The following is a 57,061-nucleotide window of genomic DNA, read 5'->3' as shown; positions in this document are numbered from 1 at the left end:
GTCATAGATCTGCTTGTAGGCGGTAACGCCCTCGACCACCTTGGCATCGTTCAGGGTCAGATTGCCTTGCGCGTCACTCCAGCGGCCACCGAAGCCGTAGACGAAGTTGCACAGGTCCTGCCAGAAGCCATTGCCCTCGGCCATGGTGGCGCGGTAGGCGTAGCCATAGACACCGTTGCCGGTGGCTGCCTTGGCGCTGGCCAGGAATTCGTCGAAGTTGGCTGGTGGCTTGCCGCCCTTGAGCAAGGCCGGGTTGTACAGCAGCACGTAGTTGCTGAGCTCAAACGGCACGCCAAAGCGCTTGCCGCCCACGATCATGTATTTGTCGGGTTCCGTGAACTTGTAGTTGCCGCCCTTGAGCAAATCGTCCAGCGGCAGGATGCTCTTGCTGTTCACGGCTGCGTAGTAGTCGATCGCGTCCATGCGCACCAGGTCGGGCCCCGCGCCGCCGCCCATCTGCGTGAACACCGTCTTGGCAAAGCTGCCGAAGGGAATGGCGATAGGCGTGATTTCGGCGACAGCCTGGCTCTTGTTGAACTTCTCGACCCAGGCCTTGAGGCGCTCGCCCCGGCCCGCCTCGCTGAACGTGACAGCCGCAAAAGTCAGCGCCTCCTTGGTCTGCGCATGGGCCGCCAGCGGCAGGCCGCCAACCACCACGGCACCCGCCAGCGCCGCCATACAGACCGACAACTTGGACAGTTTCTTCATGCTTGTCTCCATCAATGCGGGCCCATGGGCCGCGAAGTTATTCGAATGGGTGGTCTGCAGGCTGCGTCCGGCAATCAACCCGAAATGAAGAATAACGTGATATTTCACAAAAGTTCTCGGTGCTTACCCGCATGCATAAGGAATCCGATGGCGATAGAAACTAGCCTCGTTTCCTCTATACAAGCGCTGTATGCCGCTGTGCTGCAGCTTACATATCAGGGTATGCTTGGCAGTTGAACGCATGCGGTACCGCATGCCATTGCAATCGCAGAAAGAACACTATGGCTTCGTCCCCCGGCTACCGTTCCGCACTGACGGCCGTTGCTGCGCCGCTGTCGGACGCACCGCGCCGCCGCAGCCAGGTCAACCTGTCCGACCAGGCCTATGAGCAGATCGAAAGCCTGCTAGTCAGCTGCGAGCTCAAACCCGGGCGCTTTCTGGCCACCCACGAGCTGCAGACCCTGGTGGGCCTGGGTCGTACGCCGGTGCACCAGGCCGTCAGCCGGCTGGCGGCTGACACCCTGGTCATCGTATCGCCGCGCCACGGCATCCAGATCGCCCCGGTCGACCTGACCCGCGAGCGCGTGCTACTGCAGCTGCGCCGCGACATGGAGCGCTTTGTGATCCGCCTGGCCACAGAACGATCCGGCGCATCGCAGCGCAACCAGATGCTGCACCTGCGCCGCCAGTTGATCGAGCATGGCGCCGACATGACGATCGCGCAATTCAACCTGGTGGACCGGCGCATCGACCAGCTGTTCCTGGCCGCCGCCAACGAGCCGTTTGTGGAAAGCACACTGCGCCCGCTGCACACCATCTTCCGGCGCATAGGCTGGATCTACCACATGCAGACGCCCCAGCACACCAACCTGCAAAGCACGGTAGACGGCCATATCGCCGTGATCGACGCGGTGGCCAACGGCCATGTGGACGCCGCCATTACCGCCTCGGACGGGCTGATGGACTTCGTGGAAAGCATGTTCACCGTGCTGGAGCGCGAAGTGGCTCCTTCCCTGCTGGACTGCAGCCTGGACGCCATGGACGACACCTTTGCGCCGATTGCCAGTGTTGAAAACTCGCTATAGCCAACTCCCCCACGCGCAGGGCTCAGGCCGGGATGTACCGCTCCCAGCCGGACGGAACTGGGGCAACAACTTGAGGCTTGTCGAGTAGGCTGGCTTGAGGCGTGGCTAATTGCCGAAATAGGCGAGATACCTTTCCGCCAGCCACCCCACAACAGACAGGCCCACACCCAGCATAGAGGCCGCCAGCGTCCAACGGTTTTGGCGCGAAGGCCGGAAGCGGCGCGAAACCAGCCGCGCCCAGCCATCCACAAAATAGTAGGCAGGGTCGAGAGCCGCCACCAACAGCACCACGGCCAAACCAGCGCTCTGTAAAGCACCCCATCCATCCAGGTCGTGCGCCAGCTTGAGCGTATAGACGATTGCCACCAGCCCGCAGGCCAGCAACAAGGCGCTACCGAGCAGCTCAGCAATCGAAAAAGGGGAGCGATCTTGCATACGGGATGCCCAGGCTGGGCAGAACGGATAAAGCGGCAGTGTGGCGGTAAACGTCGGCAGCAGACCCGCATCACTTCATACAACTTCAAACTTATTCACACCAGAGACAAAGACGGTACCATAGCCAGCGAAATATTTCGTAACACATGCCCGTAGCCACAGGCATGCCACCCCGCCCCGCTGTGCAGAGTTCAATGTGACCCCTCGCAAGAAAACCCTTTACGAGTTCCTGAAAATACCCGCCACGGCCTCGGATGCCGACATCCAGGCGGCCTACGAGCGCACCAGCGCCCAGCTGCAAGCGCACAAGGACCGCATCAGTCCGGATGACTTTGACTTCAAGCTCAAGGTGCTGAACGTCGCCTTCAAAACCCTGTCCTCCCCCAGCGAGCGCGCGGCTTACGACGCCAGAATAGCGCCCCCCCTACCCGAGCCCGCCCTGCCGGCCGCGGCCCCGCTGGCTCTGGCGCCGCTGCCCGCCGATGCCGAAGCCATGGCCTTGCGCGCCGAAGCCATGGCGCTACGGGCCGATGCGATGACCATGCGGGCCGATGCCATGGCCATGCGCTCCGGGACCACCGCGTCCTACCCGGCCTTCCGGGAAAGCAGCAGCTTCTCGGCCCACCTGGCAGCATCAACGACCCACCGGTCCAGCTCCACGCCGCGCAAACTGGCGATGGTGGTGGGCACCCTGGTGGCGCTGCTGGCCATCGCCCAGGTCTTCACCATGGTAGTCAACAGCCGCCGGGCCGAAATGGCCGAAGCCGCCGCTGCAGCCGCCGCCGCCAATGCCCAGGCCAATGACAAAGTGCTGCTGCAGGAGTACTACCAGACGCACGGCGTACGCCCCGCGAACCGGGCCGAGCTGGAATTGCTGCAGGCCGAGGACCGCCGCAAGGAAACCGACAAGCGCCAAGCCGAACGCGACAAAAGCCGGGCAGAGCAGGACGCCAAACGCTTTGAAGAAGAATCGCGCCTGCGTGGCGCCCAGGTCTCGGCCGAGCTGCGCATGGCCGAGCTGCAAGCCAAGGAGCAGGCGCGCCGCGAAGACGAGCGCGCGGCCTGGCAAAAGAAGGAAGGCCAGCGCATCAAAGACCAGATTGAGCGCAACCGCATCGAGCGGCAAAAGGCCGAGTGGAATAGTGTGCTGCACCGCTAAACCCCGGCGCGCGCTGCTGCTGGCAGCCTGCGCGGCCACGCTGCTGGCCCTGTCCGGCTGCAGTCGGCTCGCCCAGATCGACGCCAAGGTCTTCGTCGGCAAATGGCATTCCTCCCGCCTGACCACGCCCCTGTATCTGTATGCCAACGGCGAATGGGAAATCCGGCAGGACGACGGCGCGGTACTGCAATACGGCGTGTGGGAATACAAGGACCAGCGCCTGTTGTGGAGCTACAAGCTGGGCAAGCAGTTTGGCCATGACGCGACTACCGTGCTGGCCGCCAGCCCGCAGGAAATCCGCATGCAGGAAAGCGACAACAGCACCACCATCTTCACCAAGCTCGGCCCGGTGACACACTAGCCCATTCACCCGCATACACGCCCTATGGCCGAGCAACCCGCGAACTACTACGACATCCTGGAAGTCAGCCCCCGCGCCAGCGCGGAAGTGCTGCGCGCCGCCTACAAAAGCCTGATGCAGCGCCACCACCCGGACAAGCACGGGACCGACAGCCGCATGGCCCAGCGCGCCAGCCTGATCGCCCAGGCCTATGGCGTGCTGTCGGACAGTGCCCAGCGGGCCGCATACGACGCACAGTTGGCCCGGCAACAGGCGCCCAGACCGCCGCTGCCGGCCGCCTATGCGCCCAGCTACACCCGCCGCGTCGCCGCGCCCGCGTCAAAGTCGAACTGGTATCTGTGGCTGTTGGCCACGGTGATCGTCGCGTGTGGTGTTGCGATGTGGGCGCTGTCCGGCAAAAAGCCGCCCGCCAGGCCGGATGCCGGCACCGCCCAGCCGGCAGCCAGCCAACCGCTGGCACAAAAGCCGGATGCAGCCAGCCAGCCCCACGTCGACAACAGCAAGGCCAGCGACAGCAAAGCCGCCAGCTCCCTGCAAATCGCCCTGCTGGGCTCGGACTTACGGGTAGTCCTTGCAAACTCCGAGCCACTGCCCGAGAACGTGGAAGCCAGCCGGCATATCCTGACCATCCCGGCACTCACGGTGGACATAGGCCCGGCGGATGCCGAAAAGTTTGCCAGCGCACTCACCCAGCACAAGGAAACCGTGCTGGCCAAGCTGGCCGACAGGCTGGCCTACGCCAGCTACCCCGAGCTGAAAATTGACGGCGACAAATACCTGGTCCGCTTCATCCTTGAGGCGCTGCGCGAGATCACTGGCACCCAGGGGCTGGACGACAAGACCACGCCCAGCGCCGCCAGCACCCCGGCCAACACCGACGCACCGCGCTACGGCATCGTCGCCGTCACGCTGCCGGCGTCTTTCGGACTGCGTTAGCCGCAATGGATTTAGGCCGTCAGCGCAGATAGCACCTGCGCCAACAGCTCTTTATTCCATAGCAAACACTCAGGGCAGCGAAGCCAGCAGCGCCGCATTGCCGCCAGCTGCCGTGGTGTTCACCGTCAGCGTCTGTTCGGCACAGAAGCGGTACAGGTAATGCGGGCCGCCGGCTTTGGGGCCGGTGCCGCTCAGGCCTTCACCGCCGAAGGGCTGCACACCCACCACCGCGCCGATGATGTTGCGGTTGATGTAGACATTGCCGATGTGGGCCGCGGCAGCCAGCGCGTGGGCGCGGCTGTCGATGCGGGTCTGTATGCCCAGGGTCAGGCCGTAGCCGAGTGCATTGATCTGCTCGATCACCGCCTGCGGATCGCCCGACCAGCGCACGATGTGCAGCACCGGGCCAAAGATTTCCTGCGCCACGTCGCTCACCTGCTTCAGTTCAAAAGCCTGTGGTGCTATCAAGTTGCTAGCTGCCTGTGCAGGTACCACCTGCGGCAGAAGCACTTTGGCTGTGGAGTTCAGACGCTGGATGTGCTTCTGAATTCCGTCGAATGCTTCCTTGTCGATCACCGGGCCCACGTCAGTCGCCCACTCCGCCGTGTTACCCAGCACCAGTTCCTTGGCAGCGCCCTGGACCATCTCGATGACGTGGTCGGCAATGGCATCGTGCACGCACAGCAGGCGCAACGCCGAGCAGCGCTGGCCGGCGCTGCGGAAGGCGCTTTGCACCACGGCATCGACCACCTGTTCGGGCAGCGCGGTGCTGTCGACCAGCATGGCGTTGATGCCGCCGGTTTCAGCGATCAGCGGCACGATGGGGCCGTCTTTGGCGGCCAGCGCGCGGTTGATGATGCGCGCCACCGGGGTCGAGCCGGTAAACACCACACCGGCGATACCGGGCAGCGCCACCAGCGCCGCACCCACGGTTTCACCCGCGCCGTGCAGCAGCTGCACCGCGGCTTCAGGCACCCCCACCGAGTGCAGGAGGCGCACGGCTTCTAGCGCGACGAACGGGGTTTGCTCGGCCGGCTTGGCCAGCACGGTGTTGCCGGTGGCCAGCGCTGCCGCGACCTGGCCCATGAAGATGGCCAGCGGGAAGTTCCAGGGGCTGATGCAGACCCAGACGCCGCGCGCGCTCAGGCGCAGCTCGTTGGTTTCGCCGGTCGGGCCGGGCAAGGCCACGGGCGCCATGATGCGCTCGGCCTCGTCGGCGTAGAAGCGCAAGAAGTCCACCGCTTCACGGACTTCGGACACGGCGTCGCCCCAGGTCTTGAAGGCTTCTTTCACCAGGATGGCGCAGAAGCGTGGCATCTGGTGTTCCAGCGCATCGGCGCTTTGGCGCAGCAGCGCGGCGCGCTCGGCGACCGGGGCTTTGCTCCAGATTTTGTAGCTACTTGCGCTGGTGGCATATGCGCTACCGGCCTGTTTGGCATCAAACTCTGGCACCGAGGGAACGGTCAGGTTGTCGAAGGCGGTTTGCAGCGCGGCGCGCTGGGTGGCGACTTCCAGGTCCAGGCCGGCGCTGTTTTTACGGCCGGCACCGAACAGCTTGGGCGGCAGCACGAAGGCCGACTCCGGCTCCAGGCGCAGGGGCGACACCAGGATTTCCTCCATGCCCACCGACTCGTCGGCCAGCTGGTGCACGAAGGAGGAATTCGCGCCGTTCTCCAGCAGGCGGCGCACCAGGTAGGCTAGCAGGTCGCGGTGCTTGCCCACCGGGGCGTAGACGCGGCAGCCGATCAGCGGGTTCTTCAACACCTCGCGGTACACGCCCTCGCCCATGCCGTGCAGGCGCTGCAGCTCGAACGGATTGCCGCTCTTGGCCGCCAGGCTCAGGATGGCGGCGATGGTGGCGGCATTGTGGGTGGCGAACTGCGGGTAGATGGCGTCGGGCGCGTCCAGCAGCGCCTTGGCGCAGGCCAGGTAGGACACATCGGTGTGGTGCTTGTGGGTGAACACCGGGTAGTGCGGCAGACCCAGCTCTTGGGCGCGCTTGATTTCCGAGTCCCAGTACGCGCCTTTGACCAAGCGGCACATCAGGCGCAGCTTGTATTTGCGGCCTATGCTGGCGATGTGTTCGATGAGCTCCAGCGCCCGGGTCTGGTAGGCCTGCATGGCCAGGCCGAAGCCGCGCCACTGCGGCTGGTGCTGGGCCACCAGGGCAGCCAGGGCTTCGAACACGTCCAGCGACAGCTCCAGGCGGTCGACCTCTTCGGCGTCTATGGTCAGGTTGATGTTGGCGCGGGCGGCCTGCTCGCACAGGCTCCAGACGCGCGGCACCAGCTCGGCCAGCACACGCTCGCGCTGGGTCCATTCGTAGCGCGGGTGCAAGGCGCTGAGCTTGATGGAAATACCGTCATTTTTCTCAGTAGCGCCCGTCTTGTCTGCGCGAGCAGCTATGGCTTCGATAGCATTCTTGTAGCTTTGCAGGTAGTTCAGCGCGTCGGCATCGGTGCGTGCGCCCTCGCCCAGCATGTCGTAGCTATAGGTCAGCTGGGCCTGCTTTTTGCGCGCGGCATCGGCCTCGTCCATGGCGTCGCCAATGGTTTGACCCAGTACGAACTGGCGGCCCAGCAGCTGGACGGCGCGCACGGTGGCGGCGACGACGGTCTTGGCACCGAGCTTGGTGAGCAGGCCTTGCGGGGCCTCGGCATCGGGCAGGAATTTCTTCGACAAGGCGATGGCGCTGCTGGACAGCTTGGCCAAGGTGGAGCGGCCCAGTACCTGGGCGGCGCCGGTTTCGTCCATGCCGTCAAAGTCGGCACGGCCCAACTGGTCGGCGGTCAGGGCGATGGCGGTTTCGGCATCGGGCACGCGCAGCAGGGCTTCGGCCAGGCGCATCAGGGCCAGGCCCTCGGCGCTGGAGATCGGGTATTCGCGCAGCAGGCTTTCCATGGCCCAGAACGGCGGCGGGTTGTCGCGCACCGCCTGCACCCAGGGGCGCGCGGGGGCGGAGGCTATGGCCCAGTCCAGCGCACCCGACAGGGCGGCAAGGCGGTGGGCGACGACTTCGGCCTCGGGCCGGTAGGGGGTGGGCAAACGCATGGTGAACTCCGGTGGAATTGAGGAACAACAAATTGCAACATCCGCTAGTTTGCCGCGCACTCACCAGATAATTTCACCAAATTTTTAAGACAAACTAGTTTAAAAAACTATGCCAATGCTATTGAGCGATTCCGGGAAAGGCATTGCGCAGACCCGAGATGAGCATCTCCACCGCCATCGCCGCCAGCAGCAGGCCCATCAGCCGCTCCAGCGCGATCAGGCCAGATTTGCCCAGGCGCCGCGCCAGTGCGCTGGCCGAGAGCAACACCAGCCAGACAACCACCATGCTGAGCGCAATGGCGGCGGCCCAGGTCCAGGCACGCTCAGGCTGACGCGAGGCCAGCAGCAACACGGTGGCCAGCGAGGACGGGCCGGCAATCATCGGAATGGCCAGAGGCACCAGCACCGGCTCGCCCTCATCCTCAGGGCCGGAAAAACTCACGCCCATGCTGGGGAAGGCCATGCCCATGGCGATCAAGAACAGGATCACGCCGCCGGCAATTTCCAGCGAGGCGTCGGTGAGGTGCATGACATGCAGCAGCCGGTCGCCACCCCACATGAAGACCAGCAGAATCACCAGCGCGAAAAAGCATTCGCGGCTGACGATGGCAAAGCGCCGTTCGCGCGGCGTATTGCGCAGCAGGCTGAGCACGATGGGCACGTTGCCCAAAGGGTCGAGCACAATCAGCAAGACCATCAAGGCCGAGTAGAAATCGTGCTGCATGGCGGCTAGCCGTTGCTGGGCGACACCTGGCGCATCAACGTGCTCTTGCCGAACAGGCTTTCCACCAGATCCACGGCCAATTCAGCCGTCTGGTTGCGCACATCCAGCGCCGGGTTGAGCTCGACGATATCCAGCGAGGCCAGAAGGCCAGTATCGGCAATCATCTCCATGCACAGCTGGGCTTCGCGGTAGTTGGGACCGCCACGCACGGTGGTGCCTACACCGGGGGCGATGTCGGGGTCGAGAAAATCCACGTCCAGGCTGATGTGCAGATGGGTGTTTTCGTCCAGACCGTCCAGCGCCATTTCCATGGTGTGGCGTATGCCCATCTCGTCGATGAAGCGCATGTCGAAGACTTCGATGCCCACGTCATGCACAAAGCGTTTTTCGCCCAGGTCCACGCTGCGGATGCCGATCTCCACAATCTCTGCCGGGCTGATGGCTGGCACATGGCCACCGATTTCAATCAGTGCCTTTGGGCCATGGCCACACAGACAGGCGACCGGCATGCCGTGGATGTTGCCGCTGGGCGTGAGGGCTGCCGTGTTGAAATCCGCATGTGCATCCAGCCACAGCACGCGCAACTTCTTGCCGGTTTCACGGCAGTGGCGCGCCACCGCGCTGATGGAGCCTATGCCTAAACAATGGTCGCCACCGAGCATGATGGGCAGGCGACCCGATTGCAGCTCGAAATGCACAACCTTGTGCACGAGCTCGTTCCACTGCACCACCTCCGGCAGGTGGCGATAGCCGTCCACCGGGGCTTGCCAGGGGTTGGCGGGGCCGCGGATATTGCCGCAGTCGCGCACGTCCAGACCGGCCTGCTCCAACGCCTGGGCCAGGCCCGCAACGCGCAATGCCTCCGGGCCCATGCGGGCGCCCCGCACGCCAGCACCGATGTCGGTGGGAACGCCAATCAGGCTCACGCCCTTGCTCGAAGATGTCATGCTGCTACTGCTTCCGGTGAGAGTGCTGGTACGGATACCCCGACCTGTGCGGCCGAGGGACGTACCAAACTATACAAATCTTTCGGGTCATCCAGGCCTGGAATCAGGGCCAAGCGCTGGCCCAGACCCAGCTCCTGTGCAGTGTCGCGCATAAAGCGCAGCGCGGAGTAATCCTCCAGAGCAAAACCCACCGAATCGAACACCGTGATCTGCGCATCGCTGCTACGGCCCACGGCCTTGCCGCTAAGCACCTGCCACATTTCGGTCACGGCAAAGTCGGCCGGCAGCTGCTGCAAATCGCCTTCGATGCGGGTCTGCGGTTCGTATTCCACGAACACGCTGGCGGCACGCAGCACGTCGGGGTGCAGCTCGGTCTTGCCGGGGCAGTCGCCACCTACGCCGTTGATGTGCATGCCGGGCTCCAGCATCTCGGGGGTGAGGATGGTGGCATTGGTTTTGTCGGCAGTCACGGTGGTCACGATGTCGGCACCGCGCACGGCCTCTAAGGTGCTGACGCAAACCACGACCTTCAAGGCGGTAGAGCGCAGGTTGTCCACCAGCTTGGCTGTCGCCAGCGGATCGGTATCGAACAAGCGCACCTCTTCGATTCCCATCAGGTAGTGGAAAGCCAGGGCCTGGAATTCGCTTTGCGCACCATTGCCAATCAGCGCCATGCTGCGGCTGTTAGGGCGGGCCAGGGCACGGGCGGCGACGACGGAGGTCGCTGCGGTGCGGATGGCCGTGGTCAGGGTCAGCTCACTCAGCAGTTCGGGCACGCCGGTGGCTACGCTGGCCAGCATGCCAAACGCCATCACCGTGGGTAGGCCATGCAGCGCATTGTTCTTGGGGTGTCCGTTGACGTATTTAAAGGCGTAGCTTTGGTCGTCGGCAATCGGCATCAGCTCAATCACGCCATCGGCGGAATGGCTGGCCACGCGGGCGCACTTGTCAAAAGCTTGCCAGCGCAAAAAATCAGCCTGAATAGTGTCGGCCATGCCCCGCAAGCAGGCAGATAGCCCCTTGCGTTGGACGATGCTAGCCACGTCTTGGGCGCTAAGGAATTGGGTGGGTACAAGTGCGATGTTGTGCATGGTGCAGGTCTTTCTAGGAATGCACGCAGTGTCGCAACAGAGGCTGTCAATGTACATCGCTAACATTGCCATCTTTTAGATAAAAAACTATCGTTTTGATATAAATTTCTATCAAAATGACAATTCAGAATAAAAAAAAGCCACCCGGCAAACCGGGTGGCTTTTTTGCATTGCTAAATCCAAACCGGCTTACGCCGGCAGGGAATTAGAACGAGTGGCGAACGCCAACGGCGTAAACGCTGGACTTCAGAGTTTCAGCGCCGTCTTGCTTATCCTTGGAGTAGTTCAAAGCGGTGTAGATAGAGGTGCGCTTGGACAGGCTGTAGGAAGCGCCGATAGCGAAACCGTTGCCGGTCACGTCGTTGATGCCAGCCAATTCGCTCTTGGAGTGAGCGTAACCAGCGGACACAACCAGAGCTGCGCCGACAGGAACGTCAGCACCGATTTGGTACACGCGTTGCTTGTCGTAGCTGATGCTGTTGTAGCCAGAACCGTTCGTCACGGTGTTCTTCACATCACGGAAGCTAGCCAGAATCTTGGCAACGCCCAGGTCGTACGTAGCGTTCAGGAAGGTATCCTTGTTGTTCTTGCCAGTAGCAATAAAGGTCTTCTTGTCTTGCTGGTGAGCGAGGCCAATGTACAGAGGACCTGCAGCGTACTGAACGTTCACAGCAGCAACGCCTTCAGCGCTTTGCGTGGCGGTTTTGTTTTCGCCCAGAGCGTAGCTAACTGCACCAGAGAAACCGGAGAAGCTAGGCGTCAGGTACTTGATTTGGTTGTTCGGGTTGGAGTTGTAGCCAGACTCGATGTACACGGAAGGCGAGAACGCGGAGTCGAACACTGCGTGTGCGGCACCGTTGATGTCATCACGTGCGGTGTAGTCGTTACCCAGGCGGACTTCACCGAAACCACCGGAGAAACCAACCCACGATTGACGGTTGAACAAGGCACCAGCAGCGGCACCGGTGCTAGCGTCAAAACCGTTTTCCAGAACGAAGTTGGCCTTCAAACCACCGCCCAGATCTTCGGAACCCTTCAGGCCCCAACGGCTGGTGGAAACGCCACCGCTAGACAGCGAAGCTTGACGAACAGCAGCGCTGGTACCAGCATTGATTTCGTCTTTTTGGGATTGCAGGTTCACGTCAACGATACCGTACAAGGTAACCGAGGACTGGGCCATTGCAGCGCCAGTAGAAGCCAAAACGGCCAAAGCAATCAAACTCTTTTTCATGGGATTTTCCTAACGGGTTGAAAAATTGGTGTTCGAAGTTTGCCCCCAAAACGCCTAGCAACCCGCAATAACCCTGCAATTTCTTCAGGACCTGTTGTTATTGAGATACAACTTCACCGGCCTTTCACACACCAAACGTGAGCAAGTATTTTTTTTGAATCCAATTGTTAATTTTGTGTGTAGTTGCCCAGAAAAACGTTTGTCTTGCGCATGGATTGGTCAATCTGCAACGCTCGCTACCGCCAATTTCCATGCGCAATGTTAAAGAAGGCCCTCTCGGGTTCAAGAGGACCTTCATACCGCTAGGTCCGGCTTAGAAAGAGTGATTCAGGCCGATGGTGTAGATGTCGGTCTTGACCTTTTCCCCGACAGCTGGCTTGCTTTGTGCCCACATTGCTCCGGTGTACACAAAGGTACGCTTGGACAGGCTGTACTTCGCGCCCAGACCCAGACCGTCACGTTTCGTGCCACTCACGCCATTCGTGTCCTTGTCCTTCGAATAAGCATAGCCGGTCGACAGAACCAAAGCTGGGCCCACAGGAACATCCACACCGAACTGGAATTGGTTGGACTTCAAATCCAAATCGGTCGTGTTTTGGTTGTAGCTACCTTCGAGCTTCACGACGCCAAGATCATAGGAAGCGTTAAACAGCACGTCTTTATACGAAGCTGCACCAGTAGCGCCAGCAGCATTGTGTGCCTTGCTGTCCTCTTGGTAGGCCAAGCTCAGATAAAGAGGGCCGCCGGTGTACTGCACATTCACAGCAGCAACGCCCTTAGCGCTGGTCGTAGCCGTCTTGTTTTCACCCAATGCATAGCTGGCAGCAACAGTCACGCCACCAAAGCTAGGGGAGCTGTACTTGATCATGTTGCCTGGCTTGCCGTTGTAGGCAGCACCGTTCTGCCACACGGTGTAAGCAGGAGCCAACAGACCGTCCCACAGCGGATCGCTGTTGATAGCGGTGTCATCGTACGCCGTACCGGTATTGCCGAAATCGAACTCACCAAAAGAACCCGCCAGACCGACATACGACTGACGGTTAAAAATAGAGCCAGCCTTACCAGTACCGGTGTCCACGTTAAAGCCGCTTTCCAGATTGAAGACAGCCTTCAGGCCGCCGCCCAAATCTTCAGCGCCTTTGAGCCCCCAACGGCTGCCGTTAATGCCGCCGCTCTCCAGCAAGGTTTTACGCAAGTCGTTTGCCTTTGCAGACTGCAAATTCACATCAATAATGCCGTACAACGTGACCGAGGACTGGGCCATTGCAGCGCCAGTCGAAGCCAGAACGGCCAAGGCAATCAGACTCTTCTTCATGGAAAATTCCTAATAGATGAAATGGTAAAAATTTGCAATCAAAGTGGGCAGCGCACACGCCGTGAAATCACAGTCGAATCCGCTGTCATACGTTGTTGTTATTTGCGTGCTGCTTAACCACAGTTACGTGAATAACACCTTCATTACGCAAGTCCCATGCCACAAATCGGCACCGCGTTAACCCTAAAGCCAGGCGCGCTTGGCGATTTTTGGCTAGTTGGTGTCCATTCGCAGCAAAATGACACCATGGACGCAACCGACCAACAGCTCATTTCCCTGCTACGCAAAGACGCCCGCACCACAGTGGCAACCCTTGCGCACAAGCTTGGCGTGTCGCGTGGCACGGTCACGAACCGCATTGCCAAACTGGAAGATGCCGGTGTCATCGTTGGCTACACCATACGGCTGCGACCCGACGCGCAACCCAACGAAATCCGCGCCTGGATGGGGATTGCCGTAGCCGGCAACGCAACACGCGCAGTGATTGACAGCCTGCTGGGTGAACCCGGCGTGGCGGCACTGCACGACACCAACGGCCGTTGGGATCTGCTGGCTGAGCTGCGTGCCGCCCACCTCTCCGAGCTATCGCAGGTACTGGAGCGTATCCGCTTGGTGCGCGGCATCAGCGCCACGGAAACCAGTATTCACCTTGAAACCTACCGCTTGTCGTGACCAGCACCCTTCTTGACCTAGACCGCATCGACCTGAAAATCCTGGACTTTCTGCAGGAAGACGGGCGCATATCCAATCTCAAGCTGGCCGAAAAAGTCAGCTTATCGCCCACCGCAGTACTGGCGCGCGTGCAACGCCTGACGAAGGAAGGCTATATCCTGGGCTACGAGGCACGGCTCAACCCGCTGCAGTTGGGGGCGTCCATGATGGTCTTCGTCGAGGTTCTACTGGACCGCACCACACCGAACGTCTTCGAAGCCTTCAAAGCAGCGGTGCAAGTGCGTCCCGAAATCATGGAGTGCCATATGGTCGCGGGCGGCTTTGACTACCTTCTCAAAACCCGCATGGCAGATATGCTGGCCTACCGCGAGTTCGCAGGCACCGTGTTGTGGCAGCTGCCCGGGATTCGCGAGACCCGCACCTACGCCGTCATGGAAGAAGTAAAGAACTCAACCCGTCTGCGCCTGAGCTGAGCCAGCATCCTTCAAGCGGCCTAGGAACCTGTCGGACTTGGAAAGCGTCGGCTGCAAACCGACCGCAGCGGTCCATTTTTCACCGTCTTTTTGCCCCATAGCGGAGCTATGGGCCTGCAAATCCGGCAAAAACTATCCTCGCTGGGGCCGATTTTCGCTTTCGACGTTCCAAGCCCGACAGGCTCCTAGCTACGTCCACCAAAAATCGCTGTCCCTATACGCACCATGCTGCTGCCCGCCAGCACGGCGGCCTCCAGATCGGCACTCATACCCATGGACAAAGTATCAAAGCGGTCCGCACTAGGCAATGCGGCAGCAACGATGGTATCGAACAGAACCCGGGTCTGCTGGTGCACCACCAGTTGCTGCGCAAACACAGGCAAGGGCTCCGGAATCGACATGATGCCGCGCAGACACAGGCGGGGTAAAGCGGCAACCTGGGTGGCCAACGCCAAGACTTGCCCGGGCTCCACGCCCGACTTGGTAGGCCCGCCATCGACATTCACCTGCAAGCAGATATTCAAGGGCGGTAAATGGGTCGGACGTTGGTCGCTGAGCCGCTGCGCGATCTTCAAACGGTCCACGGTATGCACCCAGTCGAAGTTCTCTGCAACCAGCCGGCTCTTATTGCTCTGGATCGGACCTATGCAATGCCACTCCAGCGGCAGGTCGCGCAGGGCGTCCATCTTGTCCACCGCCTCCTGGATGTAATTCTCGCCAAAACAAGTCTGGCCCGCAGCGTAGGCCTCACGCACTGCGGACGCACCCCATGTCTTGGATACGGCCAGCAAAGTCACCGCATCGGTCGAGCGTTGCGCCTGCGCACAGGCGACAGAAATCCTTTCTAGGACCTGCTGGAGATTGTGGCTAATGGTCGTCATAATCAAAGCCCACAGCGTACCAAAACATCGAGGGATCCGTGGACATCACCCAACTGCTTGCGTTCAGCGTAAAAAACAAGGCCTCCGACTTGCACCTGTCCGCGGGTTTGCCGCCCATGATCCGGGTGCACGGGGATGTTCGGCGCATCAATGTGGAGCCACTGGACCACAAGACCGTCCACGCCATGGTGTATGACATCATGAGCGACAGCCAGCGCAAGCACTACGAAGAGTTTCTGGAGGTGGACTTCTCTTTCGAAATTGAAGGCTTGGCGCGCTTCCGCGTGAATGCCTTTAACCACGCCCGAGGCGCCGGCGCCGTGCTGCGGACCATCCCGTCCAAGATTTTGACCCTGGAGCAATTGAACGCCCCCAAGATCTTTGCCGACCTAGCGCTCAAGCCCCGGGGCATGGTGCTGGTCACAGGCCCCACAGGTTCGGGTAAATCCACCACACTGGCGGCCATGGTCAACCACCTGAACGAAACCGAGTACGGCCACGTACTTACCGTGGAAGACCCGATCGAATTCGTCCACGAATCCAAAAAATGCCTGGTCAACCAGCGTGAAGTAGGCCCGCACACCCTGAGCTTTGCCAACGCCCTTCGGTCCGCGCTGCGTGAAGATCCGGACGCCATCCTGGTGGGGGAAATGCGCGACCTGGAAACCATCCGCCTGGCAATGACGGCGGCCGAAACAGGCCACCTGGTTTTTGGCACGCTACATACCTCCAGTGCAGCCAAGACCATAGACCGGATCATTGACGTGTTTCCGGCCGAAGAGAAGGAAATGATCCGAGCCATGCTGTCCGAATCATTGCAGGCGGTCATTTCCCAGACGCTGTGCAAAACCAAGGACGGCCAGGGTCGCGTGGCAGCACATGAAATCATGCTGGGCACCAGTGCCATCCGCAACCTGATCCGTGAAGCCAAGGTGGCACAGATGTACTCCACCATCCAGACCGGCAACGGAGTCGGCATGCAGACACTGGACCAGAATCTGACCGACCTGGTGCGCCGCAATATCATCAGCCCGGCCGAGGCCCGCGGCAAAGCGAAAATACCGGAAAACTTCCCCGGCTGAACACTGACCATTGGAGCGCCCCATGAAGGGTATTCTCGAGTTTCTACTCAATAAAAAAGAACCGGAGCCAGGTGCCACCACTCCCGACTCGGTGCTGTTCACCACGGCATTCAACGGCCAGGATGTGGACCCGTCCATGCTGGTGCCCTGGGATGCACGCGCGGTGGAAGTTGGCGCCAAGCGCCTGGCCTCGTCCAGCAGCGTCAAGCTGCTGCAAAGCTTATGGGCCAAAGACAAGAATATGGAGCACCTGGAAGCCGCCTCCATTGAGCGCATGGAGCGCTTTTGCCAGTTTGCCCTGGTACCGGGTGGACGCGACGTCATCCGCCAGGGCGAATACGGCAACTTCATGGTCGTCTTGCTCAAAGGCACCATCGCTATCGACCGGCTGCAACCCTGGGGTGAGCATCTGCGCCTGGCAGAAGCCAAGCCGGGTGACATCCTGGGTGAAATGTCGCTTCTGGACAGCGGCATGCGGTTTTCTGCCTGCACCACCCTGGACGACTGCGAGATCGCCGTGCTCAGCGCCGAGTCCATGGACGACATGATGAACACCGATCCGCGCCTTGCGGCCAGCCTGATTGCCTTGCTGGCACGCAAACTCTCGCTGCGTCTGCGCGCCATCAGCGCCCGATTCAGCGACCGACCCAACTAAAAAGGCAACACAATGGAACGTGACCAGGCCAGCAAGTTCATCAACGACCTTCTGAAATTGATGGTCAGTCGCAACGGCAGCGACCTATTCTTGACCGCTGAATTCCCGCCCGGCATCAAGGTGGATGGCAGCGTCACCAAGGTTTCGCCCCAGCCACTGACATCAGCTCACACCTTGGCGCTGGCCCGCGCCATCATGAGCGACAAGCAAGCGGCGGAGTTTGAACGCACCAAGGAATGCAACTTTGCCATTTCCCCGGCCGGCATTGGCCGCTTCCGGGTAAATGCCTTCATGCAGCAAGGCAAGGTCGGTCTGGTGATACGCGTCATTCCCAACTCCGTGCCCACCATCGATAGCATGGGCCTGCCGCCCGTACTGAAAGACGTGGTCATGACCAAGCGTGGCCTGTGCATCCTGGTCGGCGCCACCGGCTGCGGCAAGACCACCACCCTGGCTGCCATGGTGGACTGGCGCAATGACCAATCCTTCGGCCACATCATCACCATCGAAGACCCGGTGGAATTTGTGCACGCCCACAAGAACTGTGTAGTGACCCACCGCGAGATCGGACTGGACACCGACAATTGGGACATCGCACTGAAGAACACCCTGCGCCAGGCGCCCGATGTGATCATGATGGGCGAAATACGCGACCGCACCACCATGGAACACGCCATCGCGTTCTCGGAAACCGGCCACCTGTGCCTGGCCACGCTGCACGCCAACAACTCCAACCAGGCACTGGAGCGGATACTCAACTTCTTCCCCGAAGACCGCCGCCCCCAGTTGCTGATGGACTTGTCGCTGAACCTGCGCGCCATCGTGTCGCAACGCCTCATACCACGCCAAGACAACAAGGGCCGCACCGCCGCGGTCGAAATCTTGCTGAATACGCCGCTGATCTCGGACCTGGTGTTCAAGGGCGAAGTCTCGGAAATCAAGGAGGTGATGAAGAAAAGCCGCAACCTCGGCATGCAGACCTTTGACCAGTCCTTGTTCGATGCTTACGAGGGCCAGCTCATCAGCTACGAAGATGCCTTGCGCAACGCCGACTCACTCAACGACCTGCGTCTGCAGATCAAGCTCAACAGCCAGCGCGCCAAGACCCAGGACCTGGCGGCGGGCACGGAGCATTTCGCTATCGTTTGACCCACCCCCAGGCTACACACTTCGTGTTTCCGCCAACCCCCTTGCAGGGGGCGAACCCTACGGCCCGGCGCAGCCGGTTCCGTGGGTTCTCTGGAAAAGAAGTTCGGCACGACCTCTAGCCTCGATATCAAAAATTCCCTAACTTCTTTGCGTGAACCTTTCCATGTCCAGCACCAACCCGAAAACCTACGATTCCGTCCCGTCCAAAAAAGTTGCCTTCATTGGCCTGGGCGTGATGGGCTACCCCATGGCAGGGCATCTGGCGTTGGCTGGGCACGCGGTCACGGTGTACAACCGCACCACTACAAAATCCATAGCATGGTGCGCAGAGTATTCCAGCACTACGGCCCCGAAACATGCTGAAACCCCACGTTTGGCTGCGCAGGGTGCCGACATCGTTTTTTGCTGCGTGGGCAATGACGACGACCTGCGCTCCGTCACGCTGGGCGCTGACGGTGCATTTGCCGGCATGGAGCCGGGTGCAATTTTTGTGGACCACACCACGGCGTCGGCCGAAGTGGCCCGCGAGTTGGATGTTGCCGCACGCCCCCTGGGCCTGCGCTTCATCGACGCACCCGTATCCGGCGGTCAGGCGGGTGCACAGAATGGCCTGCTGACAGTCATGTGCGGCGGCGACGCACAGGCCTTTGACGCCATCGCCCCCACAGCCATGGCCTTCTCCCGTGCCATCACCCGGGTCGGCGAAAGCGGCGCTGGCCAACTGGCCAAGATGGTCAACCAGATATGCATTGCCGGCCTGGTGCAGGGTCTGAGCGAAGCCGTGGCCTTCGGCCAGCGCGCTGGCCTGGACATGCTGCAGGTGCTGGACGTCATTGGCAAGGGCGCAGCCCAAAGCTGGCAGATGGACAACCGTGGCAAGACCATGGTGGCCGACAAATTCGATTTCGGCTTCGCGGTGGATTGGATGCGCAAGGACCTGGGCTTGGTGCTGGACGAGGCCAAGCGCAACGGCGCACGCCTGCCTGTAACGGCCCTGGTGGACCAGTTCTATGCCGATGTGCAGCTGATGGGCGGCCAGCGCTGGGACACGTCCAGCCTGATCAAGCGCCTCAAGTAATTCCGCTTTGCACCCGCCCATGAAAAAGCCCCTGGCATCCAGATGCCAGGGGCTTTTTCTTATGGCGTCAGAACTCAGGACGCCGGCGTTGCCGTGCTCACGGGGGCAGGCTGGGGAACAGCGTTTTTCAACTCGTCCTCACTCAGCACCTCAAACACACGCACCACCTTTTGCACACCGCTGACGTTGCGGGCCAGCTCGGTGGCTCGGTCGGCTTCGCGTTGTGAAACGCGGCCCATCAAATAGACTACGCCACGCTCGGTCACCACCTTGAACACATTCGACTGCAGATCACGCGCGTCCACCAGCGCGGCCTTGACCTTGCCCGTCACCAGGGTGTCCGACGAGCGCTGCGACAGCGAGGTCGTACCCAGCACCGCTACCTCGTTCACCACCGAACGCACGTTGTCCACCTTCAACACCAGGTCGTCCAGCTTCTGCTTGTCGGCTGCGGTGGGGACTTCACCGGTCAGCAAGACCTGGCGGTTGTAGCTGGTCACATTGATGTGTGCCTGCTCACTCAGCGCCTGGCCAATGCGGTTGTTGGCGCGCAGTTCGATGCCCTCGTCTTCCAGCTGGGCGCCGGAAGTACGGCGGTCCGTGGCCACCATGGCCGAGCCGACAAATGCACCGCCCATCACCAGCGGCACGCACGCCGAAAGGCTCGCACCCAATACCACCGAAGCCACACAAGTCAAATAAAACGGACGCATAGTGTCTTTCACATTCAAAGGGGTTAAAAAGCCTAAAGAGGCGCCTCAAGGTCGCCCAGCAGCTGCGAATCCACGCCGTCGCACAAGCAGTGCAAGACCAGCAAATGGACTTCCTGGATGCGGGCCGTACGGTCATGCGGCACGCAGATGTGCACGTCGGTCTCCCGCAGTGCCGCGCCCATCTTACCGCCGCCCTTACCGGTCAAGGCCACCACGGTCATCTCGCGCTCATGGGCGGCCTCAATGGCTGCCAGCACATTGGCCGAATTACCGCTGGTGGTGATTGCCAGCAGCACATCACCCGGCTGCCCCAGAGCCCGCACCTGCTTGGCGAAGATGACGTCGAAGTTGTAGTCGTTGCCGATGGCAGTGAGGATAGAGCTATCGGTGGTCAACGCAATCGCCCCCAGCTCGGGCCGCTCACGCTCAAAACGGCCCACAAACTCCGCCGCGAAATGCTGCGCATCCGCTGCCGAGCCGCCGTTGCCGCAGGCCAGCACCTTGCCGCCGCTGGTCACGCTGGCCAGCATGGCCTGGATGCCAGCCGCAATGGGCTTGCTCAGGGGTTGCGCAGACTGGTACTTCAGGTCGGCGCTGTCGATGAAATGCTGCTGAATACGTTGTTCAATCATGGTCCGCGATGATACCCCCGCCATATGTCCCTGAGATTTACACTTGACTTTTAACAATTGAAGTTGACATAGCGATCCTTTTAAATCAAGTACTTAAAAGAGATTTCGAGCCATCTGACGCTGATCTTGATCTTGATCTAGGTCTTGTTGACATTAATTGCTTATCTGCTCCAAGCTGACTGGTACCAAGCGACCGAGTTCATGAAGTCATGAAGGGATGCAGACATGCACACCTGCTCAGGAGCTCTCTCTAAACTCTATGGCTGACGGGCCATAGCTGAGCCAAACAATTTCACTCTGCTTAAAACATAAGTCAGCAAAAGGCTGGTAGCTGCCGGTCAAGTCCGATGGCCCGAGCGACTGCTCAGCGCCCAAAGCGAACAGCACACGATTCTGATGGTTCGCTGCGCGGCTGTGTCGAAACACCATTGGCCGTGTGAGAACGATTGCGGCGTGGCTTCACCGAATGCCATGCCTCGCTGTCACTGCAGCGGCATGATACCCGCGCACTCGTTGTTGAGAGCCCGTCCAGATCGTGAGTACATCGAGATGGAAGGCGCCGTGCCCCGTGGCCTCGAATCACAAAGTCTTCGCGTAAAACGGTGTCAGCTTGCCCAGTACAGCTTCTACGTACTTGGGGACCCAGTAGGTTTCGATGTGCGTGGCGCCGTCGATCTTGAACAGTTCCTTGTTCTTAGTACCGGTCGCCTTGGCGAAGGCCTCCTCGGTCATGTACAGGCTGTCGGCCTTGCTGCCGGCAATCATCAGCAGCGGCTGCTCGATCAACTCGATCTGGTCGGTGGCGTCCCAGCGCATCAGGTCGAGCAGGCTGCTCGTCGTGTACTTGAAGGTCGAGCCGGGATGCGCATGCGTGCGCCAGTAGTATTCGTAGCCTTGCCGGTACATCTCGAAGGGTAGCGCGGTGATTTGCTCGTCCGTCATGTCGGCATCGCCGGAGTATAGAAGGCTGCCACCGGCGGCTTCCTGGGCTCGTGCTGCGGACGCCTGCTGCAATCGCTGCTGGATCGTGCCCAGTTGCGAATCGGCGAAGCCATTGCGACGGACACGTCCGGAGTTGAACATACTGAGGGTAGCCACTGACTTGAAGCGCTTGTCAGACTTTGCGGCCGACAGCGAATACCCCCCGCCGCCGCAAATGCCTAAAAGCCCCAGGCGCGCGGCATCGACGCCGGGATAGCGGGTGATGAAGTCCGCTGCGCCGTGGATGTCCTCGATGCGGAACTGCGGCTTGTCCGTGCTGCGTGGCTGACCGCCACTGCCGCCCTGATACGCGGCATCCATCGCAATCGTGATGTAGCCCTGTTCGGCCAGGTGCTGGGCATACAGGCCGGCTGTCTGCTCTTTCACGCCACCATTGGGGTGGGCCACGACGACCGCCGGGTATTGCTTCTTGGGATCGTAGTTCGCGGGCGTGTAGACGTTTGCGACGATGTCCAGACCGCCCAGCTTGTACTTCACGGGGTGGATGTTGACCTCGCCAACTTCGTTCCTGGTGATTGCTCCGCCATAGACGAGAGTGAAGGGATTCTTCGTGTAGTCGGCGGCGACGGCGGGGGTATTGACGGTCATTACAGGAACTCCAAGGGCTGCGATAGAGAGGATACGAGCGGAGGTTCCGAGGAACTCTCGCCTCTTGTCGTTGACAATTTTGGGTTTCATTCAGGCTCCGGTTTTGCTAGGCGGCTGGATCAGTCCAGCTTCTTTTCAGTTAGGAATTTCGACACCAGGTCGGCGATCTGCACGTTGTTCAGGTCGGACATCAGGAAGTGCGTGTTGCCACGAATGCCCGTCTCCGGGAGATGCACCAGGCGGGCATCGCCGCCATGCTTGTTAATGGCGTCCACCCAGAGCCGAGCCATGGCCAGCCGCACACGCCAGTTGTCCTGGCCGCGCTCTATGGTCGGCTCGACGGGGAAGTTGTCGCCGTAGTAAATGACGATGGGAATGCGGGTGAGCTTCTGGAAATCCGACAGCGTCACCGTCTCAGGTGACAGCGTGCCGGCCGCACTCGGCATTGCCGGCGGCAATTCGCCTTGCGGGAAGATGAAGCCGCTGCCCGGCTCAAGCGCGACGATGGCCTTGACCTTCGGGTTCTTGATCGCAGTCAACCAACCCGGACCACCCGCCTGCGAATGGGTAAACAGGATCGCCGGGCCGACCTTGTCGAACAGCGCTGACATGGCATCCGAAATCACGCCGGCGTCATAGGGCCCGGTGTTGGGCGTGACCGAGCGTAAGAACTGGTTCAGCGTCTCAGGCTTGCGGTCAAACTGCACGTTGTCGAAGTAGCCGGGCCATTTTCCGATGCGAAACTGGTCGAAGAACAGCTGGTCGTTGGGCGCCGGCTCGAGTGTTGCCGGGACGGTGCTGTTGCCAGCTCGTCCCCGACGCGGCTGGTCGACCAGGTAGACCGGGAAGCCGCGGCGCAGGAACAGAGTCTGGAAGCCTTCGCGGCCGTCCGAGGTGGTCTCCCAACTGCGCGCCGACTGGAAGGCGCCATGCAGCATGACGATGGGCAAAGCCTTGGGGTTCTGTGGCACCTGATAGAAGGCATACAGGTGGTCGCCGTGAAAGCTTTGGCCCGCAGCCGTCGGCTTGTTGTTGTCATAGCTGCCAGGGGTCTTCAGCACGGTGCCGCCGACAGCGAAGCTCCCTTGGGATTGGATCACCAAGGGGTCAGAGGCGTTGCCGGCGCTGTGGGGCTGAATTGCGCAGCCTGTGATGACGGTTGTCATGGCAACGGCGATGGTCAATAGAGTTCGGTGGGTATCCATGTTTAACCTTTCGATGCGGAGGCCAGGGCCTGCGTGAGGGCTTCGTTCGCGCGGGCAGCGACTTGGGCGTTGACCTCGTCGGCCAGGGTTTGCGTGAGCTGGCGCAACTGCGCGGCGCTTAGGCCCACGCGCAGACTGGCCCGCATATGGGAGCGCAGCTGCGCCTCCGCGCCCGGGGTGGCGGCGAGCGCGCCGACGGTCGCCAGCTCGCGGCTCTGCCAGTCGAGGTTGTCGCGTTCAAAGATCGCCCCGAACAGATGCGCCTGCAGGAACTGGTTGATGGTGGGCGCGAAGTCGAACACGGCACCTTGCACCGGCCCGCCAGAAATCTCGGCCTGGTTCGCCCTTCCCACATTGACCAACTCGTCGCCAGTGGCAACCGTCGGGGTGGGCTCGCGGCCTGGCGCGTCCTGGAGGCCGCGCCGCTTGCGCGCCTCCACGACCTTCATCAGCTCGCCGAGCGCGTTGAGGCATCGCGGAAAACCGGCATAGGCATAGAGCTGCACCAGCACTTCCTTGGCCTCGCTGATCGTCATCCCCGCATCCAGGCCCTGGTTCAAGGCGGCGTTGAGCCGGGGCATGTCGCTGGCCGCCATGAACGCGGCCATCAGCGGAATCGACCGCTGCTTGGCTGACAGGGTTTCAGACAGGGGCCATGCGCGAGCGGCGAGCTCGGGGTGGGCGCCGAGCCCGGTGTTCTCCAAGGCGGTCTGATAGTCCTGGTCGGTGACCTTGTCCTGCCAGGTCACCGAGATGCCGCCTTCCTTCTCCGCGATGGCGACGTGGGTCATCGGCCCGTTGGGGCCGGCGCCATGCCAGTGGCGCACGTTCGCGGGAATGGTGACGACATCACCGGGGCGGATCGCCCGAGCGGGCTGGCCTTGCTGCTGGACCAGTCCGAGCCCGGCCGTGACGATCAGCGTCTGCCCCAAGGGATGGCTGTGCCAGGCAGTCCTGGCGCGTGCCTCGAAGGTCACCGTGGCGCCGCCGGCCTTGCCCGGCGCCATGGCCTGGAAGGGCGAGCTGATGCGAACGCTGCCGGCGAAGGTATCGGCCGATCCCGTGGCGACGTTCTGGGCGGACGCCGAGCGAACCTCGACGATCGGCGCAACCGCAGTGGCGCCTGGGGACTGCGCGCCGGCGGTTGCCGCCACACCGGTCAGGGCGATACAAAGCAATGATTTCACGATAGAGTCTCCAGTTGCTGCGGTGTAGTGCCACGGCGTGGCAGGACGATGAGAAGCCAGGACACCAGCAGGGCGAGGCCCAGCAGCAAGGCCGCAACATCCATGACAGCTGAAATCCGCTGAGCCAGGATCGCGCTGTCCAGCGCACCTGCAGGTGCAGCGCTAGCAAAGACGAACACCAGCAAGCCAAGGCCGAGTGCCCCGCCGAGTTGATGCGCCACATTAACCAGGCCGGATGCCGCACCGGCGTCCTCGCGAGCGACACCCGCCACGCCTGCTGCCGTCAACGGGCCGAGCAGCAGGCCCTGGCCCAGTCCGATCAGGACCATGGGCGGTGCAATGCTCGTCCAGTAGCTCACGTCGGCATCGGCCTGGCCCAGCCAAAGCAGGCCCATCACACCTAGCAACAAGCCGGCGAGCAGAACCTTCTCGTTGCCGAAGCGTCGCGCCAGCCTGGGCACGGCCAGCGCCGAGGCGAAGTTGGGCAGCGTGACCGGTAGGAAGGCGATGCCCGCCTGCATGGGCCGCAAATGCAGCACGCCCTGGAGGAACTGCGTAGAGAAGAACCAGAAGCCCACGGCACCGCCCATGAAGAGCATGCGAGCCAGATAGGCACCGCCCCGCTCGCGGCTGGCGAGCAGTCGCAGTGGCAGGATGGGCTGGCGGACCCGGCGCTCGACCCACACGAATACGGCAATCATCAGTACTGCGACGACCAGGGCGGCCAGCGCGAGTGGGTCATGCCAGCCTGCTTCGGCCGCGCGCACCAGACCGTAGACCAGTACCGTCATGCCAAGGGTGGAACTGAACGCACCGCCCACATCGAAATGGCCGGGCTGCTTCGGTGTCTCCGTGATATGGCGCCTCGCCGCGGCGATTAGAACCAGGCCGATGGGCAGGTTGATGAAGAAGCCCGCTCGCCAGGACAGCAGGTCGGCGAACAAGCCGCCCAGGACCAAGCCCAGCGTGGCCCCGACGCCGGCCGCTGCTGCGTACAAGGACAATGCGCGGGTGCGCGCTGGGCCTTCGGCGAAGTGCGTGGATAACAAGGCTAGCGTAGATGGCGCCAGCACCGCGGCACCGACGCCCTGGATGGCACGGGCCGTTAGCAGCCAGCTCACTGATTGCGCGACGCCAATCGCCATCGAGGCCAAGGTGAACAGCGACAGCCCCGCGATGAACATGCGCCGCCGGCCGAGGATGTCTCCGGCGCGCGCCCCCAGTAGCAAGAGACCGCCGAAGGCCAACGTGTAGGCATTGGTCACCCAGGATAGCTGGGCCGCGCTGAAGCCCAGACTGGCTTGGATGCGCGGTAGTCCTGTGATGACGATGGAGATGTCCACCACGATCATCAGGTAGCTGGCCACGATGATGGCCAGCACGGTATTGGCGCTGCGTTGGGACATGACGCTTGCTCAGATGTCCAGCTTGCGCTCGGACATCCACTTGACGATGGCCGGGTCGCGGTGGGAGAAGAAGCTGCTCGTGTTGGTGTCGAGCGTGGCGATGCGGGCCATGTCGGCGTCGTCGAGCTCGAAGTCGAAGACGGCAATGTTCTCGGCCATGCGTTCCTTGCGCACCGACTTGGCCAGTGCGACGATGCCTCGCTGTGTCAGCCAGCGCAGCACGACCTGGCCGACGGATTTGCCGTAGCGCTTGCCGATGTCCGTGAGCACTTCATTCTGGAACAGGTTGTTGCGGCCTTCCGCGAACGGCGCCCAGGCTTCGGCCTGCACGCCGATTTCCTTCATGAAGGAAGCACTCTCCAACTGCTGCTGGAAGGGGTTCACCTCCACCTGGTTCACGGCGGGTGCAATCTCGTTGAACACCTTGATGTCCATGAGCCGATCCGGCTGGAAGTTGCTCACGCCGATGGCGCGCAGCCTGCCGGCCTTGTGGGCGTCCTCCATGGCCCGCCAGGAGCCATGCACGTCGCCGAAAGGCTGATGAATCAGATAGAGGTCCAGGTAGTCCAGTTGCAAGCGGCGCAGCGTTTTGTCAATGGCCAGCTGCGTGCGCTCGTATCCGGTTTCCTGGACCCACAGCTTGCTTGTCACAAAGAGCTGGTCACGGGCGATGCCGCTGTCCTTGAGGCCTTGACCTACGGCCGCCTCGTTCATGTAGGAGGCGGCGGTGTCGATCAGGCGGTAGCCGACGTCGATGGCGTCAACGACGCTGCGTGCGCAATCCTTGGCGTCGGGGATTTGAAAGACACCGAAACCCAGGATGGGCATTTCGACGCCGTTGTTCAGGGTGACGTGCTGCATGGCGGAGTCCTTTTGTGTTCGATGGGGCGAACTATAGGCATCAGACTCGCATCCGAATAGTGACAAACAGGTTGTTTTATTGGCATCCAATTGGCGACAATGAGCGGCAGGAGGCACACTCAAATGGCGATCAACGAACTTCGATCCGTCTCGACCTTCATCAAGGCCGCCGAACTGGGCAGCCTGCGCAAGGCGGCGCAGACGCTCAGCATCAGTCCGCAGGCGGCAAGCAAGGCGCTCGCGCAACTGGAGGCGCACCTGAACGCGCGGCTGTTTCATCGCACGACGCGGGTGATGTCCTTGACTGATGCGGGCCAGCGCTTGCTGGAGGATGTCCAGCCGGCGTTGCTGGGCATGCAGCGTGCGCTACAGAACGCTCAAACGGCAAGAGACGAGTTCGCCGGGCCCTTGCGCATCGCGGGGCCACGCACGACTTTCCAACCCATCCTCTGGCGATTGGTCGAGGAGTTCTGTGAGCTGTATCCCGGCATCCAGCCCGACGTGCTTCTCGATGACCGGGTGGGCAACTGGGTCGAGGATCGGGTGGACGTGGGCTTTCGGCTCGGCCCCTCGCCGCATGAGGGTGTCATCGCGCGAAGGCTGTTTCCGCTGCAAATGGTCATTTGCGGCGCTCCGGCTTACTTTGAACGTCATGGTGTGCCGGACTCGCTGGCCGCGCTTGCGTCACACCGATGCAGTGCTTTCCGGCATCCAGGGACCGGCAGAGTGGCGCCGTGGCATGTACGGGTGGGCGATCAGGCCATCGAGCAACCGGTCGTGCCCGCCATCTGCAGCAATGATGAAGTCTTTGAGCTGCAGGCCGTGCTGGCGGGCAAAGTCTTGGGTCAGTTGGCGGGAGTGACGGCAGCGCCCTACATCCGCTCGGGTCAACTCGTCCCCATTCTCAGCGACCACATGCAGGACTTCGCCAGCTACTTCGTGTACTTCGGCAGCCGGACGTCGCAACCGGCACGAGCACGGGCCTTCATCGACCTTGCGGTCAAGCGGCTGAGCGACAACGCAGAGTATGTGCTCGGTGAAAAGGAGTTGCGGGGCGGGCATCGCGGAATTCCTGGCCGTGCCCGAAGAAGACATTCTGCGCCCCTCAATGGCTGAGCGATTTTGATCGCAACGGATCGAACGGACGTTTTCAGCCAGCCACGAGCGACCAACGCCCTACTTTTTCATATAGCGAAATTTTTGCCACTTGGAAAGCCGGCGTAGGTATAGAGCAGCACCAGAACGACCTTGGCCTCACTGATCGTCATCCATACATCCAGCCTTTGGCTGAAGTCGACGTTTAACTGCGACATGTCGCTGGTCGCCATGCATGCGGCCATCTGTGGCTATTTTGCGGACAGGGTTTCGGACTTAGGTTGCGCACGTACCGCAGCCAGCGACTTTTCGCTGGGGTGGATGCCGAGTCCGGTGCACGCCAAGGCTGCTTGGTAGTCTTGATCGGTGACCTTGTTTTGCCAGATTACCGAGATGCAGTCTTCCCGCTCCGCGATGGCGACATGAGTCATTGAGCCGTTGGGGCCTGCACCATGCCAGTGGCGCACGTTCGGGGGTATGGCGACGACATCGCCGGGGCGGATAGCGTAAGCCGGCTGTCCTTGCTGCTGGACTAGACCCAACCCGGCTGTGACGATCAGCGTTTGCCCCAAGGGATGGCTGTGCCAAGCAGTCCGGGCACTTGCTTCGAATGTCACAGTGGCACCGCCCGCCTTGCCTGGTGGCAGGGCCTGGAAGGGCGAGCTGAAGCGGACAATGCCGGTGAAGGTATCGGCCGATCCCGTGGCGACCGGCTGGGCAGGCGCCAAATGCACCTCAACTGCCGGCATAACCACAGGGGCACCTAGAGATTGCGCGCCAGCGGCAGTCGCCGCGCCACGGTGTCTTACCCGTTGGTAGGCAAGGCGCTGGTAAAAGCGAGTACGAGCAAATTGAGCAGTGTTTGCCTTGATGGGGCTCGGCACACAAAGACTTCTGGACTAGAAGTCCCCGGATTGACCCGTCGCGAGTTGCCCTGCCTTTCGTGAAGCAACCCGAACCTCGAATTCCTTACAGCCCAAGCGCTAACGCCACTCTTGGCCGATCTTCCCTTATGACTGACCGATTTCCTGATGGTCACGCCACGTGAAATAAGAAGTTCGGTTTGAGATCAGCCACCGATTACCCTCGCGAACGTACTCATCCTTATAACTCACACCGTTGGTGCTCCTGATCTTCTTGCCGTCCGCTGCACTGATTAGGATAACGAGACAGTAGTGAACTGCCGTTGCGCGATCTCCATCAAGCTCCGCGGTATGTTGGCCATTGATGTGGTACGAGGTCTCGAAGTTGGCCATAAAGCTTGAAAAGGTTTCCTCAATCTGCTTGCGCCCTCTGAGTGACGCAAAGAGTTGACCTTCGAAGTAAGTGTCCACGACAGCGTCCTCAGTGAAGAGCAGCGCTTGCGTGGCGTTGTCCTTTTGGTCTGCGAGGTTCGAAAATGAATCAACGATGGCTTTGAGTGCGGCCTTGTCTTCAAGTGCCTTGATTCGTTGCTCCAGAGTTTCGGTTGGCATGAATATCCCCTATGTTGTTCGAGCCGAATAAGAGCACTAACAATATCAGCAAGGTTGAGAGCGACGGCTGCATAAGGTTGCAAGATTCTCGTCAAGGTTTGCACGATCCTGCATCCGTAGCCTGAATCTGCGACTTTAGGAAGAGTGGTGACACCGGGGGAGCAATCAAAATCGCACGACAAAGCGATTGGAATGGGTAGCAGTCGCTTCACACTTGGTGTTAATTGCCGCTATGCAGACGTCCTACATGCTCTGCACGGTTTATGAGCTGACGGAGTGGCTCCATGATTTCGCTCCTTAGCGGTAGCAGATGGGGCGTCAGCAAGGCTGACTGATCTGCCAGAGGCCGTACTTTTGTGTCTCCCGGCAATCGACTTCGGTAGTTGGATCATGGCAGGGTTTCCTTGTGGAACTAGGACTGGCGATGCTTAGCTCGCGCGGAGGCCGCCGACAGCTCTTTCGTGCTCAGCACGTAAGTCGACGTTTCATGCAGTCGCTCAATCGCTAGATCGATAAATGAGCGCACTCGCCTCGGCTGCGCCGTGCGACTGCCGTAGTACAAATGAACGTGGATATGATTGCTCATGTGTTTGAGAAGCAGCGGTACGAGGCGGCCCGCCCGAATGTGTTCGGCTACCGATAGATTCGCAAGCTGGCCGATCACCTGCCCTGCAAGGACGGCCTGCACTTCAAGTTCGGTGTCGTTGGTGGCGAATGTGGGCGAAACGTGCCGGTGCACGATTTCGCCATCGATGACGAGATACCACGGAAGCGCTTGCCCCGTGGCGGGATGACGAAAAGCGCTGCAGCGATGCGTCGCCAAGTCGTCCAGCGATTTCGGCGCCCCATGGCGCTCCAAGTAGGACGGCGCAGCACAGATCATGAGTTGAACAGGAAAGAGTCGCCGCGCGATTACGCCTTCCTCCGGTGATTGACCTATCCTGAATCCGACATCCACCCGCTCCGTAACCCAATTGCTCTTCCCATCGTCCAACTGCACATCGGGCTGCACGTCCGGATATAAGCCGCAGAACTCGTCGATGAGCGGCATCAGGATCGGCGAGAACGAGGATTTGGGGCCCACTATCCGAAGCGGTCCGGCGATTTCGTCCTTCGAAGCGCGAGCCTGGTTCAAGGCACGGTCAAGCGCAGCCAATGCGGGCTGCGTGGTCTCCAGGAACCGCTGACCTTCATCCGTCAGCGACAGACTCCGAGTCGTCCGATGCAAGAGCCGAACACCCAGATGGTTCTCCAGTTGTGCAAGCGCTTGACTTGCTGCCTGAGGAGATACGTCCTGGGCAAGGGCCGCCCGTCGGATGCTACCAAGTTCGACAGCCTTGGCGAAAGTGGCGATGGCACGTAACTCGTTGATCGGCATGAATGTATTCACTTTCTCAATATCCGCACAGTATCAATAAAAACTTGATTGTGGAACAAGTTTTTGCAACCTAGTTGATTGACAGACAAACGCCTACAGTGACATCTTTATCAAAGGGGGCGTGGCATTTCCGCTGCCTCTTCCTGAGTCAACCTGCCTGCGCCTCCCCGTCGGCAGTCCTTGATAGAGCGCTTCGTATTGAAGGAGATAAACATGAAACATCGTCAACTCGGCAGCAGCGGCCTGGAAGTGTCGGCACTCGGTTTCGGGTGCATGGGCCTGAGCTTCGGCTATGGCCACGCCTTGGATCGCTCGTCGGGCGTGAAACTTATCCGCCAGGCGTTTGACCGGGGCGTGACTCTCTTCGACACCGCCGAGGCCTACGGCGCGCTTAACGAGGAGATGGTCGGAGAGGCCTTGGCGCCGGTGCGTGACCAAGTAGTCATCGCAACAAAGTTCGGCTTCAAGGAAGGCAAGCCATCGCTGGGTACTGACAGCCGGCCAGAACGCATCCGCGCTGTCGTCGATGCCTCGCTACGGCATTTGCGCACGGATCGCATCGATCTGCTATACCAACACCGCGTCGATCCACAGGTGCCGATGGAAGACGTGGCGGGCACGGTCAAGGAACTAATGGCTGAGGGCAAGGTATGCCACTTCGGTCTATCCGAAGCCGGCGTCGAATCAATCCGACGCGCTCACGCCGTTCAGCCGGTTGCGGCTTTGCAGAGCGAATACTCGTTATGGTGGCGGGAACCCGAGCAGGCGATCCTGCCTACGCTGGAGGAGCTCGGAATCGGTTTCGTGCCTTTCAGCCCGCTGGGCAAGGGCTTCCTGACCGGCGCGATCAAGGCCGACACGCAGTTCACGAAAGACGATTTCCGCAACGTAGTACCACGCTTTTCCGCCGAGGCGCGACAGGCCAACCAAGCGCTCGTCGATGCAGTGACCCTGATCGCCCAAGTCAAGGGAGTCACGCCGGCCCAGGTGGCCCTGGCCTGGCTGCTGGCACAGAAGCCCTGGGTCGTTCCTATTCCGGGAACCACCAAGCTCTATCGCCTGGAAGAAAACCTCGGTGCCTCGGCTGTCGAATTGACCGGCGAAGAACTGCAGAACATCGCCGACGTTCTCTCGCACATCACGATCGAAGGCGCACGCTATCCCGCTCAGTTGGCCAGCCGAGTGGGGCGTTAATGACTGTCTACCGTCCTTTATCGCATTCGAAAGAGCCATTGCCATGACCTACCACGTAAAAGGCTACGCCGCCCACTCGCCCGCAAGCCGGCTGGGCCTGTTCGAGTTCGACCGCCGTAGGCCGCGCCTCGACGACGTTGTCATTGAAATCCTCTACTGCGGCGTCTGCCATTCCGACGTGCACAACGCGCGAAACGACTGGGGCAATGCGCAATACCCGATGGTTCCCGGCCACGAGATCGTCGGGCGGGTGCTCGAAGTCGGCCCTGAAGTCACTCGCTTCAAGGCAGGTGATCGCGTCGGCGTCGGCTGTCTGGTCGAGTCATGCCACCACTGCAATGCCTGCGGCAAGGGCTGGGAGCAGTATTGCGAGAACGGCGCAACCTATACCTACAACCACAACGACCCGATCGATGGCACGCGCACCTACGGCGGCTACAGCGAGAAGATCGTCGTGGCCGAGCACTTCGTGCTGAAGCTGCCTGATGCACTGGACGCGGCTGGTGCTGCGCCGTTGCTATGCGCCGGCATCACCACCTACTCTCCGCTGCGCCACTGGCAGGTCGGCCCCCGCAGCAAGGTAGCCATCGTCGGCCTCGGTGGCCTGGGTCACATGGGGCTGAAGCTTGCCAAAGCCATGGGTGCCGAGGTGACGCTTTTCAGCCGTTCGCCGGGCAAGGAAGCAGACGCGCGCCGTCTCGGAGCCGATCGCATCGTCATCTCCACCGACCCTGCGCAGATGGCAGCGGTGACCGGCCATTTCGACCTGATCATCGATACGGTGCCGTACCAGCACGACCTGAACCCCTACGTGCCGACGCTAGCGACCAACGGAGCGATCGTCATGGTTGGCTACCTTGGCCCACTGGAACCTCCTTTCAACACCGGCCCGCTTGTTTTCAACCGCAAGGCCCTGGCGGGCTCGCTGATCGGCGGCATCGCCGAAACACAGGAAATGTTGGACTTTTGCGGCCAGCACGGCATCCATTCGGATGTGGAAGTCATCCGCATCCAAGACATCAACGAAGCCTACGAGCGCATGCTCAAGGCCGATGTGAAGTATCGTTTCGTGATCGACATGACCTCGTTGAAACAGGAGGCTTCGGCATGAGCCCCGCACCGCTCAATTTGCTGGTTGTCGGAGCGACTGGCAGCATCGGTCAGCTCGCTGTCTCAGAGGCATTGCATCAAGGGCACACGGTACAGGCGTTGGTGCGAGATCTGGCTCGTGCAGGCAGTCTGCCAGCGCAGGCGCACCGAGTGATCGGCGATCTCACTCATCCTTCAACGTTGGTGCAGGCCGTCAAGGGCGTGGACGCCATCGTGTTCACTCACGGCTCAGAAGGGAATGGAAAAGCCGCCGCCGAGAATGTCGACTATGGCGGCGTACGCAATGTGCTTGCAGCACTCGGCGGTCGTAAGGTGCGCATCGCCTTAATGACCGCTATCGGCGTGACCAACCGGCAAGGCGCTTTCAACAACACGACCGAAATCCACGACTGGAAGCGCCGTGATGAGCGGCTGGTGCGAGCCAGCGGCCTCGCCTACACCATTGTGCGGCCGGGCTGGTTCGACTACAACGCTCCCGATCAGCATCGACTCGTGCTACTGCAAGGCGATACCCGTCATGCCGGCAATCCGAGCGACGGCGTGGTCTCGCGCCAGCAGATCGCCGAGGTCCTGGTACGCAGCTTGAGTTCCGAGGCCGCCCGCGGAAAGACCTTCGAGCTGGTCTCTGAACGCGGTCCGGCCACCACGGACTTCGACGCCTTGTTCGCGAAGCTGGACCTTGACACCGTGGGTGCGCTGGACGCTGTGCGCGACACGCCGAATATGCCCTTGAGCAATGAGCCCGCGCGGGTACGCGAGGACCTCCAACGAGTGGCCGGATAGCGAGCAGCGCAATCCGATCGGCTCCCTTATCCGCCACACCATTCACAGGAGAACAAGATGAAAGATGTCGTCGTTGTCGTCGGTGCCGGATTTATCGGCCAGGCCATCGCCAGGCGGGTCGGCGCAGGCAAGCACCTGCTGCTCGCCAACCTCACAGATCAAAGTTCGATCGAAGCTGCCAACGCGCTCGCCAATGCCGGGTTCGACGTTAGTGCAGCAGCGGTCGACATCTCGTCGCGTGCCTCGGTCCAGGCTCTGATCGAGAAGGCGCATAGTCTGGGCAGCATTACCGGCCTCATCCATGCTGCCGGTGTGTCGCCGTCGCAGGCGCCTATCGAGACCATCCTGAAGGTTGATCTGTATGGCACGGCCCTGCTGCTGGAGCTGGTCGGCGAAGTGATCGCACGCGGCGGCTCGGGCGTGGTCATCTCTTCCCAATCCGGTCATCGGCTGCCTGCGCTGACGGCGGAACAGGACAAGGCTCTGGCAAGCACTCCAACGGAGGAGTTGCTGAAACTGGAAATGCTCCAGCCGAGCAAAGTGACCGATACGCTGCATGCCTACCAACTGTCTAAACGCGGCAACTCGCTGCGTGTGATGGCCGAAGCCGTGCGGTGGGGGCGCCGCGGCGCGCGGATCAATACTATCAGCCCCGGCATCATCATCACCCCGCTGGCACGTGATGAGCTGACCGGCCCGCGAGGCGAGGGCTACCGCAGAATGATCGACACCTGTGCAGTTGGGCGAGCGGGGACTCCGGATGAAGTGGGCAACGTGGCCGCACTCCTGATGGGGTCGGATGGTGGCTTCATCACCGGCAGCGATTTCCTTATGGATGGCGGCGTAACCGCTGCTTACTGGTTCGGCGAAGCCGCGCCCGCCGTTACTCGTTGAGAACGCATGGAAACGCTGTCCGGCCGTCGCGACTTCTTTCAGCGTGCACTCTTGCTCACCACCGTCAGCAGTGCCGCTACCGCTGCGCGCGGGAATCCGACGACCGCCATGGTCCCTAGCCCGAACCAGGTTCTTGTCGCCTATCTGTCGCGCTCGGGGAATACGCGCGTGGTCGCCGGCCAGATCGCGCGTGCTCAGACTGCGGACGTCTTCGAGATCCAGGCGTTACAGCCTTATCCGGAGGACTACCGGCAGACGGTGGAGCAAGCGGCACGCGAAGCCGAAACCGGCTTCGAGCCGCAGTTGAAAGCAACGGTACTCGGCATGGAGCGCTATCGAATAGTGTTCCTGGGCTTCCCGATCTGGGGCATGACGGCGCCGCCGCCGATCCGGTCGTTCCTGACTCGCCACAACCTGACGGGCAAGATCATCGTTCCCTTCATCACGCACGGTGGCTACGGGACGGGGCGTAGCCTCGCCGTCCTCGCTCAACTCGCGCTGCGTGCACGCATTGCTGACGCCTTCGTCATGCAGGCGGACCAGGAGCGTGACACGCTGGAGCGGGTGACGAACTGGCTGCAGCAAAGACCCGGCGGCCGATAGATCCGATCACACCGACCACTGGGAGCCACCTGATGCAGACACAGAAGCACTTGAAGTCACACACTGTCGTGCTGGCTTCGATCTCGATGCTGTTCGCCACCTTCGCGAGCGCGCAAGTCGGGCAAGCCGAGGCTGCGAACTCTGTCCATTCTCCGGCGGCCCAGCACACCAACAGCATCGGCATCAGTTTCGTACGAATACCTGCCGGCAGCTTCATGATGGGATCGGGCGACGACGACCGCGACGCCGGCGCTGCGGAGAAGCCTCGCCACCGGGTGACGATCACGCGCCCGTTTTACTTGGCCCGGCACGAGGTCACGCTGACGCAGTGGGAAGCGGTGATGGGCAATAGCCCCTTTAATTCGCGGCGCTCGAATCCCTACTACGACCTGCCGGGCATGGCCGAGCGCCTGCGCAAGCCGTCGAATCCTGCCACCGTGTCGTGGAACGACGCTCAGGCTTTCATCCAGCGCTTGAACGAGCGCGAAGGCCACCGGCGCTACCGATTGCCGACCGAAGCGGAGTGGGAATACGCAGCACGGGCCGGCACGACGACGACCTACTCGTTTGGCGACGACGTGCAGCAACTCGGTCGATACGCCTGGTACGGCGAGGACTTCGCGTCCGGTGCAACGCATCCCGTGGGGCAGAAGCTTCCGAACGCCTGGGGTTTGTACGACGTGCACGGCAACGTCTGGGAATGGGTGCAGGACAGGTACAGCGACGCCTACTACGCGAACAGTCCGGCCAGCGATCCGCCAGGACCAGCCTCCGGTACGAGCCGCACCGTGCGCGGCGGGAGCTGGCATGTCACCTCCGGAAGCTGGCGCTCGGCATTTCGCAAGCCCTATGACCCGGACTACCGCGGCATCAGCATCGGCTTTCGGCTGCTGTTGGAAGAGGAAGCCATTCCACCCCGCCAGTCGGCGACGAGGGTAGATGTACCAGGCCAGCGGCCGACGCTCCGTAGCAATGCCAGCGAACCAAGGGGCAGTGCTGCCATTGCTCGGAATATTGACGCATCTCGAAGGAGTCAGAACCCCATGTCTCAACCACCCGCCGAACAACAAGCCATCCATGCACTGTACAGCCGCATGCACCGGGCTATGGTGACCTCCGATACGCGAACTTTGGCCTCCATGCTGACCGACGATTTTCATCTCGTCCACATGACCGGGTACGACCAGCCTCGCGCCGAGTGGCTGGCACACATCGAGTCGGGACAAATGCGTTACCACGACTCTGCGGAAGAGGAGGTTGTCATCAAAGTCGATGGCAGCCAGGCAACGTTGAGAGGCCGTAACCGGGTCAACGCCAACATCTGGGGTGCACGGGGAATTTGGCCTCTGCAGCTCGACATTGACCTTTCCTTGCGCGACGGACGATGGCTGATGTCCGCAGCGCAAGCCACTACCTACTGAGCTGGCATTGCGGGATTCATTTCATTCTTTGCACGATCCTGCATGGGTCGACACCAAAGTGAGACAAGCTCCGCCAGAAGAACTAAGCTGATACGCATGTTCAAGTTCACCGGCCACCTGTCGAACCCAAGCCTCCGCATGTCGGAAGATCCGGTGCGGGTGACGGTGTTGAAAGCGGAGTTGGCCGCGAGCATTGCCCGTCTAACCCGGGGAGAAGGTGCCTTCACGACAGCGATTCCTCGGCTGATCCTCGGCAAGGTTTCACGCACCCTGCATCCCGTGCACACGGTCTATGAACCCGCACTGTGCGTGATCGCCCAGGGCAGCAAGCGGGTACTGCTCGGCGATGACGTCTACGTCTACGACCCAAGTCAGTACCTCGTCTTTGCGCAGAACCTTCCTGTCGTCGGGCAAGTGATTGATGCATCGCCCGAATGTCCCCACCTGGCGATGCGGCTCAACTTGGACGTCAAGGAGATCATGGCCCTGGCATTGGAACTGGGCTTGAAGGGCAAGCCTTCTTCGGGTCATGAGGTCGGGCGCGGTATCTACACCAGCGACAACACGGTGGTCCTGCTGGAGCCGCTGCTGCGCCTGCTGGCGTTGCTGGAGACTCCTGAAGACATTCCTACCTTGGCGCCTCTGGTCATCCGGGAGATCGTGTACCGGCTATTGAAGTCCTCGGATGGCTGGCGGCTCGCGCAATTGGCCATGGTCGAGAGCCACAGCCAGCGTGTCGCGCAAATCATCGAGGTGTTGCGGAAGCGCTATGCGGAAACGTTGCGCATGGAAGACCTCGCCAAGCAGGTGCATTGGAGCGTCTCTGCGCTGCACCACCACTTCAAGGCCATTACGGCCATGAGCCCGCTGCAATACCAGAAGCAACTTCGCCTGCAGGAAGCGCGGCGCGTGATGCTCGGCGAAAACATCGACGCGGCCGCCGCAGGGCACCGCGTGGGCTACGAGAGTCAATTCCAGTTCAACCGCGAGTACAGCCGGTTTTTCGGGGCGCCGCCTGCGCGCGACATAAAGCGATTGCGCGAACAGCAGGCGACCGGCGGCATGAGCGGCTAAACGATTGAAGCGAGGGGCGTCCCGTGTAACGGCCCCCTGCGTGTACCACCCACAGCCGACGCCAGGGTGCCTTCGACGGCGGCCCAGGACGAACTCGTGCCTTCGCTGGGATGCGCACAGGCGAATGGACCACCAACGACAGGAGTTTTCATGAAGAAGCATCAACTGAGAGAGACGCGCATGGACTTTATCGAGCGCTGACCCCTGACTCTCCCACGCATACGACGCAGAGGAATTTCATGAAGCGTGTGTTGATTCTCGGCGCCCACGGGCAGATCGCCCGTGTGGCCACAGATCTGTTCCTGACCCGTCCCGAGATCCGGCTTACCCTGTTTGCCCGCCAAGGCCGACGACGACTGAAATTTGACGGCAACCCACGCGTAGAAGTCGTCGAGGGTGACGTGCTCGACGCTCAGGCCCTTGACGCGGTGATGCCGGGCCACGATGTGGTGTATGCCAACCTGGCCGGGCCGTTGGAGCAGCAGGCCCGGGGGATAGTGAAAGCCATGCTCAATGCCGGCGTTCGCCGCCTGATCTTCATCAGCTCGATGGGGATCTACGACGAAGTGCCGGGCGAGCGGCACGGCAGCATCCTCGATCCCTATCGCAAGGCTGCTGCCGTCATCGAAGCCTCGTCGCTGGACTACATCTTGCTGCGCCCGGCCTGGCTGAACAACCGAGACGAGATCGCCTACGGAACTACGCAAAAGGGCGAACCCTTTCAAGCGGCCGGCGAGTCGGTGTCACGCAAGAGCGTGGCTGATCTCGTAGTCCGGCTTGCAGTCACCCCGGAGATGGACATCCGGCACAGCCTGGGTGTTCACAAGGAGACGGTTCGTGCGAGCTGAGACCATTTCAGCCAATCCGGCGCATCGCGGGTACCTGGTGGTGATCATGCTCGCCAGCTACGCGATGATCGTGATCGACAACTCGATCGTGATCACCGGGCTGCCCTCCATCCGCGACGGCCTGGGGTTCTCGGCGGGTGGTCTGTCGTGGGTGCAAAACGCTTACGCCCTGGCGTTTGGAGGCCTCATGCTGCTGGGTGCACGTGCCGGCGATCTGCTGGGCCGGCGACGTGTTTTCATCGTCGGTTTGGGCATATTCAGTGTGGCCTCGCTGTTCATCGGCTTGGCCAGCACGCCAGCTTGGTTGGTCGGCGCGCGGGCGGTTCAAGGCATCGGCGCCGCCGTCCTCGCCCCCTCCACGCTCGCCCTGTTGTCCACCAGCTTTGCCGAAGGACCCGAGCGCAATCGTGTTCTCGGCTGGTATGGGGCGGTCGGCGGCATCACTGCCAGCCTCGGTCTGGTGGTAGGTGGCATCGTGGCGGACCTGATCTCTTGGCGGGCCGGCTTCTTCATCAATGTCCCGATCGGTGCACTTCTGATGTGGGGTGCCCGTCGCTACATCGACGAGACGCCACGGCAGTCCGGTCGGTTCGACATCGCGGGCGCGGTCCTCTCCACTCTGAGCGTTGTCGCGCTGGTCTATGGCCTGGTTCACGCGGCCGAGGAAAGCTGGTTGCATTGGAGAACGGCCGCACCGCTGTTGGCTGGTGTCGTGTTTGGCGCGCTGTTCCTGCAGGTTGAGCGTCATGCCGACCAGCCCATCCTTCCACTACGGCTGTTCGCTAGTCGCGAACGCTCGGGTGCGAATGCAGCACGCGTGCTGTTCATCGGCGCCGCGATGGGATTCTTTTTCTACGTCACTCAGTACCTGCAGGGCGTGCTCGGCATGCGTCCTATGTGGGCCGGCATCGCCTTTTTTCCGTCGATGCTGGTCAACTTCCTCGGTGCTTTGACTGCTCCAAGACTCGTGAACCGGTTCGGCCACAACGCTGTGCTGGCGGCCGCACTCACAACGTCGCTCGTGGGCATGGCGGGGTTAGGACAGCTCGATGCCGGTAGCCCCTTTCTGCTCGGCGTTGCGCTGCCGATGGCGCTGGTAGGCGCAGGCATGGGGGCTACCTTGGCGCTGCTCACGATCAACGGTGTGGCCGGCGTCGCACCGCAGGATGCCGGCTCGGCGTCAGGACTCGTAGGTGTGGCGCATCAACTAGGAGGCGCCCTGGGTCTGGCGATTCTCGTGGTGGTATTCGCGGCGCCCGTAGTGCCGAATGGGACCGCGCCAAACATCGAGCTTGCGCACAGGGTTGGCGCAGCGCTGTCCGGGGCCGCCGTCTTGCTGGCCTTCGCACTGCTTCTCGTTTTTTGGTATGTGGTTCGCAGGTCGCCATCGGCCAGGACCGGTGTGGAAGGTTCTGCCGTACGAAGGGATTCCCAATGACGGCGCTGACCCTGGACTGCGCCATCCTGCGCTGTCGTGTCCATAAGGCTCGGCGGTCTCCAACTCGGCTCGCCGAATGCTCTCAATCAACAGCAAAGGAAACATCATGAAGTACATCAAACTCGGAAACACTGGCGTCGACGTCTCGAAAATCTGTCTCGGGATGATGAGTTTTGGCAAACCAGGCAGTGAACATGGACTGTTCCCCTGGGCGGTGGACTTCGAAGACGCCAAGCCCATCTTTAAGAAGGCGATCGAGCTCGGCATCAACTACTTCGACACGGCCAACGTGTACCAGTTGGGCTCCAGCGAGGAGGTGACCGGCAAGCTCATCAGGGAATTCAATCTCGACCGGGATGACATCGTCGTCGCTACCAAGGTCCGAATGGAGATGCGGCCCGGTAAGCCAAACGGCAGCGGCCTTTCGCGAAAAGCCATCCTCGGCGAAATCGACAAGAGCCTGAAGCGGCTGGACCTGGACTACGTTGATCTCTACACCATCCATCGGCTCGACCCGCTGACCCCCATGGAAGAAACCATGGAGGCGCTCCACGATGTCGTGAAAAGCGGCAAGGTCAGATACATCGGTGCCTCGACCATGTACGCCTGGGAATTTGAAAGGATGCAGAACATCGCGGAGACGAACGGATGGACAAAATTCGTCGCGATGCAGAACCACTACAACCTCATCTACCGGGAAGAAGAGCGCGAGATGATCCCGCTGTGCAGGGATCGCAATATCGCGCTCACGCCATGGAGCCCACTGGCCGGCGGTCGACTGGCGCATCCATGGGGAACGGTCACGCAGCGCGTGAAGATCGATGAAGTCTCAAAGTGGGTCTGGGACGGTACCAACGACCTGGATAAGGTCGTCATCGACAATCTGCAATCTTTGGCACAGGCGCGAGGCATCTCGATGGGCCAGATGTCCTTGGCGTGGATGCTCAGCAAGTCCTACATCGCCGCACCCATTGTCGGGACGACAGCGACAAAGCACGTAGAAGAAGCTGTCGCGGCGCTGGAGATTCAACTCTCCGACGAAGAAATCCAGGCGCTCGAAAAGCCTTATGTTCCGCATCCCGTGCTGGGAATGATGTGAGGGACTCATTCCAAATAGTCGTTACCCAATAACTGTGTGGAAAGCAAGCCGCCCGAATAACCAGCGGATGGCTAGAAGTAGCAACCAAGTTTTGAAGTTAACCAGCGGTGTGCTCCGCTACCCCGGGAGTCATCACATTCAAAGAAGAGGAGGCGCACGCGCTCAACAACCGACTCGATACGCTCGTTGATGCGCCAGCTCAACGGGTCAGCGACCGCACGATCTTTGCGCGGCTCGTCAAACCAGAGGCGGCTCCAGTGAGAGCGGCGCGATCATGTTATGGAAACCTTTGAGTGGATCATCGTATTGCTGATCGCAGCAGCGTCTCTGGCCGAGCTAGCTCGTCGGATCGGGACGCCGTATCCCACACTGCTGGCGCTGGGGGGCGCGGGTCTGGCTTTCTTACCTGCGATCCCACAATGGACACTCGATCCTGAGTTGGCCTTGGCCTTGTTCGTGGCGCCGGTGCTGCTCGATGCAGCCTACGATACATCGGTTCGCGACCTTCGCGCGAACTGGCGTCCCGTAACCGGCCTCGTGGTGGCCGCAGTTGGAACGACTGTGGTCGGCGTGGCGCTGGCCTGCCGCTGGCTCGTGCCGGAGATGCCTTGGCCGATTGCGGTGGCGTTGGGCGCCATTGTGGCTCCGCCGGACGCAGCCGCGGCAACGGCCGTAATGCGTCAGGTGGGATTGCCGCACCGCGTACTCAACATCCTGGAAGGCGAGAGCCTGCTTAACGACGCCAGCGCGTTGTTCGTGTACCGCTTAGCCCTAATGGCGGCGATCGCGGGACCTTTGGGCTTCGGCGACTACCTGCCGGTGTTCCTGCTTACGGTGTTCGGCAGCATTGCTGCGGGCGTCGGCTTGGGCTTCGTCTTGCGCCCGGTGACGAGTGCGCCTGAGCACGTCCCCACGTCGTTGATCCTGCAGTTCGCCGTCACTTTCGGGGTCTGGATACTCGCCGAGAAAATCGGCCTCTCCGGCATCCTGACGATGGTGGCTTTTGCGATGACCATGGCGCGCGGCGGTGGCCCAAGACTTCCGGCGCGCATGCGCGTGCCGATTTTCGCCGTCTGGGAAACGGTGGTCTTCGTCTTGAACGCGCTCGCCTTCGTGCTGATCGGCATGCAGTTGCGACCAATCTGGGAGCGCCTGGGGAGCGGCACCGCCCGCGTCGATGCCGTCGTGGTGGCTGTGGTCGTACTCGGCGTAGCCATCGCGACACGGTTTCTGTGGGTGATGGGCTACAGCGCGCTCGTAATGCACAACAACAAGAAGATTGAGTCCGGGAAGCGTCCGAAACGATCGTGGGGCGGCGGCCTCGTGCTCTCCTGGGCCGGGATGCGCGGCATCGTGACCCTTGCCGCCGCCTTCGCTATTCCCGAGACACTGCCGGATGGTTCGCCATTCCCTTTCCGCGACCTCATCCTCCTGAGCGCGTTCGTGGTGGTGTTCGGCACGCTGGTGGTCCAGGGGCTGACGATGAAGACGCTCATCGGCTGGCTGAAGCTGTCTGACGACGATCCGGTAGCCGCAGAAGTGCGAGCGGGGCGGACGCTGATCTATCAGGCACTGCTCGACGCGATCCAGACGGACGACTCCGTGCACGCGAGACTGCTCAAGAAGGAATACCAGGGTGTCGTCGAACTGAACGCAAGCCAGGACAATGCGCAGCCGCTGAACGAAGTCCCTGGAGGGCCATTGCGGCGACAGGCCATCAAGGCTGCACGCCGCAAGGCAATCGAACTTCGCAATCAGGAAGCCATCGGCGAGCAGGCATACCGAGCGCTAGTGCAAGAGCTGGATTGGGCTGAACTGGCTGCCGGGGGAACTGCTGGCGGCTGAATACTGTGAATGGATGTTAATGGAGGTGCGGATAAAAACTTGGACTGGTTTTATGCCGCGAGCCCTAGGCTCACCCGGTATTCGACGGAGCTGAGAGCGCCGAGAGAGTGAACTACCTCCAAGTAGTCCAAAAATTCCGCCGCCCCTCCTGGTCAACCTGTCATCGGCGGCAACAGTCAATGTACGCGTTGTAGGCCTTTGGCATTTGGACAGGGTCGTTTAGCCCCGGGTCGGTGGCGCGGTTGATTGCCGCACGACCAGTTCCAGCGTGTCGACGCATTCCATTGGCGGGGTGTCGGGAGCGTTGTCTAGCAGGCTCAGTAACATTTCAATACCACGCGCAGCCATGGCGGTAGTGGGAATGGCTACTGTGGTAAGCCCGGGCCTGGACTGGGCCGACTGCTGGATGTTGGTGATGCTGACCACCGACAGGTCTTGCGGCACGCGTATGCCCAGGTCGGAGGCGGCGTCCAGCACGGCCAGTGCCGGCAGATCGTTCGAGACAAACAGGGCCGTGATGTCTGGCTTGCTGGCCAGATAGCGGTGCGCGGTGGCGTAGCCTTGCTCAAACGAATCTTCACAGACCATCACGTTGGCGGCAGGCAGCTCGGCACCCGCGGCGGCTATGGCCTGGCAGCAGCCCTCGTAGCGGCCGCCGTGGATGCCGTCGAGCGCACTGGCGATGATGGCGCCAATTTTCCGGTGGCCCAGGGCCAGCAGGTGTTCGGTCGCCAGCTGCCCCGCCTTGCGTGAATCAAAGCCCACGCAGGGGATGCCGGGGTGGCGCTCCGGGAATTCCCACACACTGACGACCACCGGCATGCCGCTGTCTGCCAGGGCCTGCAGCTGTGGCAGGTACAGGTCACCCCGGTTAGCGACCAGCACGCCGTCAGACAGCGAGCCGGCCACATCGTGCAAAAACTGCTGGCCGCCGTCTTCCTCGTGTTCGGTGTTGCAGATCAGCAGAAAGCGGCCGTTCTTGCGGGCCGCCAGATGGGCCTGCAGTGTGAACTCGGGGTAGAAGGGGTTGGTGATGCAGCTCACCATCAGCGCCAGGGTGGGGGCTTTGCGCTCCACCAGCGCGCGGGCGTTCAAATTGGGGCGGTACTTCTCGGCGGCAATTGCGGCCAGCACTCGCTCACGGGTTTCATCGCCTACGCGGCCCTTGCCGCGAATCACATTCGTCACCGTGGTGGGGGTGACGCCTGCGCGCAGTGCCACTTCTTTGATGGTTGCCATATCGGTCGGATGCGGATTTCGAAGGTGTTGGAGGGGCGTGGAGCAGCAGGGTGGATAGCCTGTATCAGGGCCTGATTGTCGTCTCAAGCAGAACTTTTTTTGCAAAACTAGTTTAACGTTAAATCAAATTGCGCTAGACTCCCGCAAAATTCAGAAAAATCAAAGTGTCGCCACAGGGGCGACGGCCAAATGCAGCGTTTGCTGTTTTTTTTGGTGCAGTTGATTTAACGTTAAATCAAGCAGGAGACAAAACATGGCGGCCATCCGTTTGCAGGGCGTATTCAAGTCGTTTGGCGACTTCCCACCGGTTCTGAAAGACGTGAACCTGGACATTGGCGAGAGCGAGTTTTGCGTCTTCCTCGGGCCGTCGGGCTGCGGCAAGTCCACGCTGCTGCGGATCGTGGCGGGTCTGGAAGACCCAACGGGTGGCGACATCGAAATTGCTGGGCAGCGCGTCAATGCCGTACCCGCGGCCAAGCGCGGCGTGGCCATGGTGTTCCAAAGCTATGCGCTGTTTCCCCACATGACGGTGGCCGAGAACATGGGCTTTGGCCTGAAGCTGGCCAAGAAGACGTCGACCGAAGTGCAGCAAAAGGTCTTGGAAGCCGCGCGCATTCTGCAGCTGGAGACGCTGTTGGACCGCAAGCCCAAAGCCCTCTCTGGCGGTCAGCGGCAGCGCGTGGCGATTGGCCGGGCGATTGTGCGGGAGCCGGGCGTGTTTCTGTTCGACGAGCCGCTGTCCAACCTGGACACCACCTTGCGGGGCCAGACCCGGCTGGAGATCGCCAAGCTGCATGCCAGCTTCAAACAATCGTCCACGGTGTATGTGACCCACGACCAGGTCGAAGCCATGACTCTGGCCGACAAGATCGTGTTGCTGAATGCCGGCGCTAATACCGACCGTTACGGCAGCATCGCCCAGGTCGGCGCGCCGCTGGAGCTGTACCACAGCCCCAACAGCCAGTTTGTGGCCGGCTTCATTGGCTCGCCCCAGATGAATTTCTTGGCCGCCCGCGTGCTGGACTGCAATGCCCACGGCGTTGCGGTGGCAGTCCACGCCACCGGGCAAACCGTGCGCACCCACCACAAGTCAAGCCAGTTGCAAGAGGGCCAGGAGTTGACGCTGGGCATACGTCCCGAGCATCTGCGGCCATGCGCACCGCAGGCCGTGGACAGCGTGGATGCGTCAGCGATCACCGGCCTCATTGCCGCCATCGAACGGCTGGGCGAACAAACCTATTTGCACTTCAGCTGTGGCGACAGCCAGAGCCTGATCGCCAGCGTGCCGGGCAATACCGCGCACCGGATGGGCGATGCGATCACGTTGGCAGTGCCCGCTGAACACTGCCATCTATTCACCGCGGACGGACGCGCGGTTCAGCAGAACTAAACCAAAACAGGAGACAAAGATGAAATTTAAGCAATTACTCACCGCATGTGCCGCCACCCTGGCACTGGCATCCGGGGCCCACGCGGGCACCATGACGGCCAACATCGCCTTCAAGGGCAGCGGCTCGCGGGCGGTTTGGGAGGGCATCATTGCCGACTTTGAGAAGGCCAACCCGGACATCAAGGTCAAGGCTGCCTTCATCGAAGAAGAAACCTACAAAGTGCAGTTGCCCGCCTGGCTCACCACGGCTGCACCCGACATCGTGAAATGGCATGAAGGCGAGCGCATGGCCTATTACGCTAAGCGAGGGCTGTTTGAAGACATCTCCGAGGACTGGGCCAAGAACGGCTGGGACAAAGACTTTGCCTCCTTGAAGGGTGCCTCATCCTATAAGGGCAAGCAGTACGCCCTGCCTACCGACTACTTCGGCTGGGGTGTGTACTACCGCAAGGACTTGTTTGACAAGGTGGGCATCAAGGCCGAGCCCAAGACCTGGGAGGAATTCCTGGACGCCTGCAAGAAGCTTAAGGCTGCAGGCATTGCGCCCATCGTAGTAGGCGGGCGTGATTCGTGGACACTGGCCGCATGGTTTGACTACCTGGACTTCCGCATCAACGGCTACGAGTTCCACATGAAGTTGATGGACGGCGAGATCGCCTACACCGACCCGCGTGTAAAGGCCGTTTACGCGGCCTGGAAGACGCTGCTTGACGAGGGCTACTTCATCGAAAACGCGCTGTCCTACACGCTCGATTCCGCGCAGCCGCTGTTCAACCAAGGACAGGCGGCGATGACCCTGATGGGCACCTTTTTGTCGGGCGGCATTCCGCCGGACGTGAAGCAAAAGACCGGCTTCTTCCAGTTCCCTGTGGTTAAGAGCGGTGTGCCGATGGCCGAAGACGGCTCGGCCGAATGCCTGAACATTCCAGCCAAGGCTAAGAACAAGCCGGACGCCCGCAAGTTCCTGGCATTTATGGGCACGCCGGAGATAAGTGGCCGGCTGGCCAAACCCTTTGGCACCTTGCCTGCCAACAACCGGTCGACGGTATCGGACGACCCGATTGCCCGCCGTGCGTTTGACATCCTGTCGTCCACCAAGGGCGGTATCGCGCAGTTCTACGACCGCGACATGACCAAGGAAATGGCCGACGAGGGCATGAAGGGCATGCAGCGCTTCATGACGGACCCCAGCAAGCTGGACGACATCCTGGCGCAGGTGGAGCAGCAGCGGCTGCGCATCTACGCGAAGAAGTAAATCCAAGCCAGGGGCTGAGACATCCGCCCCCGCGCCACTTCTCCAGAAAGCCATTCAAGCCATGTCCACACAAGCCCATGCATCGCCATTGGCCAGGCAGCGCCGCCTGTCTGCGGCCCTGTTTCTTGCACCCGCATTGACCGTATTTGCGGTGTACGTGATCTACCCCATCTTCAACAGCATCGTGCTCAGCTTCTATGACTGGGACGGTGTGGCCGACAAAGTCTACATAGGCTTGGCCAACTACCGCGAACTCTTTGAGTCGCAGACCTTCTATATCGCGCTGAAGAACAATCTGCTGTGGCTGCTGCTGTTCATGCTGGCGCCGCCGATTGGCCTGGCCTTCGCCCTGTTCCTGAACCAGCAGGTGCGTGGCATCAAGCTGGCCAAGTCGCTGTTCTTCGCGCCCTTTGTGCTGCCGGGCGTGGTGGTGGGCCTGGTGTTTGGCTGGTTCTTCGACCCGAGCTTTGGCCTCTTCAGGCTCATCGTGGGCCACGGCGTGCCGGTGCTGGGCGACGAGCGCTATGCCACCTACGGCATCATCTTTTCCGCGCTGTGGCCGCAGATACCGTTTTGCATGGTCCTGTACCTGACGGGGCTGACCGGCATCAACCACGAGGTCATAGAAGCCGGTCGCATGGAAGGCGCCAGCGGCTGGACCTTGCTCTGGCATGTGGTGCTGCCGCAGCTGCGGCCTGCCACCTTCATGGCCATCACCCTGACGGTGATTGGCGCGCTGCGCAGCTTTGACCTGATCGCGGTGATGAGCGGCGGCGGCCCTTACGACAGCTCGACCGTGCTGGCGTACTTCATGTACGACCAATCCATCAAGTACTTCCGGTTTGGCTACTCCGCCGCCATTGCGGTGGTGCTGTTTCTCATCATGTCGGTATTCATTGCGTATCAGCTGCGTCGCCTGCTGAAAGCAGAAAGTTGAGCGAGGGTCACCATGTTTCCCCTACCTATTGAGAAATGGAAGCCCATCAACCGGCTGGGCTACAAGTGCGTGCTGCCCATCGCGCTGCTGCTTTGGCTGATGCCGCTGCTGGCCGTGATGGTGACTTCGGTGCGGTCCAATGAGGATCTGTTGCAAGGCAACTATTGGGGTTGGCCGCAGAGCATCACGGTGGTGGAGAACTACCGCACCGTGTTGGTCAGCTCGCCCATGTTGCAGTACTTCTGGAACAGCTGCCTGATCACCCTGCCTTCGGTGCTGGGCGCCATGGCGTTCTCGGCCATGGCCGGCTTTGCTTTGGCCACCTATCCCTTCAAAGGCAACACCTCCATCCTCGCCACCTTTGTGGCGGGCAACTTTGTGCCGGTGCAAATCTTGATGATCCCAGTGCGGGACCTGACCCTGCAGATGGGCATGTTCAACACGGTGCAGGGTCTGGTGTTCTTTCACGTGGCATTCCAGACCGGCTTTTGCACGCTGTTCTTGCGCAACTTCATCAAGGAGCTGCCGTTTGAACTGTTTGAAGCCGCGCGCATTGAAGGTGCGTCCGAATGGCAGCTGTTCTACAAGATCGTGTTGCCACTCATAACACCGGCACTGGCGGCACTGTCCATCCTGGTCTTCACCTTTGTGTGGAACGACTACTTCTGGGCTCTGTGCTTGACGCAGGGGGACGAGGCCGCGCCCATCACCGTCGGGGTGGCCGCCTTGAAAGGGCAGTGGACTACCGCGTGGAACCTGGTGTCCGCCGGGTCTCTGCTAGCCGCCATGCCGTCTGTGCTGATGTTCTTTGCCATGCAAAAGCACTTTGTTTCCGGCCTCACCTTTGGCGCAACCAAGGGCTGAGGTCTTCCCCCACACCGCAGCTTCGACCTGTTGCCGGGGCTGCACATAACCATCATTAGATAGGAAATGACATGAAAGTCGGAGTCGATTACTACCCGGAACATTGGGATGCCAGCATGTGGGAGCAAGACGCCATCGCCATGAAAGAGGCGGGTGTCTCTATCGTCAGGCTGGCGGAGTTTGCCTGGTCAAGAATGGAGCCCACACAAGGCGTTTTTAACTTTGACTGGCTGGACAAGGCCATCGCTGTGTTGGCTGCACAAGGCATCGAGATCGTTTTGGGTACGCCCACCGCAACGCCACCCAACTGGCTGGTCGAGGCCTACCCCGATGTGCTGCCGGTGGACAGCAAGAAGCAACCTATGTACCCGGGCGTGCGCTGCCACCGCTGCTACAACAGCCCATCGCTCAAGCACTTCACTGCACTCATCGTGAACGAGATGACGGGCCGGTATGCAAACAACAAAGCCGTCATCGGCTGGCAGACCGACAACGAGCTGGCCGCCAACGATTGCCATTGTGTGAACTGCACGGCGCAGTTCAGGGTCTGGCTGCAAGACAAATATGGAACGCTGGAAAACCTGAACCGCGAATGGGGCACCGTGGTGTGGAGCGGCGAGTACAGCGCCTGGACCCAGGTGACCACCCCGCTGGGCGGCTCGCCGCACCAGAACCCCTCGCTGCTGCTGGACTTTCAACGCTTCTCTTCGGACTCGGTGGCGGCCTTCAACGGCTTCCAGGCCGCGCTGCTACGCGAGCGCTGCAAAGACCGGTTCGTTACCCATAACCTCTGGGGCTACCCGGTGGTGACGGACTACTACGACCTGTTCAAGGACATGGACTTCGTGTCGCTGGACTACTACCCCAGCACAGACCTTAAAAATGACGCCAAATCCAAGTTCTACCATGGTGCGTTGACGCACGATCTCACGCGTGGTGTGAAGCAAAAAAATTACTGGGTCATGGAGCAACTCAGCGGCACCCCTGGCTGCTGGTACCCCATGTCGCGCACTCCGTTCCCCGGCATGATCCGCGCCCATGCATGGCAAAGCATCTCGCGCGGTGCCGACGTGGTGGTGCACTTCCGCTGGCGTACCGCAAGGGTGGGGGCCGAGCAGTTCTGGCACGGCCTGCATGACCACCACGGCATTCCAGGCCGGCGCTTCCAGGAGTTCAAGCAGTTTGCGCACGAGGTGAATCGCCTCAGTGCCGCGCTGGACGGCACGGCCGTGGTGAATGACGTAGCCATGTTGTTCTCCCACGAACAGCACAACGCACTGAAGATCCAGCCGCAGTCGGATGGCTTCGACTACCTGGACAACTTCAAGCAACTGCACAGCGCATTCCTGCGCCTGGGTGTGGGCACCGATGTCATCAACTGGACGGCTGATATTGATCGCTACAAAGTGGTGGTGGCACCCTATCTGTTTTTGGAAAATGCAGAAGTCAACGCTAAGCTGCAGAGCTTTGCACAGGGCGGTGGCACCGTGGTCCTGACCACCCGTACGAGCGTGAAGAACATGAACAATGTGTGTGGGCCGCAGCGGCTGCCGGGTGGATTGGCGGCGATGGCAGGTGTCGAGGTGGACGAGTACGACCCGGTGGGCCGCGACCTGCAAACGCTGCGTTTTGCAAGCTCCGAAGAGCACACTTGCAAACAGTGGTGCGACGTATTAACCCCCACGACAGCCCGGACCATTGCGCACTATGCCTCTGAATATTTCGAGGGACGCAGCGCGATTACCAAAAACACGTTCGGTCGAGGATGTGTCTACTACATCGGCACGGTCCTGAGCGACTCCGCGTACAAGCATCTTTTTTCCGATGTGGTTCGTGACGCGAGCCTGGAGCACTTCGACGGTCTTCCAGAGGGGGTAGAAGTTTCTCGCCGGACGGGCTTAGGCAAAGATTTTTTGTTTGTACTGAATCTGTCCAAAGAGGAGAAGGTGGTTCGGTTGGGCCAGAGGCGTTATGCCTGCGAACTTTCCGGTGAGCAGTTCCATGACTGCATGACTCTCGAAGGCGGTGCTGTCCTGGTACTTCGGGAGATCGCCGCAGAAGTCTGATGCCTAGTGCAACGAGGGAGGTGTAAAGACAGACATCGTGTCCACGATGTCCAAGAGGCGGAGCGCAACGTACCCAAGGGTATGCAACAACAACGAGGAGACAAATATGCCACTGAGACAAAGCTGGATGAGATTCGTAGGGGCTGCCGTTGCAGCTATTGCATTGGGTGCCATAGGCTTCCCTGTAGGTGCCCAAACAAGCGGAGTCAACACGGTCTACACGCCCGGTGCTGGTTCCGTAAATCCCGGGGCTATGTATGCACGGACCATCACGCTGCGCCACAACGGCGATGCGAACGGAACCATGCTGACGACATTTGAGACTTACACGACTTCGACCCCCGTGTTCCCTGTTTACAAGAGCACCAATGGCGGTACGAGTTGGACGGCACTCTCGCAGGTTGCCGACACGGTTAACGGTTACGGAATGCGATGGAACCCGCAGATCTATGAGCTTCCGGCTCCCGTGGGGCAATTGCCTGCAGGAACCATCCTGATGGCGGGGCTTTCTGTGCCCTCTGATCTGAGGTCGACCGAGATTTTGTTATTCGCAAGCCGTGACAAGGGGGCGACTTGGTCGTTCTTGAGTTCGGTGGCCAAGGGTGGTGCGGGCTATGTGAGCGACCCCAACACGCCCGTGTGGGAGCCGTTCATCATGTACTACCAGGGGCAGATCGTGGTCTATTACTCCGACCAGCGACAAAACTCGGTGCATTCACAGCTACTGGATCACCAGACATCGACCGACGGTCTCACGTGGTCGGCCCCCGTCAACGATGTCGTGTACCCGGCCCAAACCGCACGTCCTGGGATGACATCGGTTGCCGCTATGAACAATGGCAACTGGATACTCTCCTACGAGTATTGCGGTGCTCCAGAGGGTAGCTGCCCGGTGTATTACAAGATTGCTACCAACCCGCTCGACTTCAATTCGGTGGTGGGGAAGCCACTCGTGTTGGACGATGGGTCGCACCCTTGCTGCCAACCCCATGTTGTTTGGACGCCTAGTGGTGGCGCGAACGGCACCATTGTTTTGAGCAATGGTCAGCAGCTACCTCTCGCGATCAATACGGCGGGCGGAGACCCGTCAGCATGGCGCTCGCAAATGTCCAATGCGCCGGGAGGTTACAGCCGCTCGCTCATGGTGCTGCCGGATGGAAGTGGTGTGATGACCGTCACAGGGGGTTACCACGACAGCAATTTTCTGAACAAGGTGCAAGTCGCGTTGGACAATGTAGCACCGGGTATCTCGATGGAGGCGACTTACCAACTTACCAATGTGTATTCAGGCCTTAAGCTCAGTGTGGCCAGTGCGTCGACGTTGAATGGCGCGCAGGTCGTGCAAGCGCTGGCTTCGACGGGTAGAGAGCAGCAATGGGTGCTCAAACGCCAGGCAAATGGCTATTTCACCATTAACAACGTTAACAGCGCTCTGGTGCTTGGAGTGTCGGGCGCATCCACTACCGATGGTGCGGCCGTACAGCAGCAAACCGCAACTGCCGGCGCCGCGTCACAGGAGTGGGCGGTTGTGCAGGGAGTGGATGGCGCGTTCACCGTAACGAATCGGAAAAGCAATGCATTACTGGACGACTACCAATGGGCAAAGGCGAATGGAGCACCGATGGTCCAATGGACCGACACTGGTTCTGCAAATCAGCGCTGGACATTCACCCAGGTTGCACTTCCAAGCCTCACGACCGGGCAGTTCACTATCCAGAATGGCCTAGGTAAATACCTTGAAATCCCAGGCGGTTCGACGGCCAGTGGCACCCAGGCGGATCAATGGTGGTATGCGAACCAAAACTGGCACCTGTGGACTTTCATCGCAGCAATCGGTGGCTATCGCATTACCAACGGCAATTCTGGAATGGCATTGACGGACGATTTCGGCAATGGTTCGAGCGTGGCGATTCTGCAGCGTCCGGTCAACACGTCGGATGCCAAGCAAGTATGGTCTTTGACACTCCACGGTCCCGATCAGTATTACCTTACAAACGTCAGCACAGGGCGCGTAGTCACGATTGCTGGTGGCGTCTCCACGAACTTGGCGCGGGCGGTGTCCTGGCCTGCAAACGGAACTTCCGACCAGGTCTGGACGGTGAAGCGCATCAACTAAGAACCTGTCGCGTTGATCCGGATGCCCGGGGTTGCGGTTTCTTTTGTAAAAGTGACTCTGGCGTAGGCAATACCTGCGCTGGAAGCTATCAAGTTCATAGTGAATGGCGGCCTAGGGTTTCACCTGATGTCGCAGTTGAAATCTACTTGTGCGGTTTCGCAATACGGGGTTGGCGGTGGCTTGGGAAGATCGCCCTATCGACAACAAACGCAGAACCAAGAACCTGCGTGCTGTCCAACTTCTGCTTGGGCATACCAAGTTGGAAAGTACGGTTCGCTATCTCGGTATAGAGGTCGAGGACGCCTTGGAAATGTCAGAGCAGACTGAGCTTTGACGGGATGGCCGGCAGCGGGCCCAGGCACTCGGCTGTCGGCTTATCCCCGCAAACGCGTCGTTCACAGCGATAACTCAACCGGCTGCTTTCGCTGCAAAGCCGTCCCTGCCGACGGCCGCTTCAGGCTGGAACCTCCGTCGGCGCATTTAGACCCATCGAGTACCGAGCAAGCCTCGGATTTAAGGCGTAACCGAGTCCAAGAGTTCCGCCGCTCCCCCTCACTGTCAAGATTCAAACGGCGCCAACACTCCATGCCGTCTAAATGCCAAGCAATGGGCAGTCGGACAGGGAATGCGGTGCATGGTGTGTAACGACCACGGTCGGCCCGTTAAATTCAATCGCCAATTGCTCCTGCAACCAGCGACGGTCCAGCAGGTGTTCTTGCAGCAAATCCAGAGGCGTCACCAGGTGCGTACCCTTGGCATCCTCCACCGAGACGCAGAAATGGTCCGCAATGGCCCCGGCACAGGCCATCATTCCCTGCTGGGCATCAGTGCGCAGTTGCCCGTCGTAGTCCCGGATCGGCACCCGGTAGTCTGTCCACAGCATGCAGCCCAGGAAACGAACGCCATGGATCACCACCGAGCTGCAGTCCAGCAAGTGGACTCCAGTCCGCACAGCCGTCTCCGCCATCCGCGCACGCTCCGGCTGCAGCGTTTGGTCATAAAACTCGTGGTTGCCGCCAAGTTGCAGTACCGGGCGCCCCAAGTTGACGGAAGGACGTGCCGCCCAGATCGACGCCCTATGGCCTGGGGACAAGATGTCGCCAGCGAGCACCAGGACATCGCTCTCGACTTCGGGCATGGAAAACGTGGCGTGATCCAGGTGCAGGTCGGACAATATATGGAGGCGCATGGCAGTTGGACTATGCAGTGAGAATGGCAGCGTACACCTGAATGGCCGAGTCGGCAGTGCACGCCACTGGAGCTGGAGATGTTCTATGACCCGCGATGAACTGATTGCAGCCGTGCCGGTGCACGACCACGAAGGACGTCCCTTCTACGTGGACTTGAACGACATCCCGCAGCCATGGCGGGATCAGTTCTCGGACGCTTTGTACGGCGCCCAGTGCCCCGTCGTACAGGGAGTTGACAAGGCGGCCTATGCGTGGGACTGGCAAAGCTGGGTCAGCGGCAGTTGGCATGGTGGGCGCAACGTACCGACAGGCCTGGAGGGCCAGCAGGCATAAACTGCATCATCTGGCATGGTCTACATACCGGTTGGCCGACTTCCTTGTGCTTGCAGTACTGGCCCGAGAATGGATGGAGACTACATGCCTGCAGCCTTCATGAACCCGGCCGCTTGGTACCCGTCAGTTTGTAGCCAATCAACGGGCTCCCAAAAATACATGTTGTTGCGCTGAGATTTCAACCTGCTTATTCTCACTACTTGGCTCCTGCGTATTCCGATCCAAAAAGCCAGTAGTTCCGATTCGAACCGGTCAGCCATTCCGACGCAAAAAAGCCACTTGTTCCGATCCGCACCTCGCCAGTGAATCCGATTCAAACCTTGCAAGCCTTTCCGATTCAAAAAAGCCATTGTTTTTTAGGTGCTACTTATTGCTTCCGCTGGAAGATTTCCAGTCATTAAGGTCGTATGGGGAAAATTTGACTTCTGGGAATGTTTAATCAGGCCCCTGCCAGGCCGCCGGAGGCCCCCCGGATCGTTGCATGTAACCATGCAACGATCTTGCCCGGAGCCATCGCTTAAATTTGCTTGGCGTCGAGCCCGACTTACTGTGCAGTCGGTCTTCGCCAGGACCATCGGCCAGGCAGCATGATCGTTGATGACAGAAGGGCGACAGCCTTGCCCAGTTTCCTTACGCGCGGTCAGTCCCTGTGCCTGGGAATCCCAGTCTGCCCTATGCCGATACCGGCAGGCCATGCAGTACCAACGTGCACCGAGCTCCACAACACTGGCATACATCCCTCATTTTGTGGATGTAACAAAGAACCATCTACAATAAAATTTACAAAATGAAACATAAATTCATTTGTGTTTAAAAAATACAGTGCCAGGGAGTTGTTTTTGATTGTTGTTGCCAATGAGGCGGCATAAGCCGTGGCGCGTATTACGTTCCACACTTGTTTCAGTGCCCGCCTGCCCACGCTATAGATTCATTTTTCTCAGCATTGGGCATCCCCGTCTGCAGCCACCAGATGGCTGCTTCAATGCCGACGGCTATCCGCTCGTCTGGACTTTACGTTCAAAAATGCAATGGTTGTGGTTCAAGGCGGAACACCCATCTGACATATCTAAGAATTAGCTTCCCCCTGTCAACACAAGGAAATATCTTGAAAACGTTTGTTGCTAGTCTATCTCTGTTTTTAATTGTCATTTCATTTGGAATCAAGCTGATTGCAATAATGAGCTACTCAAACTTTGATGAGTGGTTGAAAAATAGAGATTTGCTACTTAATTCAAAAAATGCATCAGAACGATTCCTGGCAAAGATTTTTTACGCCTATATTGATGGGCGTTGGGTTCTGGCCGGACTAGGGATTTTGGGCTTGCTTATTTCTTTAATCGTTCTTTAGGATTTTCAGATGGATGCCATAGGTTTTAACTCTGCAGTAGCTGCCACTAAATTTGCTGCCACCAATGCATTGGGCGTCCTTTATGGACCTGGCGCAAAAGCCTTTGCAGAAATTGCATTAGGCAATCCTGCAGTTTTAACCCAAATTGCATCGATGGGGGAAAAAAAGGAACGTGGAACTCTTGAAGGCTCCGATTACGCAACATTACTGCAAAATGTCACAAACATTGGTATGGCAATGGCGATAACTGGTGGCGCCACAATATCCTTTCCTGTTACTGCTTTGTGGACGTTAACGGGGATTGCGTTAGCAATTTATAAAAATCGCGACCGCATTTCCGACATCCTAAATGACTTGGAAAATTTGAGTATTGCAGATAGCGGTACATTGTTGACATTCAATACAACGGGACGTGAAGTCATTGACCCCACGGGCATTGATAAAAACACTTTGCTTCCCATCATTTCCCGCAATATTGGTACGACCCCAGACCCCCTAGTTAAAACCATCCGCTATACCGACCCGCTAGTTTTGGATTTAGATGGTGATGGCCTAGAAATCTCCCCCTTATCTAAAGGAGTCCTGTTCGACTCCAACGGAGACACCATTAAAACCGGTACTGCCTGGGTCGGAGCCGATGACGGTATGCTGGTGTGGGACCGCGATGGTAATGGCAGCATCGACTCGGGCAAAGAACTGTTCGGCGATGAAACTTTACTCGCCAACGGTCAAAAGGCGGCCAACGGCTTTGCTGCACTGCGCGAACTAGATACGGGAAGTGTGGTAAACGGTGTGACAGTGGGCGCTGGTGACGGTGTGTTTGATGCCAACGACGCACAGTACGCCAACCTGCGTGTCTGGCGTGACTTGAACCAGGACGGCATCAGCCAGGCTGGGGAAATGCAGACCTTGGCCGAGTCCGGTGTACAAAGCATCAAATTGGCGAGCGCCACTATTAGCGTCAACTATGGCGATGCCGAGTTGGTACAAAGTGGAAGCTACACGCGTGCTGATGGCAGCACCGGCCAAGCCGGCAGCTTCATCCTGGCGCAGAACAATTTTGTCCGTGAGTTCACGCCCATCACGGTGAGCGATGCGGCCAAGACTGTCAGCAACATTGGTGGTAGTGGCTGGGTACGGGATCTACAAGAAGCGGCAACCCAAAGCCCTGAATTGATTGATCTTTTCAACCAAGCAAAAGACGCCGGTTCGCGTGCAGACTACAAAGCAGCAGTCGCCAATCTGTTGCGCGAATGGGGCAATGATTCAGGCTACAACAGTGCTGGCAAGCAGGCTTTGGCTGCAGGTTACGGCTTGATCCTCAGCGACCCACAGGATGAGCAAGAGCGTGGATGGATGGACACCGCCATCAAGGCCAGCGATGCCGACCGGAATGCTTATCGGGCCACTCTGTCCACAGAAGACCTTGCCAAGTTTGA

At 60.3% G+C, this 57,061-nt stretch carries 53 protein-coding genes and 1 pseudogene (1 of these 54 cut by a window edge); 32 read left to right on the top strand and 22 right to left on the bottom strand.

The window, feature by feature from the left end; all coding sequences use genetic code 11:
* Positions 1-708, bottom strand: the 5' portion of a protein-coding gene (locus AC07VY_RS11905) for an ABC transporter substrate-binding protein (RefSeq protein WP_495097667.1). The gene continues 537 nt to the left of window position 1, outside the view; 708 of the gene's 1,245 nt are visible here — the first part of the coding sequence; its start codon is at positions 706-708; its stop codon lies off the left edge, out of view.
* Positions 709-989: 281 nt separating this feature from the next.
* On the opposite strand from AC07VY_RS11905, the gene AC07VY_RS11900 reads away from it, so the two are divergent.
* Positions 990-1,793, top strand: a complete 804-nt coding sequence (locus AC07VY_RS11900) for a GntR family transcriptional regulator (RefSeq protein WP_495097668.1) — start codon at positions 990-992, stop codon at positions 1,791-1,793.
* 105 nt (positions 1,794-1,898) lie between these two features.
* On the opposite strand, the gene AC07VY_RS11895 is transcribed toward AC07VY_RS11900, so the two are convergent.
* A complete protein-coding gene (locus AC07VY_RS11895) occupies positions 1,899-2,228 on the bottom strand; it encodes a hypothetical protein (protein WP_495097669.1) in 330 nt (109 codons plus the stop codon).
* A 196-nt stretch (positions 2,229-2,424) separates the two neighbouring features.
* Here AC07VY_RS11895 and AC07VY_RS11890 point away from each other — a divergent pair, with 196 nt between their 5' ends.
* Genes AC07VY_RS11890 through AC07VY_RS11880 form a run of 3 tightly spaced genes read left to right on the top strand, consistent with a single transcriptional unit; the run spans position 2,425 to position 4,684 of the window.
* A complete protein-coding gene (locus AC07VY_RS11890; RefSeq protein WP_495097670.1) occupies positions 2,425-3,387 on the top strand; it encodes a DnaJ domain-containing protein in 963 nt (320 codons plus the stop codon).
* Positions 3,371-3,748, top strand: a complete 378-nt coding sequence (locus tag AC07VY_RS11885; RefSeq protein ID WP_495097671.1) for a hypothetical protein — start codon at positions 3,371-3,373, stop codon at positions 3,746-3,748. The genes AC07VY_RS11890 and AC07VY_RS11885 overlap by 17 nt, the downstream gene beginning before the upstream one ends.
* A gap of 24 nt (positions 3,749-3,772) precedes the next feature.
* Positions 3,773-4,684, top strand: a complete 912-nt coding sequence (locus AC07VY_RS11880) for a J domain-containing protein (RefSeq protein WP_495097672.1) — start codon at positions 3,773-3,775, stop codon at positions 4,682-4,684.
* A gap of 69 nt (positions 4,685-4,753) precedes the next feature.
* On the opposite strand, the gene AC07VY_RS11875 is transcribed toward AC07VY_RS11880, so the two are convergent.
* The 6 genes from AC07VY_RS11875 to AC07VY_RS11850 form a co-directional block, all read right to left on the bottom strand.
* Positions 4,754-7,735, bottom strand: coding sequence for an L-glutamate gamma-semialdehyde dehydrogenase (locus AC07VY_RS11875; protein WP_495097673.1), 2,982 nt, complete (start codon positions 7,733-7,735; stop codon positions 4,754-4,756).
* A gap of 118 nt (positions 7,736-7,853) precedes the next feature.
* A complete protein-coding gene (locus AC07VY_RS11870) occupies positions 7,854-8,459 on the bottom strand; it encodes a MarC family protein (RefSeq protein ID WP_495097674.1) in 606 nt (201 codons plus the stop codon).
* A gap of 5 nt (positions 8,460-8,464) precedes the next feature.
* On the bottom strand, positions 8,465-9,406 hold the full coding sequence (gene rocF, locus AC07VY_RS11865) for an arginase (RefSeq protein WP_495097675.1): 942 nt from the start codon (positions 9,404-9,406) through the stop codon (positions 8,465-8,467).
* Positions 9,403-10,497, bottom strand: a complete 1,095-nt coding sequence (gene ocd, locus AC07VY_RS11860) for an ornithine cyclodeaminase (protein ID WP_495097676.1) — start codon at positions 10,495-10,497, stop codon at positions 9,403-9,405. Before ocd ends, rocF begins: the two co-directional genes overlap by 4 nt.
* 205 nt (positions 10,498-10,702) lie before the next feature.
* Complete coding sequence (locus AC07VY_RS11855) at positions 10,703-11,728, bottom strand: porin (protein ID WP_495097677.1); 1,026 nt, start codon at positions 11,726-11,728, stop codon at positions 10,703-10,705.
* A 313-nt stretch (positions 11,729-12,041) separates the two neighbouring features.
* The gene (locus AC07VY_RS11850; RefSeq protein WP_495097678.1) at positions 12,042-13,043 is read right to left on the bottom strand and encodes a porin; all 1,002 of its coding nucleotides are present in this window, start codon (positions 13,041-13,043) and stop codon (positions 12,042-12,044) included.
* Positions 13,044-13,289: 246 nt separating this feature from the next.
* Here AC07VY_RS11850 and AC07VY_RS11845 point away from each other — a divergent pair, with 246 nt between their 5' ends.
* Together AC07VY_RS11845 and AC07VY_RS11840 are read left to right on the top strand one after the other, a co-directional pair.
* Positions 13,290-13,715, top strand: coding sequence for an Lrp/AsnC family transcriptional regulator (locus tag AC07VY_RS11845; RefSeq protein WP_495097679.1), 426 nt, complete (start codon positions 13,290-13,292; stop codon positions 13,713-13,715).
* A complete protein-coding gene (locus AC07VY_RS11840) occupies positions 13,712-14,188 on the top strand; it encodes an Lrp/AsnC ligand binding domain-containing protein (RefSeq protein WP_495097680.1) in 477 nt (158 codons plus the stop codon). Before AC07VY_RS11845 ends, AC07VY_RS11840 begins: the two co-directional genes overlap by 4 nt.
* 185 nt (positions 14,189-14,373) lie before the next feature.
* Here AC07VY_RS11840 and AC07VY_RS11835 read toward each other — a convergent pair whose 3' ends face one another.
* Entirely contained in the window at positions 14,374-15,069 is a 696-nt protein-coding gene (locus AC07VY_RS11835) for a YggS family pyridoxal phosphate-dependent enzyme (RefSeq protein WP_495097681.1), read from the bottom strand.
* Positions 15,070-15,107: 38 nt separating this feature from the next.
* On the opposite strand from AC07VY_RS11835, the gene AC07VY_RS11830 reads away from it, so the two are divergent.
* From AC07VY_RS11830 to AC07VY_RS11815, 4 genes are all read left to right on the top strand, one after another.
* On the top strand, positions 15,108-16,151 hold the full coding sequence (locus AC07VY_RS11830) for a type IV pilus twitching motility protein PilT (protein ID WP_495097682.1): 1,044 nt from the start codon (positions 15,108-15,110) through the stop codon (positions 16,149-16,151).
* Positions 16,152-16,173: 22 nt separating this feature from the next.
* Positions 16,174-16,806 carry a cyclic nucleotide-binding domain-containing protein gene (locus tag AC07VY_RS11825; RefSeq protein WP_495097683.1) on the top strand — a complete coding sequence of 211 codons (633 nt, stop codon included), beginning with the start codon at positions 16,174-16,176 and terminating at the stop codon, positions 16,804-16,806.
* 12 nt (positions 16,807-16,818) lie between these two features.
* The gene (locus AC07VY_RS11820) at positions 16,819-17,955 is read left to right on the top strand and encodes a PilT/PilU family type 4a pilus ATPase (protein ID WP_495097684.1); all 1,137 of its coding nucleotides are present in this window, start codon (positions 16,819-16,821) and stop codon (positions 17,953-17,955) included.
* Positions 17,956-18,118: 163 nt separating this feature from the next.
* A complete protein-coding gene (locus AC07VY_RS11815; protein ID WP_495097685.1) occupies positions 18,119-19,033 on the top strand; it encodes an NAD(P)-dependent oxidoreductase in 915 nt (304 codons plus the stop codon).
* Positions 19,034-19,107: 74 nt separating this feature from the next.
* Here the strand turns inward: AC07VY_RS11815 and AC07VY_RS11810 are convergent, their stop codons facing one another.
* The 7 genes from AC07VY_RS11810 to AC07VY_RS11780 all read right to left on the bottom strand — a co-directional run bounded on the left by AC07VY_RS11810 (position 19,108) and on the right by AC07VY_RS11780 (position 26,627).
* The gene (locus AC07VY_RS11810; RefSeq protein ID WP_495097686.1) at positions 19,108-19,758 is read right to left on the bottom strand and encodes a BON domain-containing protein; all 651 of its coding nucleotides are present in this window, start codon (positions 19,756-19,758) and stop codon (positions 19,108-19,110) included.
* Positions 19,759-19,778: 20 nt separating this feature from the next.
* Positions 19,779-20,378 (bottom strand): phosphoheptose isomerase, encoded by a 600-nt coding sequence (locus AC07VY_RS11805; protein WP_495097687.1) that lies wholly within the window; start codon positions 20,376-20,378, stop codon positions 19,779-19,781.
* A gap of 579 nt (positions 20,379-20,957) precedes the next feature.
* Positions 20,958-21,968: an alpha/beta hydrolase gene (locus tag AC07VY_RS11800; RefSeq protein WP_495097688.1), complete on the bottom strand. Its 1,011-nt coding sequence runs from the start codon at positions 21,966-21,968 to the stop codon at positions 20,958-20,960.
* Positions 21,969-22,087: 119 nt separating this feature from the next.
* The gene (locus AC07VY_RS11795) at positions 22,088-23,173 is read right to left on the bottom strand and encodes an alpha/beta hydrolase (RefSeq protein WP_495097689.1); all 1,086 of its coding nucleotides are present in this window, start codon (positions 23,171-23,173) and stop codon (positions 22,088-22,090) included.
* A 2-nt stretch (positions 23,174-23,175) separates the two neighbouring features.
* Entirely contained in the window at positions 23,176-24,360 is a 1,185-nt protein-coding gene (locus AC07VY_RS11790; RefSeq protein WP_495097690.1) for a (R)-mandelonitrile lyase, read from the bottom strand.
* A complete protein-coding gene (locus tag AC07VY_RS11785) occupies positions 24,357-25,766 on the bottom strand; it encodes an MFS transporter (protein ID WP_495097691.1) in 1,410 nt (469 codons plus the stop codon). Before AC07VY_RS11785 ends, AC07VY_RS11790 begins: the two co-directional genes overlap by 4 nt.
* A gap of 9 nt (positions 25,767-25,775) precedes the next feature.
* Positions 25,776-26,627, bottom strand: a complete 852-nt coding sequence (locus AC07VY_RS11780; protein ID WP_495097692.1) for an aldo/keto reductase — start codon at positions 26,625-26,627, stop codon at positions 25,776-25,778.
* Between the two features lie 123 nt (positions 26,628-26,750).
* Here AC07VY_RS11780 and AC07VY_RS11775 point away from each other — a divergent pair, with 123 nt between their 5' ends.
* Positions 26,751-27,743, top strand: coding sequence for a LysR family transcriptional regulator (locus AC07VY_RS11775; RefSeq protein WP_495097693.1), 993 nt, complete (start codon positions 26,751-26,753; stop codon positions 27,741-27,743).
* Between the two features lie 68 nt (positions 27,744-27,811).
* Here the strand turns inward: AC07VY_RS11775 and AC07VY_RS11770 are convergent, their stop codons facing one another.
* The 4 genes from AC07VY_RS11770 to AC07VY_RS11755 form a co-directional block, all read right to left on the bottom strand.
* Positions 27,812-27,955, bottom strand: coding sequence for a hypothetical protein (locus AC07VY_RS11770; protein WP_495097694.1), 144 nt, complete (start codon positions 27,953-27,955; stop codon positions 27,812-27,814).
* Between the two features lie 18 nt (positions 27,956-27,973).
* On the bottom strand, positions 27,974-28,471 hold the full coding sequence (locus AC07VY_RS11765; RefSeq protein WP_495097695.1) for a (R)-mandelonitrile lyase: 498 nt from the start codon (positions 28,469-28,471) through the stop codon (positions 27,974-27,976).
* A 261-nt stretch (positions 28,472-28,732) separates the two neighbouring features.
* On the bottom strand, positions 28,733-29,197 hold the full coding sequence (locus AC07VY_RS11760) for a nuclear transport factor 2 family protein (RefSeq protein ID WP_495097696.1): 465 nt from the start codon (positions 29,195-29,197) through the stop codon (positions 28,733-28,735).
* Positions 29,198-29,609: 412 nt separating this feature from the next.
* On the bottom strand, positions 29,610-30,575 hold the full coding sequence (locus AC07VY_RS11755) for a LysR family transcriptional regulator (RefSeq protein ID WP_495097697.1): 966 nt from the start codon (positions 30,573-30,575) through the stop codon (positions 29,610-29,612).
* Between the two features lie 213 nt (positions 30,576-30,788).
* Here AC07VY_RS11755 and AC07VY_RS11750 point away from each other — a divergent pair, with 213 nt between their 5' ends.
* The 11 genes from AC07VY_RS11750 to AC07VY_RS11700 all read left to right on the top strand — a co-directional run bounded on the left by AC07VY_RS11750 (position 30,789) and on the right by AC07VY_RS11700 (position 42,884).
* Positions 30,789-31,769, top strand: a complete 981-nt coding sequence (locus AC07VY_RS11750; RefSeq protein ID WP_495097698.1) for an aldo/keto reductase — start codon at positions 30,789-30,791, stop codon at positions 31,767-31,769.
* A gap of 43 nt (positions 31,770-31,812) precedes the next feature.
* Entirely contained in the window at positions 31,813-32,880 is a 1,068-nt protein-coding gene (locus tag AC07VY_RS11745; RefSeq protein ID WP_495097699.1) for an NAD(P)-dependent alcohol dehydrogenase, read from the top strand.
* Entirely contained in the window at positions 32,877-33,662 is a 786-nt protein-coding gene (locus tag AC07VY_RS11740; RefSeq protein ID WP_495097700.1) for an SDR family oxidoreductase, read from the top strand. The genes AC07VY_RS11745 and AC07VY_RS11740 overlap by 4 nt, the downstream gene beginning before the upstream one ends.
* A gap of 57 nt (positions 33,663-33,719) precedes the next feature.
* Positions 33,720-34,556 carry an SDR family oxidoreductase gene (locus tag AC07VY_RS11735; protein ID WP_495097701.1) on the top strand — a complete coding sequence of 279 codons (837 nt, stop codon included), beginning with the start codon at positions 33,720-33,722 and terminating at the stop codon, positions 34,554-34,556.
* Positions 34,557-34,562: 6 nt separating this feature from the next.
* Positions 34,563-35,159, top strand: coding sequence for a flavodoxin (locus AC07VY_RS11730; protein WP_495097702.1), 597 nt, complete (start codon positions 34,563-34,565; stop codon positions 35,157-35,159).
* 32 nt (positions 35,160-35,191) lie between these two features.
* Positions 35,192-36,580 (top strand): SUMF1/EgtB/PvdO family nonheme iron enzyme, encoded by a 1,389-nt coding sequence (locus AC07VY_RS11725; RefSeq protein WP_495097703.1) that lies wholly within the window; start codon positions 35,192-35,194, stop codon positions 36,578-36,580.
* A 96-nt stretch (positions 36,581-36,676) separates the two neighbouring features.
* Positions 36,677-37,654, top strand: a complete 978-nt coding sequence (locus AC07VY_RS11720; RefSeq protein ID WP_495097704.1) for an AraC family transcriptional regulator — start codon at positions 36,677-36,679, stop codon at positions 37,652-37,654.
* 239 nt (positions 37,655-37,893) lie between these two features.
* Entirely contained in the window at positions 37,894-38,502 is a 609-nt protein-coding gene (locus AC07VY_RS11715) for an NAD(P)H-binding protein (RefSeq protein ID WP_495097705.1), read from the top strand.
* Positions 38,492-39,940, top strand: a complete 1,449-nt coding sequence (locus tag AC07VY_RS11710) for an MFS transporter (protein WP_495097706.1) — start codon at positions 38,492-38,494, stop codon at positions 39,938-39,940. Before AC07VY_RS11715 ends, AC07VY_RS11710 begins: the two co-directional genes overlap by 11 nt.
* 106 nt (positions 39,941-40,046) lie before the next feature.
* Positions 40,047-41,039, top strand: coding sequence for an aldo/keto reductase (locus AC07VY_RS11705; RefSeq protein WP_495097707.1), 993 nt, complete (start codon positions 40,047-40,049; stop codon positions 41,037-41,039).
* A 279-nt stretch (positions 41,040-41,318) separates the two neighbouring features.
* On the top strand, positions 41,319-42,884 hold the full coding sequence (locus AC07VY_RS11700; RefSeq protein ID WP_495097708.1) for a Na+/H+ antiporter: 1,566 nt from the start codon (positions 41,319-41,321) through the stop codon (positions 42,882-42,884).
* A 219-nt stretch (positions 42,885-43,103) separates the two neighbouring features.
* On the opposite strand, the gene AC07VY_RS11695 is transcribed toward AC07VY_RS11700, so the two are convergent.
* Positions 43,104-44,123 carry a LacI family DNA-binding transcriptional regulator gene (locus AC07VY_RS11695; RefSeq protein WP_495097709.1) on the bottom strand — a complete coding sequence of 340 codons (1,020 nt, stop codon included), beginning with the start codon at positions 44,121-44,123 and terminating at the stop codon, positions 43,104-43,106.
* Between the two features lie 253 nt (positions 44,124-44,376).
* Between AC07VY_RS11695 and AC07VY_RS11690 the strand changes: the two genes are divergently transcribed.
* From AC07VY_RS11690 to AC07VY_RS11660, 7 genes and pseudogenes are all read left to right on the top strand, one after another.
* Positions 44,377-45,513 (top strand): ABC transporter ATP-binding protein, encoded by a 1,137-nt coding sequence (locus AC07VY_RS11690; RefSeq protein ID WP_495097710.1) that lies wholly within the window; start codon positions 44,377-44,379, stop codon positions 45,511-45,513.
* A 19-nt stretch (positions 45,514-45,532) separates the two neighbouring features.
* On the top strand, positions 45,533-46,768 hold the full coding sequence (locus AC07VY_RS11685; protein ID WP_495097711.1) for an ABC transporter substrate-binding protein: 1,236 nt from the start codon (positions 45,533-45,535) through the stop codon (positions 46,766-46,768).
* 61 nt (positions 46,769-46,829) lie between these two features.
* Positions 46,830-47,705 carry a carbohydrate ABC transporter permease gene (locus AC07VY_RS11680; RefSeq protein ID WP_495097712.1) on the top strand — a complete coding sequence of 292 codons (876 nt, stop codon included), beginning with the start codon at positions 46,830-46,832 and terminating at the stop codon, positions 47,703-47,705.
* Between the two features lie 12 nt (positions 47,706-47,717).
* Complete coding sequence (locus AC07VY_RS11675) at positions 47,718-48,569, top strand: carbohydrate ABC transporter permease (protein WP_495097713.1); 852 nt, start codon at positions 47,718-47,720, stop codon at positions 48,567-48,569.
* A gap of 71 nt (positions 48,570-48,640) precedes the next feature.
* Positions 48,641-50,635, top strand: coding sequence for a beta-galactosidase (locus AC07VY_RS11670; RefSeq protein ID WP_495097714.1), 1,995 nt, complete (start codon positions 48,641-48,643; stop codon positions 50,633-50,635).
* 106 nt (positions 50,636-50,741) lie between these two features.
* Positions 50,742-52,751, top strand: coding sequence for an RICIN domain-containing protein (locus AC07VY_RS11665; protein WP_495097715.1), 2,010 nt, complete (start codon positions 50,742-50,744; stop codon positions 52,749-52,751).
* A 208-nt stretch (positions 52,752-52,959) separates the two neighbouring features.
* Positions 52,960-53,085 (top strand): annotated as a pseudogene (locus AC07VY_RS11660) (integrase); the annotation flags it as partial.
* 258 nt (positions 53,086-53,343) lie between these two features.
* Here the strand turns inward: AC07VY_RS11660 and AC07VY_RS11655 are convergent.
* The gene (locus tag AC07VY_RS11655; RefSeq protein WP_495097716.1) at positions 53,344-53,940 is read right to left on the bottom strand and encodes a metallophosphoesterase; all 597 of its coding nucleotides are present in this window, start codon (positions 53,938-53,940) and stop codon (positions 53,344-53,346) included.
* Positions 53,941-54,025: 85 nt separating this feature from the next.
* On the opposite strand from AC07VY_RS11655, the gene AC07VY_RS11650 reads away from it, so the two are divergent.
* From AC07VY_RS11650 to AC07VY_RS11640, 3 genes are all read left to right on the top strand, one after another.
* Positions 54,026-54,274, top strand: coding sequence for a hypothetical protein (locus AC07VY_RS11650; RefSeq protein WP_495097717.1), 249 nt, complete (start codon positions 54,026-54,028; stop codon positions 54,272-54,274).
* A 1,105-nt stretch (positions 54,275-55,379) separates the two neighbouring features.
* The gene (locus tag AC07VY_RS11645; RefSeq protein WP_495097718.1) at positions 55,380-55,622 is read left to right on the top strand and encodes a hypothetical protein; all 243 of its coding nucleotides are present in this window, start codon (positions 55,380-55,382) and stop codon (positions 55,620-55,622) included.
* A 9-nt stretch (positions 55,623-55,631) separates the two neighbouring features.
* Positions 55,632-57,061: SPM autocatalytic domain-containing protein (locus AC07VY_RS11640; protein ID WP_495097719.1), on the top strand; the 1,430-nt coding region annotated here is incomplete at its 3' end.

Source organism: Rhodoferax sp. GW821-FHT02C08, assembly GCF_059421805.1.
Note: the sequence above shows the minus strand (reverse complement) of the source record. Positions and strands in the feature narration are given on the sequence as shown.

Bases quoted from the DNA above. Each gene is read 5' to 3' on its own strand.
- AC07VY_RS11900 (WP_495097668.1), top strand. From the start codon at position 990: ATGGCTTCGTCCCCCGGCTACCGTTCCGCACTGACGGCCGTTGCTGCG.
- AC07VY_RS11895 (WP_495097669.1), bottom strand. From the start codon at position 2,228: ATGCAAGATCGCTCCCCTTTTTCGATTGCTGAGCTGCTCGGTAGCGCC.
- AC07VY_RS11880 (WP_495097672.1), top strand. From the start codon at position 3,773: ATGGCCGAGCAACCCGCGAACTACTACGACATCCTGGAAGTCAGCCCC.
- AC07VY_RS11875 (WP_495097673.1), bottom strand. From the start codon at position 7,735: ATGCGTTTGCCCACCCCCTACCGGCCCGAGGCCGAAGTCGTCGCCCAC.
- AC07VY_RS11870 (WP_495097674.1), bottom strand. From the start codon at position 8,459: ATGCAGCACGATTTCTACTCGGCCTTGATGGTCTTGCTGATTGTGCTC.
- rocF (WP_495097675.1), bottom strand. From the start codon at position 9,406: ATGACATCTTCGAGCAAGGGCGTGAGCCTGATTGGCGTTCCCACCGAC.
- ocd (WP_495097676.1), bottom strand. From the start codon at position 10,497: ATGCACAACATCGCACTTGTACCCACCCAATTCCTTAGCGCCCAAGAC.
- AC07VY_RS11855 (WP_495097677.1), bottom strand. From the start codon at position 11,728: ATGAAAAAGAGTTTGATTGCTTTGGCCGTTTTGGCTTCTACTGGCGCT.
- AC07VY_RS11850 (WP_495097678.1), bottom strand. From the start codon at position 13,043: ATGAAGAAGAGTCTGATTGCCTTGGCCGTTCTGGCTTCGACTGGCGCT.
- AC07VY_RS11845 (WP_495097679.1), top strand. From the start codon at position 13,290: ATGGACGCAACCGACCAACAGCTCATTTCCCTGCTACGCAAAGACGCC.
- AC07VY_RS11835 (WP_495097681.1), bottom strand. From the start codon at position 15,069: ATGACGACCATTAGCCACAATCTCCAGCAGGTCCTAGAAAGGATTTCT.
- AC07VY_RS11825 (WP_495097683.1), top strand. From the start codon at position 16,174: ATGAAGGGTATTCTCGAGTTTCTACTCAATAAAAAAGAACCGGAGCCA.
- AC07VY_RS11820 (WP_495097684.1), top strand. From the start codon at position 16,819: ATGGAACGTGACCAGGCCAGCAAGTTCATCAACGACCTTCTGAAATTG.
- AC07VY_RS11815 (WP_495097685.1), top strand. From the start codon at position 18,119: ATGTCCAGCACCAACCCGAAAACCTACGATTCCGTCCCGTCCAAAAAA.
- AC07VY_RS11805 (WP_495097687.1), bottom strand. From the start codon at position 20,378: ATGATTGAACAACGTATTCAGCAGCATTTCATCGACAGCGCCGACCTG.
- AC07VY_RS11800 (WP_495097688.1), bottom strand. From the start codon at position 21,968: ATGACCGTCAATACCCCCGCCGTCGCCGCCGACTACACGAAGAATCCC.
- AC07VY_RS11795 (WP_495097689.1), bottom strand. From the start codon at position 23,173: ATGGATACCCACCGAACTCTATTGACCATCGCCGTTGCCATGACAACC.
- AC07VY_RS11785 (WP_495097691.1), bottom strand. From the start codon at position 25,766: ATGTCCCAACGCAGCGCCAATACCGTGCTGGCCATCATCGTGGCCAGC.
- AC07VY_RS11780 (WP_495097692.1), bottom strand. From the start codon at position 26,627: ATGCAGCACGTCACCCTGAACAACGGCGTCGAAATGCCCATCCTGGGT.
- AC07VY_RS11775 (WP_495097693.1), top strand. From the start codon at position 26,751: ATGGCGATCAACGAACTTCGATCCGTCTCGACCTTCATCAAGGCCGCC.
- AC07VY_RS11770 (WP_495097694.1), bottom strand. From the start codon at position 27,955: ATGGCGACCAGCGACATGTCGCAGTTAAACGTCGACTTCAGCCAAAGG.
- AC07VY_RS11765 (WP_495097695.1), bottom strand. From the start codon at position 28,471: ATGCCGGCAGTTGAGGTGCATTTGGCGCCTGCCCAGCCGGTCGCCACG.
- AC07VY_RS11760 (WP_495097696.1), bottom strand. From the start codon at position 29,197: ATGCCAACCGAAACTCTGGAGCAACGAATCAAGGCACTTGAAGACAAG.
- AC07VY_RS11755 (WP_495097697.1), bottom strand. From the start codon at position 30,575: ATGCCGATCAACGAGTTACGTGCCATCGCCACTTTCGCCAAGGCTGTC.
- AC07VY_RS11750 (WP_495097698.1), top strand. From the start codon at position 30,789: ATGAAACATCGTCAACTCGGCAGCAGCGGCCTGGAAGTGTCGGCACTC.
- AC07VY_RS11745 (WP_495097699.1), top strand. From the start codon at position 31,813: ATGACCTACCACGTAAAAGGCTACGCCGCCCACTCGCCCGCAAGCCGG.
- AC07VY_RS11740 (WP_495097700.1), top strand. From the start codon at position 32,877: ATGAGCCCCGCACCGCTCAATTTGCTGGTTGTCGGAGCGACTGGCAGC.
- AC07VY_RS11735 (WP_495097701.1), top strand. From the start codon at position 33,720: ATGAAAGATGTCGTCGTTGTCGTCGGTGCCGGATTTATCGGCCAGGCC.
- AC07VY_RS11730 (WP_495097702.1), top strand. From the start codon at position 34,563: ATGGAAACGCTGTCCGGCCGTCGCGACTTCTTTCAGCGTGCACTCTTG.
- AC07VY_RS11725 (WP_495097703.1), top strand. From the start codon at position 35,192: ATGCAGACACAGAAGCACTTGAAGTCACACACTGTCGTGCTGGCTTCG.
- AC07VY_RS11720 (WP_495097704.1), top strand. From the start codon at position 36,677: ATGTTCAAGTTCACCGGCCACCTGTCGAACCCAAGCCTCCGCATGTCG.
- AC07VY_RS11715 (WP_495097705.1), top strand. From the start codon at position 37,894: ATGAAGCGTGTGTTGATTCTCGGCGCCCACGGGCAGATCGCCCGTGTG.
- AC07VY_RS11705 (WP_495097707.1), top strand. From the start codon at position 40,047: ATGAAGTACATCAAACTCGGAAACACTGGCGTCGACGTCTCGAAAATC.
- AC07VY_RS11700 (WP_495097708.1), top strand. From the start codon at position 41,319: ATGGAAACCTTTGAGTGGATCATCGTATTGCTGATCGCAGCAGCGTCT.
- AC07VY_RS11695 (WP_495097709.1), bottom strand. From the start codon at position 44,123: ATGGCAACCATCAAAGAAGTGGCACTGCGCGCAGGCGTCACCCCCACC.
- AC07VY_RS11690 (WP_495097710.1), top strand. From the start codon at position 44,377: ATGGCGGCCATCCGTTTGCAGGGCGTATTCAAGTCGTTTGGCGACTTC.
- AC07VY_RS11685 (WP_495097711.1), top strand. From the start codon at position 45,533: ATGAAATTTAAGCAATTACTCACCGCATGTGCCGCCACCCTGGCACTG.
- AC07VY_RS11680 (WP_495097712.1), top strand. From the start codon at position 46,830: ATGTCCACACAAGCCCATGCATCGCCATTGGCCAGGCAGCGCCGCCTG.
- AC07VY_RS11675 (WP_495097713.1), top strand. From the start codon at position 47,718: ATGTTTCCCCTACCTATTGAGAAATGGAAGCCCATCAACCGGCTGGGC.
- AC07VY_RS11670 (WP_495097714.1), top strand. From the start codon at position 48,641: ATGAAAGTCGGAGTCGATTACTACCCGGAACATTGGGATGCCAGCATG.
- AC07VY_RS11665 (WP_495097715.1), top strand. From the start codon at position 50,742: ATGCCACTGAGACAAAGCTGGATGAGATTCGTAGGGGCTGCCGTTGCA.
- AC07VY_RS11655 (WP_495097716.1), bottom strand. From the start codon at position 53,940: ATGCGCCTCCATATATTGTCCGACCTGCACCTGGATCACGCCACGTTT.
- AC07VY_RS11650 (WP_495097717.1), top strand. From the start codon at position 54,026: ATGACCCGCGATGAACTGATTGCAGCCGTGCCGGTGCACGACCACGAA.